We start from the raw sequence: 57671 nt of genomic DNA, 5'->3' as shown, positions 1-57671 counted from the left end.
TAGTATAGGTGAATCCGTTGGGCCTTATCTCCCGCACCCTTTTGAAGTAGTCCCGCCGTTGCATTATCGAAGGCGAAGCCCTCCCCGTCGCTTTCGTTCTTCCCGGACACCCTTTCCACTTCCGTCCGGGAGCACCCCCGCCCCCCCCCCGCGGCACATCGCGGCAGCGCGCCGAGGCCGGCCCCGCCGCATAGCCTCATGCGGCCTCGTCCTCCCCTGAAACCCGCTCCGCCCCCGCCCGAGCTTCCGCCTGCCCGAGCCCGCGTCCTAGCGAAAAGAGGTGGCGAGAATAATTTCCCCCGCCTCCCGCCTGCGCAAACGCCCTCCCGGCGCCCCGTCCCGAAGATTTTCCGAAATACCCCCTTGCCAGGCCGCGGCGGGGAGCGTATTATATTCGGGCTGCGTTTTCGAGGAGGGCGCGGCCCCGGGGCCTCCCGGACGGGCTCGGAACGAAAGTTCTTGAAAAAAGTCCTTGACAGGATGGCAACGGGAAGGTAAAGTATCTCCTTGCGCCGCTCGCCCGGAAGGGAGGCGGCGAGGCCCCCCGGAAGGGGAGGCGGGAACCTTGAAAACCGGATATTGCGAGATGAATCGAATCGAGAGATGCCCGCCAGGCGAGCCCAGCCCACCGAAGGGCCGGGGGAGCCGGCGAAAACCAAGATCGAACAGATGCGGCAGCGATGCCGCTCTCTTCAAACGGAGAGTTTGATCCTGGCTCAGGATGAACGCTGGCGGCGTGCCTAACACATGCAAGTCGAACGATTAAGGCGCCTTCGGGCGCGAATAGAGTGGCGAACGGGTGAGTAACACGTGACCAACCTGCCCCCCTCCCCGGGATAACGCGAGGAAACCCGCGCTAATACCGGATACTCCGCCCCTCCCGCATGGGAGGGGCGGGAAAGCCCCGACGGAGGGGGATGGGGTCGCGGCCCATTAGGTAGACGGCGGGGCAACGGCCCACCGTGCCTGCGATGGGTAGCCGGGTTGAGAGACCGACCGGCCACATTGGGACTGAGATACGGCCCAGACTCCTACGGGAGGCAGCAGTGGGGAATTTTGCGCAATGGGGGGAACCCTGACGCAGCAACGCCGCGTGCGGGACGAAGGCCTTCGGGTTGTAAACCGCTTTCAGCAGGGAAGAAGTTGACGGTACCTGCAGAAGAAGCCCCGGCTAACTACGTGCCAGCAGCCGCGGTAATACGTAGGGGGCGAGCGTTATCCGGATTCATTGGGCGTAAAGCGCGCGTAGGCGGGCTTCTAAGCGGAACCTCTAACCCGAGGGCTCAACCCCCGGCCGGGTTCCGAACTGGAAGCCTCGAGTCTGGTAGAGGAAGATGGAATTCCCGGTGTAGCGGTGGAATGCGCAGATATCGGGAAGAACACCGATGGCGAAGGCAGTCTTCTGGGCCGCGACTGACGCTGAGGCGCGAAAGCTGGGGGAGCGAACAGGATTAGATACCCTGGTAGTCCCAGCCGTAAACGATGGGCGCTAGGTGTGGGGGGATCATCCCTCCGTGCCGCAGCCAACGCATTAAGCGCCCCGCCTGGGGAGTACGGCCGCAAGGCTAAAACTCAAAGGAATTGACGGGGGCCCGCACAAGCAGCGGAGCATGTGGCTTAATTCGAAGCAACGCGAAGAACCTTACCAGGGCTTGACATGCTGGTGAAGCCGGGGAAACCCGGTGGCCGAGAGGAGCCAGCGCAGGTGGTGCATGGCTGTCGTCAGCTCGTGTCGTGAGATGTTGGGTTAAGTCCCGCAACGAGCGCAACCCCTGCCATATGTTGCCAGCATTCAGTTGGGGACTCATATGGGACTGCCGGCGTCAAGCCGGAGGAAGGTGGGGACGACGTCAAGTCATCATGCCCTTTATGCCCTGGGCTGCACACGTGCTACAATGGCCGGTACAACGGGCCGCGACCTGGCGACAGGAAGCGAATCCCTCAAAGCCGGCCCCAGTTCGGATCGGAGGCTGCAACCCGCCTCCGTGAAGTCGGAGTTGCTAGTAATCGCGGATCAGCATGCCGCGGTGAATACGTTCCCGGGCCTTGTACACACCGCCCGTCACACCACCCGAGTCGTCTGCACCCGAAGCCGCCGGCCGAACCCGCAAGGGGCGGAGGCGTCGAAGGTGTGGAGGGTAAGGGGGGTGAAGTCGTAACAAGGTAGCCGTACCGGAAGGTGCGGCTGGATCACCTCCTTTCTAGGGAGACACGCAAGTGTCCGGACATGGTCGAGCACCGCTCCCATGGCCTGGAAGAAGATATCATCACCTATTGATTCAAGGGCCCTTTCGGTCGTCGCTCGCAATACCCGGTTTCGAGGGCTCCCGCCCTCGAGGCGCCCGAGGGCGCCCGCGCACCTTGACAGTTGCATAGCGAAAGCATCGATATAAATGAGAATCAATGATTAGCGATAGTCATATGATTCGCATCTGAACGATCGCGAACAAGAACGATATGGATACCTGAATTACCTTGTAAGAAGAAGATGTCAAGGGCGCACGGCGGATGCCTTGGCACAGGAAGCCGAAGAAGGACGCGGCAAGCCGCGATAGTCTGCGGGGAGGGGCAAACACCCTTCGATCCGCAGGTTTCCGAATGGGGGAACCCGGCCGGGGTCATGCCCGGTCATCCCCGCCTGAATCAAATAGGGCGGGAGAAGGCAACCCGGGGAACTGAAACATCTAAGTACCCGGAGGAACAGAAATCAACCGAGATTGCGCGAGTAGCGGCGAGCGAAAGCGCACCAGCCCAAACCCATGCACGTGCAAGCTTGAGGGCGTTGCTGCATGCGGTGTTGTGGGACCTTCCCCTCCCAGGGCCTCAGACCTGGGACGGAGTTACAAAGCGTCGCGGTAGCGGAACGGCATGGAAAGGCCGGCCGCAGCGGGTAAGAGCCCCGTACGCGAAACCCCGACGCCTCCGAGGAAGGCACCCGAGTAGTGCCGGGCACGTGAAACCCGGTATGAATCCGGGGGGACCACCCTCCAAGGCTGAATACTCTCCTGTGACCGATAGCGAACCAGTACCGTGAGGGAAAGGTGAAAAGCACCCCGAGAGGGGAGTGAAACAGTACCTGAAACCGTGCGCCTACAAGCAGTCGGAGCACTCCTGCAGTGTGACGGCGTGCCTTTTGTAGAATGAGCCAGCGAGTTGCGGTAAGCGGCGAGGTTAAGGTTGGAACCGAGCCGCAGTGAAAGCGAGCCTTTAAGATGGCGACAGAGTCGCTTGCCGCAGACGCGAAGCCGGGTGAGCTATCCATGGGCAGGCTGAAGCGGGGGTAAGACCCCGTGGAGGGCCGAACCCACTTCGGTTGAAAACGGAGGGGATGACCCGTGGATAGGGGTGAAAGGCCAATCAAACCCGGAGATATCTCGTTCTCCCCGAAATAGCTTTAGGGCTAGCCTCGGTCGTTCAGTCGCGGAGGTAGAGCACTGGATCTTCTAGGGGGCTTCACCGCCTACCGAAAAGAACCAAACTCCGAATACCGCGACTTAAGAGACCGGGAGTCAGAGCATGTGGGCTAAGCTGTGTGCTCGAGAGGGAAACAGCCCAGACCGCCCGCTAAGGTCCCCAAGTTCATGCTGAGTGGCAAAGGATGTGCGTTTGCCTAGACAACCAGGATGTTGGCTTAGAAGCAGCCATGCATTTAAAGAGTGCGTAACAGCTCACTGGTCAAGTGGACATGCGCCGACAATTCACGGGGCTAAGCATGACACCGAAGCGGCGGACTGATCTATCAGTGGTAGGGGAGCTTCCCATGGGGGGCGAAGCCGAGGGGCGACCCTCGGTGGACCGCATGGGAGTGAGAATGCTGGCATGAGTAACGAGAGAGGGGCGAGAAACCCCTCCGCCGTAAGCCTAAGGGTTCCTGGGCAAGGCTAATCCTCCCAGGGTCAGTCGGGAGCTAAGGCGAGGCCGGAAGGCGTAGCCGATGCACAACGGGTCGACATTCCCGTACCGCTGACGAGCGTTTGACCGACGGGGTGACGGAGAAGGGTAGCCGGGCGGGGTTCTGGACGTCCCCGTGAAAGCGCGTAGGGGGGCTCGCATGGAAATCAGCGAGCCACATGCCCCGAGACGCGAGACGAAGCCATCAGGCGAAGTCGGCGAGCCCATGCTTCCGAGAAAAACCTCTAGGGAGCTTTGTCGGCGCCCGTACCAAAACCGACACAGGTAGGCGGGTAGAACATACCGAGGCGATCGGGAGAACCATGGTTAAGGAACTCGGCATACTGGCTCCGTAACTTCGGGAGAAGGAGCGCCCTTCCCGGTGAAGGCCCTCGCGGCCGGAGCGGGGAGGGGCCGCAGCGAAACGGCCCAAGCGACTGTTTATCAAAAACACAGGACTCTGCCAAGCCGCAAGGCGACGTATAGGGTCTGACGCCTGCCCGGTGCCGGAAGGTTACGCGGATGGGTTAGCCTTGAAGGCGAAGCTCTGAAGCCAAGCCCCGGTAAACGGCGGCCGTAACTATAACGGTCCTAAGGTAGCGAAATTCCTTGTCGGGTAAGTTCCGACCTGCACGAATGGCGTAACGATTTGGGCGCTGTCTCAACCATGGACCCGGTGAAATTGTATTATTCGTGAAGATGCGAATTACCTGCGGAAGGACGGAAAGACCCCGTGAACCTTTACTGCAGCTTGACATTGGTCGTTGGCTCGGCGCGTAGAGGATAGGCAGGAGGCTTCGAAGCGGGGACGCCAGTTCCCGTGGAGCCGGCCTTGGAATACTGCCCTCGTCGTGTCGGCGACCTAACCCGTGGCCGTGATCCGGCACGGGGACCGTGTCAGGCGGGTAGTTTGACTGGGGCGGTCGCCTCCCAAAATGTAACGGAGGCGCGCAAAGGTCCGCTCAGGACGGTCGGCAACCGTCCCGAGAGCGCAAGAGTGCAAGCGGGCTTGACTGCGAGGGCCACAACCCGAGCAGGTGCGAAAGCAGGTTCTAGTGATCCGGCGGCCCAGAGTGGAATGGCCGTCGCTCAACGGATAAAAGGTACTCCGGGGATAACAGGCTGATCTTGCCCAAGAGTCCACATCGACGGCAAGGTTTGGCACCTCGATGTCGGCTCATCGCATCCTGGGGCTGAAGTCGGTCCCAAGGGTACGGCTGTTCGCCGTTTAAAGCGGTACGCGAGCTGGGTTCAGAACGTCGTGAGACAGTTCGGTCCCTATCCTCCGCAGGCGCAAGAAGATTGAGGAGATCTGCCCCTAGTACGAGAGGACCGGGGTGGACGGACCTCTGGTGGAGCGGTTGTCGACCAACGGCACCGCCGCCTAGCTACGTCCGGCACGGATAACCGCTGAAAGCATCTAAGTGGGAAGCCGTCTCCAAGATGAGTCTTCTCTTTGGTAAGGGCCCAGGTAGACTACCTGGTCGATAGGGCGCAGCTGCAAGCACGGCAACGTGTTCAGGCGAGCGCTACTAATAGCCCGAGCTCTTCTTCACAACAGGCAGGACGTCCACGTTCCGCGATCGGACTCGATGCTGCGCTATGCGACCGCCAGGGTGGCGCGGAGCCGCCGGGCGGGGCAGATTCTGCCCGCGGGAGCATCCCCCGCGAGCGCGACCATGGAGGCGGGGATCACCCGATCCCATTCCGAACTCGGAAGTTAAGCCCGCCATCGCCGAAAGTACTGCAGCGCCAGGCTGTGGGAGGATAGGGCGTCGCGCTCGCGGAGGATGCTTTCTTTGTTTGCAGGCCCCCGGACCATGTCGGCCCGGGGGCCTGCGCGCGTGTTGGGGGGGGGTCCTATGATTCTGTCAAGTGGCGGCTCGGAAGTTTTTCCACCATGGAGCGATCGGTTTCGGGCATGACGAAACGACGCCTCGGCCCCCAAGGCGTGCGGATCCTTCGGACCGCTTACGCGGAGTACGGCGTGCCGTCTCGCATGACGGCGTATATCACCTTCATCCTCTTTCGCGCGGTGGCCTTGAGCGCGCATCTGCGCTTCATGCCCCTGCCCAGGCATCTTCTCAAGTACTCGCCGTAGTAGCTCTTCGACCTGCCCAGCGAGTTGCATGAGAAGACGAGCAGGTTCTTCAGCGGCTTGTTGCCGCCGCGGTGCCCCTTGTCGTAGTTGACGGACGTTCCGGACCGCTGGGTGGACGGGGCGAGCCCGCAGTAGCTGGCGAGCTTGTCGTGGCTGTCGAACTGGGATATGTCTACGGACACCACGAGCTGCGCGGCCGTCCTCGGCCCTATCCCCGGTATGGTCTGCAGGTTGGCGAAGTCGGCGTTGCCCGAGAGCGACTCGGCGATGGCCTCCTCGAGCATCGCCTCCTCTTGGTTGTCGGCGGCTATGCGCCCGGCGAAGTGCTTGACGTAGCGCATCTCGGCGGCTACGGCCTGCTCGTGCGGCCTCTCGCCGGAGATCGCGTCCCAGAGGCGGTCCCGCTGCCCGCGGCTCGCCCCGTGCTTGTGCGAGGCGGCGCAGAACCTCTCCCGCCCGGCGTCGAGCATGTTCCACGGACCTCCGAGCTCGGAGAGCATCCCGGCGCACCACGGCGCGGTCATCTCGCAGGCCCGCTCGAAGGCGGGGCAGGACTCCAGCAGCCTCGAGCGCAGCGCGTTCGCGCAAGCCGTCCGGTCTTTCTGCACTTGGGCGACCTGGGCCGACATTATCCGAGCGCCGTCGAGCGCGGGATCGCCCTCCGGCACCGGGCGCAGCGTCTGCGGCATGCCGAGCGCCACGCGGGCGATGACCTGCGCATCCTTGGCATCGGTTTTGGCTATGCCGGGAAAGCCCTTCGCAAGCTCGCTCTCGGCCGATCCGGGCAGGTAGGCGACGGGCCTCCCCGCCGCGCGGGCGCGCCTGATCGCGAGCGCGCCGATGTTGCGGCGCTGGTCGACGACCACGAGCGTGTCGTCCGGGCATTCGGCGATGACCTCGTCGAGGCCGGCCTCGGTGTTGGCGACGCGCCTGCTCAGCAGAACCGTTCCTGCGGAGTCGACGGCGTAGGCCCAATGGGACTGCTTGCCGACGTCGAGCTCTAGATAGGCTTCGTGCCTGTCCGCGAGGGTTGCGTTCTTCTCGGCCATGGTGATACCCTTCCCGTACGGCTGGCCGCGCCGTTCGCCGCATCTCGGCAACCACATTACTGGGCCGTGGCGCATCCGGCGCCCGGCAGGTTCCTATCAGCCGGAATTGCGGCGGCCGATCCCCGGTGGCAACACCCCCCCCCCCCGGGCCTTCGCGAGAGGCAGGGGCTAAGGGTCATCCGGCACATCCGGCCAGCGGCCATGTCAATGATAGGCAAAGGCTGGCTATGCGATATGACTAACCGAGGCCGCCAAGCCCCTTGAATATGACTTAATCAGGCTTATTTATACAGTAATGGGGCAGCTAACAGGCGGACGCTACAGTGTCCGCCAGAGCAAAGTGTAGTGCCATGAAAATCGCTTGCCGTGTGCCGAGGCGAAACACCTTTACCGCGCTCGTGCTAGTTGCTACTCATTTTTGTGCTCACTTGAGGTATCGAATAGCGCGAATAAAGTTTGATGGGTGAAGTTGCTTTACCATCTGCTTGGCGTAGATAAGCCATTCTGCTTTGTTCTCGGAGTAGTTGCGAGCATGACGCGCGACATTAAGATTATAGATACAGCGATAAGCGTGAATATCCCAGATTCGCTTGTTGTCGACTCCTATGCGCTTGAGAGCCTTAGTCGACTCGATCCATCGATCAAGAGGAATATGAAAATCAGCGATAATATCAGTGGAGGATCCCGTTCGGTTTTCGCGGTAACAATAGAATGCCTTGTCGGTATAGGCGATAGTCTCCGCTTGACATAGGGTTTCTATCAGGAACGGATTATCGACCCATCCAGCGCCAGGAACCTGCTTAAAGTGAATATCTTGAGCATCAAGAAATTCCTTTTTGTAAATTGCAGACCAGATAGACGGGTGATACCGCAAAAGAAGAGGTTCGTCTTCGATACGAAAGACGTGTTGCGAAACTTGAATGCGCCCGTAGAATCCACAGAGCTTTCTATTGGAGTCATCGGTTTCGTCAACGCTCCAGTATGCAGATTTGACAATATCAGGGAAATCGAGTGCCTGTGCATAGCTAAAAAGAGCAGAGAACATGTCGCCGTCAAGATAATCATCTGGTTCTATAATCCCTATATAGCGTCCTTTGGCTTGTTGTATCCCCTGGTTGAGAGCGGCTCCGTATCCTTCGTTTTGCTTATTGATGACAATTATACGTTTATCGTCTTGGGCAGCTTTTTTAAGAACGCTGATCGATTCGTCTGTGGATCCATCATTGATGCAAATGAGCTCCATCTTCAAATCATTGTGAGGAATGCTTCTCAAGCATTTCGCCAAGTAGTCTTCAACGTTGTATATCGGTATGAGGATGCTTACATCCATAAATAGCAGCAGCTCCATAACGTAATAGCGGTCCGAATATGTTCTTGAGTGTTTTGTTATCCTGCGTTTGTTCTGGTGTTTGTAACCTTTTGAAGCAACTTTCACATCCATTGTACGCCCGAAGAAGACTTTCTGGGGATTCAGAAGGTGATCAGCATCCCTAAAATAGCATTTCTTCAGATTGCCCAATTAGTAAATTGAGCCGGGCGCTTCAGATGACTCTGGAATTTTGCCACCCAGTTTTTCAGATTGGTTTTCCCTGCTGATTGTGTCTTCGGGATCTTCTTTTGAGCTATTTGGGAGATAATGGAAGCATGCTGATAGGTGGTCATGCGATAAGGAGATAAAGAATGGACTCGGCTTTTAAAGACAAGACGCTTCTCATCACCGGTGGAACGGGTTCATTTGGGCATACGGTTCTCAATCATTTCTTATTAGAAGATATTGGCGAAATTCGCATTTTCAGTCGAGATGAAAAAAAACAAGATGATATGCGGCATATGCTGCAGTCTAAATATCCCGATAGTGCTAATAAGGTCCAATTTTATATTGGCGATGTTCGCGACGAGCGCTCTGTTGCAGATGCCATGCATTCTGTTGATTATGTATTCCATGCAGCGGCTTTAAAGCAAGTTCCTTCTTGCGAGTTTTTTCCTATTGAGGCCGTAAAAACCAATGTATTGGGTACCGACAATGTTCTACATGCTGCCATAAGTGAGGGCGTCAGTAAAGTTGTATGTCTATCGACTGATAAAGCAGCTTACCCGATCAATGCCATGGGAACATCGAAGGCGATGATGGAGAAGGTAGTATATGCTAATGCGCGCATTGCTGCCGGCCGTACTACAATTTGCTGTACTCGATATGGAAACGTAATGTGCTCGCGGGGAAGTGTAATTCCTTTATTTGTAGATCAAATAAGATCCGGTAAAGCTATTACCGTAACCGACCCTCATATGACGCGTTTTCTCATGAATCTTGATGAAGCGGTTGACCTTGTGGAATTCGCCTTCTCTCATGCTGAACCAGGAGATTTATTTGTGCAAAAATCGCCGGCTTCTACCATTGGGGATCTTGCGAAGGCGGTTCAAAATCTGTTCGGAAACACAGGTATCAAAGTCATTGGAACTCGTCATGGTGAAAAACTTTTTGAGACGCTTATGACGCGAGAGGAGAAGCTCCGTTCCGAGGACATGGGTTGCTACTACCGCGTCCGAGCCGATTCTCGCGATTTGAACTATGATAAATTTGTGGTGAATGGTGACGTTGAGACGCAAGCCGATGATTCATATACAAGTCATAATACCGAACGTTTGGATGTTGGTGGCACTATGGAGAAAATCAAGACTGCGTCCTATGTTAAGGAAGCGCTCGATGAGTGGGTGAGGTAATGAAGGTACTGGTTACTGGTTCAAGGGGTTTTGTTGGAAAGAATCTCGTCGAGTCTCTAAAGTGCATTCGTGATGGGAAGGACAGGCGCTCCTTATATCAAGCCATGCTTCCTTTGGAAATATTCGAATATGATCGGGATTCCAGTTTTGAGGATCTTGACGCCTATTGCCGAGAGGCAGATTTCGTATTCAATCTCGCGGGGGTCAACAGACCGCAAAACTCTGAAGAATATATGGCTGGAAATTTCGGCTTCGCTCAACAGCTTTTAGAAACATTAGAGAAATATGAAAACAAGGCACCCATTATGCTCAGCTCTTCGGTTCAAGCTGAACTGAAGGGGCGATATGCGAATTCCGAATACGGAAAAAGTAAACTTGCAGGTGAGGAATTGTTCCTGAAATACTCTGAGAGAACTAAGATACCTATTCTGATCTATCGTTTACCAAATCTGTACGGAAAATGGTGTCGTCCCAATTACAATTCTGCAGTCGCGACATTCTGCTACAACATCGCCAATGACCTTCCGGTTACCGTGAATGATCCTTCTGTTGAGCTGGATCTGCTTTATATTGATGATTTGGTGTCGGAGTTACTTTCCGCATTAATTGGTAAAGAAAATCGAATCGGGGGAGGTTATTGTTCGGTTGCTCCGGTTGATAGGGTTAGCATCGGGGAAATAGTTTCATTAATTAAAGAATTCAATGATTCTCGAGCATCCTTATGCATCCCGAATATCCCTCGAGGCTCTTTTTCGAAAAAAACTGCTTACGACATTTATGTCGTATATGCCTCCAGAGAAATTTGCCCTTCCTCTTAGAATGAATGAGGACGAGCGAGGAAGCTTTACCGAAGTGCTTCATACTCATAATGCTGGGCAAGTTTCGGTTAACGTGTCAAAGCCGGGAGTTATTAAAGGGCAACATTGGCACCATACAAAATGGGAGAAGTTTTGTGTTGTCTCGGGTCATGGACTGATGCAGCTTAGAAAAGTAGGGAAAGATGAAAATGGCTCTGAATACCCTGTGCTTGAATTCGAGGTTACAGGCGATGAGCTGCAAGTTGTCGACATGATTCCAGGGTATACGCACAATATTGTAAATTTGTCTAATGAGCAGAATCTTGTGACGGTAATGTGGTGCAATGAATGCTTTGATCCCGATTACCCCGATACGTTCGCGCTGGAGGTATAGCGATGTCGCGCATGAAGCTTATGACTATTGTCGGAACGCGCCCTGAAATTATTCGTCTATCTGAGGTAATAAAAAAATGCGACACCTATTTCGATCAATATTTCGTACACACTGGCCAAAATTACGATTACGAGCTCAATCAAATATTCTTTGACGATCTGAAGCTACGCCAGCCAGACGAATACCTTGATGTTGTTGGCGATGATCTCGGGCAGACGATCGGAAACGTTATTGCCAAGTCTTATGAGTGCCTCGTACGAATGAGTCCTGATGCGCTTTTGATTTTGGGCGACACCAATAGTTGTCTTTCCGCTATTGCCGCGAAAAGACTCCATATTCCAGTATTTCACATGGAAGCTGGCAACAGGTGCTTTGACGAATGCCTCCCTGAAGAAACAAACAGACGGATAGTCGATCATATTGCAGATGTCAATCTTTGCTACTCAGAGCACGCTCGGAGATACTTGAATGCGGAAGGAACGGTAAAAGAGCGTACTTATGTCGTGGGCTCTCCAATGGCTGAAGTTCTATCGGCTCACATGGATCGAATAGAAGGGTCTCGTGTTCTTGAACACCTTGGACTCAAGTCCAAAGGATATATTCTTCTGTCTGCTCACAGGGAGGAGAATATTGACAATGAGTGCAATTTCAATGCGTTGATGAATGCTGTGAATGCCATGGCTGAGACTTATGGTATTCCCATTTTGTACAGCATGCATCCGCGATCAAAAAAGCTTATCGACAAGCGCTCGTTCCGATTTCATCCGCTCGTGAGGACGCACAAGCCCCTCTCGTTCACCGACTACAATCACTTGCAGATGAATGCGTATTGCGTCGTGTCCGATTCTGGAACCCTCCCTGAAGAGTCGAGCTTTTTTAACAGCTGCGACAAACCCTTTCCGGCGGTGTGCATTCGTACTTCCACAGAGCGACCCGAGGCATTGGACGCTGGAAACTTTGTCCTTGGGTCGATAACGACGGATCGAGTGCTTCAGGCTGTAGACGTTGCGGTCCGTATGACTGAGTCGGGAGATTATGGTTCTGATGTGGCAGTATACACAGATATCAACGTGAGCACGAAAGTTGTGAAAATTATCCAGTCTTACACAGGGATCGTTGATAAGATGGTTTGGCGGAAAGGCTAGGCTACGTGACCGGAAAGAGAATCCTTGTTGTAACGCAGCATTTTTATCCGGAGAACTTTAGGATTAATGATATTGTTAGCGGTTTTGTGGAAGACGGCTATGAAGTGGACGTTCTTTGCGGTCTCCCGAATTACCCTGAAGGGGAGTGGTTTCCGGGGTATACCGAAAAAGGTCCCTTCGAGGAAACTTTCGAAAAGGCAAATGTGTTTCGAGCGAAAGAGATACCTCGAAAGGGTAACACTTCAATTAGAATTTTTCTGAATTATGTAAGCTGGCCTATTCGAGCCTTCTTTCGCGTAAGCTCTTTACCCGGTAGGTATGATTCAGTTTTTTGTTATAACACGAGCCCGGTGCTTATGATTATCCCGGCTATAAGGGCATCAAAAAAGTTCAAGGCGCCGCTCGTTGTATACGTTTTGGATATATGGCCGGAAAATCTCTATACAGTTTTGCCCATTTCGTCGAAGTGGCTTAAGAATATCGCTTCGAGGATCAGTGACATGCTCTACTCAAAAGCTGATCGCTTAATCGCTATGAGCGTGTCTTTGCAGCAGAGATTGTTCGACAGGGTTGGCTCCAAGTGCCGTTCTGTTCATGTAGTTCCTCAGCATGCTGAAGATTTCTATACTTTGCTGAAGAGGGATAGCGAACTGCATGAGAGATTCGACGGAAAAACGAATCTTGTTTTTGCGGGTAATTTTAGTCCAGCTCAGGGTTTGGACTGCCTGATAAAAGCAATAGGAAAAGCCCATAGGAATGGGTTCGATGACCTACATTTGCTTATGGTCGGCGATGGGATGAGCCGGGCGTCTCTTGAGCAATTGGTGAAAGAAGAGGGTCTCACCGGCCACGTCACTTTTTACGGGAGGGTTGAGGCTCATGATATTCCACAGTTTTCCGAACTGGCCGATGCCATGGTTGTTTCGTTGGCCGAGAATAAGGACTTAGAACTTACTATTCCCGCAAAAGTGGCAAGCTGCATGGCGGCCGGTAGACCAATTATTGCTTGTCTTGACGGGGAGGGTGCGACTGCAGTCCGGCAAGCAGAGTGTGGATATGTAAGCCCAGCAGGAGATATCGATTCCCTTGCCAACAACCTGATGAGATTCAGGGATGCGAGCGGCAATGAGCTCGCTATGTTTGGAGCAAATGCACGTAGGTATTTCGACGCAAGGTTTTCCCGAAAAAAGGTCATTTCCGATTTGGAGACGCTGCTATTTGAAGAAAGGTGAAATATTACCTTTCTTCATGAGTTGGTGAATTGTCGCAGCTGGATTCAAATTCCGATTGTTCTTTTTTGAGCAAAGCCACTTCTTGAATAAGCGTTTTTGTATAAGCGGCTTGTTTGCTTGCAATGACGCTCAAGGACAAGGCTATGACCAAGAGAAAGAACACGGCTGCAATGAAAATGAAATTTGAAGCCAATTCGAATCCGAGCAGCTTCGATAGGGCATAGATGGGTTCGGGAAACATGGAGAATACGCAAACGAAAAACGAGAGTGCGAGCCAAAGAAGGGAGTACTTCAGCAATAGCTTGCCCTTGGTTACCAAGGTTATAATATAAACGATAAATAAAACGCAGATTGCAATCATAAGGATTCTTGCAGGACCGGTCATCGTAAGCAGCTCCTAGAGGGTGATGCGCTTTTTGAAGCGCGAAATCAAGATTGCCAATGAAACTTTAATCATATAGTACACGCTCGAAACAGTGCCTATTGATGATTTTCCCTCCGATCGCTCCCTCATGTTCACCGGGGCTTCTGCGATTAGGAGGCCGCTATTTAGTGCTTCGGCAATAGACTCCGGTTCGGGATAATCCATTGGATACGATGTGCAGAATAGGCGCTGGGCTTTACGACCGGATGCTCTAAGTCCGGATGTGGGGTCGGTGATTTTCTTCCTGTAAAGGAGGTATATGAGTCCCGACAACCACTTTATCCCTAAGCGCCTCATAGCGGTGGATTGAAACCCGTCGGTTTTTTTTAAGAAACGAGATCCGATGGCAAGATCGGCGCCGTTTTCGATTTCTTTAATTAAGACGGGAATGGAAGAAATATCATGCTGCCCATCTCCGTCAATTTGGATGTCGATATCGTATCCATGCCGGTATGCGTATTTGTGTCCCGCCTGCACAGCACCTCCGATACCGAGGTTTCTTGGAAGGTCGAGCACGTTGATTCCGTGTTCTTTGCATATGTCGATCGTATGATCGGTCGACCCATCGTTGATAACAATGTAGTCATATCCGTGCTTCTTTGCGTCCTCCACTACTGAAACTATGCTTTTTTCCTCGTTATAAGCAGGGATCACCAGCAGAATTTTCATTTGGACCTTTTCGAGCTCGACGTTTTGCTTGCTTTCGCTTGATCTACCTTACAATACTAATTCATACTTCGTGTTCATAGTGCGGGTTTTTCAGAAAACCTAGATCAGCGAACGCCTACGCTTGCGGCGTTTTTTGTGCGCACTCACGGCTGCGGAATAAGCTTTTTGGTTTTGAGAAGGGGCAGTGTGCGGTATCATGATCGATAGCGTTCTGCTAATTCGATAATAATTGAACAATAGGCGGCGGTGTAGATCGGAGTGGGCGTGAATCGAATGGTATCTAAACTTTTAGCGAGCTTCTTATCATTGATCCTCGTCGCATCGATGGTTCCCTCGGTCGCTTTTGCTCAAGGGAAAAACGATATGGACAATGGAGGCGGGTTTGAGTCTGTGGGGACTCGGAATGCTTCTGAGACTGCAGAAGCTCCCGATTTCCAGTCTGGCTCTGCCGAAGCTGAAAGCAACCAATTGGCAGCTTCCGACCAAACAGACGATGTTGACGAAAGCGAGCAGAATAAGGCTTCTGGGGAGAGCGAAGAATCTTCTGTTGAGAGCGAAACTTCTGAAGACACCGTTTTGAAGGAATCCGACCAAAACGCTGAAACTTCGGCTGCTGCATATGTATATGTCGAGTCGCCAGAGATCGACTTTGGTGGAATTCAAAACGTGGTAATTGGACTTGCCGATGATGTCCCGTCGGTATCTGATGCTCGATTAACGGTACGTTCCGAGACTGGTGGAGAGTGGGTTGTCGCTGCCTCCAATACCGTAGAAGGAGCTGTTCTTTTTCCGATCGACACGACGGAGATGGAGGCGGGGAGAATTGAGCTTATAAGTTTCTCCTACTCGAATGCTGGTGGTCAAAAAGAGACGGAAGATCTTTTCCAGTACACAGATGTCCATTATTCTTTCAAGGTGCTCTCGTCGGTGTCGCTGTTTGCTGAAGAAGCCGATCCTGGAGAGGTTACCGTCTATTCGATAGATGAGGCTGGAACTCTATCTCAAGAGAGCAGCTTAGAAAGCGCGATAGAGGTGGCCCAGGCTAACAAACAAGGTGAATACGGGCTTGCAGCATCTTCCCGCCAATCGCGAAGTGCCACAAGCAGGGATTCTGATGTTGTGGTGGCGCTCGACCCCGGCCATGGCGGTAGCGATGGTGGTGCGTCTGGATTTGGTTTGGTTGAAAAGAATCTTAATCTCAAAATCGCGCAGTATTGCCAGCAGGAATTGGAATCGTATTACGGTGTGCGTGTGGTAATGACGCGAACTGGTGATGAGTACGTTGGTCTGTTGGATAGGGTGGCAAGGGCCGTACAGCAAGGCGCCAGCGTTTTCGTGAGTATCCACTGCAATGCGAGCGGCGGCTCCGGGGCGGAAGTATATATTCCGAACGGAAGTTCTTATCAGCACCAAACTCATGTGACCGGTGAGGCTCTTGCAACGAAGATCCTGCAGCAAATTACTTCACTAGGGCTAGCTAATCGCGGTGTGAAAGTCCGTGATTCAGAGTATTATCAAGGCTCTGGACCTTATTATTACGAAGACGGTCATCTAGCGGATTTCTATACGGTGATTAACGAAAGCCGCGTATATGGTATTCCCGGTATTATTGTTGAGCATGCATTTGTCGACAACGCCTCTGACGCTGCCTTTTTGAGCAATGAAGGCAATTTGAGAGCCTTGGGTGTTGCCGACGCAACCGGGATCGCTCAACAGTACGGGCTTTCGAAGAGCAGGGTAGAAGTGCATTCTGAGATCAATGGAAGTATCCTTGAGCTCGATACGCGAAACTGGGGGGTCGATCCTGACAATGTATGCTTCTCCGTTTTGGCTCCTACTGGCGAAACGACATGGGTGCAAGGTTATGAGCAAAGTGACGGGTCATGGACAGGGTCTTTCGATTTGGGAGCAACTTATGGTGTCTACGATGTCTGCGCCTACGCTACCATAGACGGCTCTATCAAGGAATACCGTCATATTGATGTCGGATATAATAAAACCGATATGACGGTTGAGCTAAATGGCGATATTCTGTCAATGAACACCTCAAACTGGGGGGCACCTCCCGATAACGTGAGCTTTTCTGTTGTCGATCCGACAGGAGCTATCGATTACTGCCAAGGAGTGCGGCAGGCGGACGGGTCGTGGAGTTGTGAGAAGAATATAGCCGGGGGAAGCTATGGAAGCTATGAGGTAAAGGCATGGTGCAGCCTCGATAAGGGTGTGACCGGGTTTGCGGTTTCTTCAGCTTCTGTCAGCGTCGCGGAGCCGACCGTGGCCTTCGAGGCCGCCGTGTCCGACGGCACGCTGCGGCTCAAGGCGTCCGGCTTCACCCTGACCCCCTCCAACGTCTGCTTCCCGGTCACCGCCCCCGGCGGCGGCCCCACCAAGTGGTACCAGGGCTACCGCCAGGCCGACGGCAGCTGGACGGGGTCGGTGGACCTGGGCGCCGAGTTCGGCGCCTACGGCGAGTACTCGGCCCAGGCCTACGCCACCTACGCCGGCGAGTGCCTCCCGAGGGCCTCGGCGACGTTCAGCGTCGCGGAGCCGACCGTGGCCTTCGAGGCCGCCGTGTCCGACGGCACGCTGCGGCTCAAGGCGTCCGGCTTCACCCTGACCCCCTCCAACGTCTGCTTCCCGGTCACCGCCCCCGGCGGCGGCCCCACCAAGTGGTACCAGGGCTACCGCCAGGCCGACGGCAGCTGGACGGGGTCGGTGGACCTGGGCGCCGAGTTCGGCGCCTACGGCGAGTACTCGGCCCAGGCCTACGCCACCTACGCCGGCGAGTGCCTCCCGAGGGCCTCGGCGACGTTCAGCGTCGCGGAGCCGACCGTGGCCTTCGAGGCCGCCGTGTCCGACGGCACGCTGCGGCTCAAGGCGTCCGGCTTCACCCTGACCCCCTCCAACGTCTGCTTCCCGGTCACCGCCCCCGGCGGCGGCCCCACCAAGTGGTACCAGGGCTACCGCCAGGCCGACGGCAGCTGGACGGGGTCGGTGGACCTGGGCGCCGAGTTCGGCGCCTACGGCGAGTACTCGGCCCAGGCCTACGCCACCTACGCCGGCGAGTGCCTCCCGAGGGCCTCGGCGACGTTCAGCGTCGCGGAGCCGACCGTGGCCTTCGAGGCCGCCGTGTCCGACGGCACGCTGCGGCTCAAGGCGTCCGGCTTCACCCTGACCCCCTCCAACGTCTGCTTCCCGGTCACCGCCCCCGGCGGCGGCCCCACCAAGTGGTACCAGGGCTACCGCCAGGCCGACGGCAGCTGGACGGGGTCGGTGGACCTGGGCGCCGAGTTCGGCGCCTACGGCGAGTACTCGGCCCAGGCCTACGCCACCTACGCCGGCGAGTGCCTCCCGAGGGCCTCGGCGACGTTCAGCGTCGCGGAGCCGACCGTGGCCTTCGAGGCCGCCGTGTCCGACGGCACGCTGCGGCTCAAGGCGTCCGGCTTCACCCTGACCCCCTCCAACGTCTGCTTCCCGGTCACCGCCCCCGGCGGCGGCCCCACCAAGTGGTACCAGGGCTACCGCCAGGCCGACGGCAGCTGGACGGGGTCGGTGGACCTGGGCGCCGAGTTCGGCGCCTACGGCGAGTACTCGGCCCAGGCCTACGCCACCTACGCCGGCGAGTGCCTCCCGAGGGCCTCGGCGACGTTCAGCGTCGCGGAGCCGACCGTGGCCTTCGAGGCCGCCGTGTCCGACGGCACGCTGCGGCTCAAGGCGTCCGGCTTCACCCTGACCCCCTCCAACGTCTGCTTCCCGGTCACCGCCCCCGGCGGCGGCCCCACCAAGTGGTACCAGGGCTACCGCCAGGCCGACGGCAGCTGGACGGGGTCGGTGGACCTGGGCGCCGAGTTCGGCGCCTACGGCGAGTACTCGGCCCAGGCCTACGCCACCTACGCCGGCGAGTGCCTCCCGAGGGCCTCGGCGACGTTCAGCATTTCTAAAGAGCTCGGTGATGACGAGCGGCGGCTCACTTTGAAGGCAACGGTTTCTGCCGACCAGAAAACGGCGACTGTCGAGGCATCGGGAGGACGATTGGGTGCTTCTTCGGCTGTCAGATTCCCGGTGTGGAGCGATGTCGGTGGGCAGGACGACATGATATGGTACTCGGCTTCGTATAGCTTGGTTGATGGCATCTGGAGAGCTACCATCCCTATCTCGTCTCACAAATCTCCAGGATCGTACAATGTGCATATGTACGGAACAGTGTTCGGGGAACCCGTATGGTCCTCAACGACTTTTACCATAGATGAGCCGTCGGCCTCGGTTTCGATTGAGAGCCAAAATGAAGAACTCGGAACGTTTGCTGTTGCTGTGAGAGACGTGTCATCTGCATCCGGCGTGTCGAAAGTTCAAGTGCCGCTTTGGTCTGCAGCCGATCAAAGCGATATAAGGTGGTATGACGCAACAAGGCAATCTGACGGAAGCTGGAGGGCCCTCGTAAATATCCGGGATCACAAGTACAGTATATCAACGCAGCGAACATATTCCGCCCATGTTTATCTGACGGCGGGCAACGAAGTGACAGCTCTAGTCGGAGCAACGTCGGTGGGCATGCAGTATAAAGGATCATCTGGTTATGGCATCATGGGTGTTTCGAACGTGGACGCATCCCAGATGTCCGCCTTCTTCAGTAGCAAAAGCAAGAAGTATCCAGCTGATGCGTATTCTGGAAAGGGCGCTGGAACGATCGAGCAGTTTTGCACTATCCTCTGCGAAGAGGCTGCTGTTGAGGGCGTGAGGGCAGAGGTGGTGTTCGCACAGGCGATGAAGGAAACAGGTTACCTGCAGTTCGGGGGTGACGTTAAGGCGGAGCAGTGTAATTTTGCTGGGATTGGAGCAACCGGAAATGGGGTTCCTGGAAACTCGTTTGCAGATGTGCGCACTGGGCTCCGCGCCCAAGTGCAGCACTTGAAAGCATATGCCTCCACGGAGGAGTTGGTGCAGGTTTGTGTAGATCCTCGCTTCGGATATGTCAAACGAGGGTGTGCGCCAACCGTTGAATCATTGGGCGGGAAATGGGCTACATCTCAGTATTACGGTGTTGAATTGGTTGCACTTATCGGTGAGATGATGAAAACCGCCCCAGCATAACAACTCTGATCGTTCTCAGTAAACTGTTACATATCGTGAGCCTGTAAGGGTGTTGCTGGGAAAAATCGAGTTTGCATTTTTAAAACCAGCTACGTCGTTGTTTATCTACGCCTTTCCAGAATTATTTTTTGTGACTTATGTAAGCTCTCGTCACCTGCAGCTCGTACTGCTTGCGGGTGCCCTTCACCACGGTGTCCAGGATGAGCCCGCAGGTGAAGCTCAAGATGCCGATGAACACGAGCGCCACGGCCAAAAGCGCGGAGGGCAGCTTCGGCACGAGCCCCGTGGCGGCGAACTCCCAGACCACGGGCACGCCCGCGACGAGCCCCAGCACGCAGAACAGCAGCGCCACCCAGCTGAAGAGGGCCAGCGGCCGGTAGTCCTTGAACAGCGACAGGATCATGAGCAGCACCTTGCACCCGTCGGAGAACGTGTCCAGCTTGCTCTCCGAGCCCTCGGGCCTGTCGCGGTAGTCGATGGGAACCTCGGCGATGCGCCAGCGCTTGTCCACCGCGTGGATGGACAGCTCCGTCTCTATCTCGAAGCCGGGGCTGAGCACCGGCATGGTCTTGGCGAACACGGCGTTGTAGGCGCGGTAGCCGGTCATGACGTCGGAGAACTCGAAGCCGTAGATCCACTTGATGAGCACGCGCACGAGGTCGTTGCCGAAGCCGTGGAACGCGCGGTCGTTCTCCTCGCCGTAGGTGCCGTTGGAGAGGCGGTCGCCCACCACCATGTCGGCCTCGTCGGCCACGAGGGGGGCGAGGAGCTCCGGCGCGGCCTCGGCCGGGTAGGTGTCGTCGCCGTCCACCATGAGGTAGTAGTCCGCGTCGATGTCGCGCATCATCTGGCGCACGACGTTGCCCTTGCCCTGGCGCCGCTCGCAGCGCACCACGGCCCCGTGCTCGCGCGCGATGGCCCCCGTGCCGTCCGAGGAGTTGTTGTCGTAGACGTACACCGTGGCCTCCGGCAGCACCCGGCGGAAGTCGTCCACCACCTTGCCGATGGTCACGGCCTCGTTGTAGCAGGGGATGAGCACGGCCACGCTGCCCTGCTCGGGCACGTTCTGGGTGCGCGGCGCCCCGGCCTGCGCGTCCTTCGTCTCTTGCACGTTTCGCTCCTCGATTCTCGAATGCACCTATCCTACCCGAAAGACCTCCCGCGCGCCAGCCGTCGCGGGGCGCTAACGGTATGGTTTGATGAGTGTGGCGGATTTCTTCTAATGCGACTCTCTTTATGCCGGAGTCAACGCAGAGCGCATCTTGATCGTAAGATTAGGATCATTTACGCGGGTGGTTCGATTTCCACCCCGTTATTAGTTCAACCCTGATGATGTCAGCGGGTTTTCAAAACTTGCGACTAATTTTTCTTGCTCGGACGGCAACGATGGTCTTTATTTCTCGGTCTTTTTGATTTATGGATGCATAAATGCTCGAGTTGCTGTGTACGCCAAGAGCCTCTCATGGTGGCAGAGAGAAGGAGCTCTCTCTATCATTGGGGCACGCGATGTTTCTTGCCGAGACGTCAGATAGGTTTAGAGCGCAATCTGCGTTTGCGTCACAATGCCTTCTCAGACTTTACTTGATCTCTCTAGATTATGGGATACGGGAAAATTATCCTTAGAGTTCTGATTCTCGGGACACAGGTTCGGTCTATTCTTTGAGTCGAAATTTTGCGGTATATGCACACGTGGGAGAAGAACGTCAAGATCTTAATGTGTACGATCGTGTAATATTGGAAACTGGGATTGCGTGAAAGGATTTGTTCGATACAGTTTCTTTCACTGGGGCCTGTATTAAGAAGGGTTAATTATGGGGTTAATCGGACCGCTTGTTTTTCTCGTGCTGGCTAACGGGACATCGGTAGCTCTTTCAAGAAGAGATTTCGGACATTGCTTGCCTATTACATTAATGGGTGGAGGACTTGTACTCTACAGCAGTGCTCTAGTTTTTGGAAACTTTGAGCCCGGGTTCTGTTTCCTCTTGCTTTGGGCTGCCTCCTTTCCTGTTATTTATACTGTTAAACTTGTGCATTTTCGCAACGATCATCAAAGTAGCTTTTGGCTCAATCAACGGTTTTGCACGCCTGGTTTGCTGATTTTTGTTACGACCTATGTAGGCGTATACCTCTATGATTTAAACCGATCATTCACTAACTGGGACGAATTTTCCCATTGGGGTGTTATGATAAAGGAGATGCTTCGCCTCAATACGTTTTATTCGGTTGACAGTTCTGTTCTGGCGGTGCATAAGGATTATCCTCCGGCTATTCAGATTATAGAATGGTTATGGTGCCGCTTGTCCGGCGGTTGCTATGAAGAGGCTTACCTTTATAGAGCACTGCACATCTTTATTTTGTCATTTGCCTTTCCTGTGGTTGATACTATTATTCGCCATCGAAGCAAACTTCAATGGCGAATAATAGTAGGTTTTATGGCCGTGGTACTTTTCTTTATCCTGTGCTTATCGGAGCCAACGGGAAGCCAATACTTTACAACGGTGTATATTGACCCTGCTTTCGGCGTGCTCGGAGCTTGGTGCATATTTTTGGCATTAAAGGAAGACTACCGGCATGGGGTTGGTGCTACATTCATCGGAATTTCGATTGCATTTATAGTTCTATCGAAGCAAATGGGGATTTTCTTTTGGGGATTAGTGGTCTTGGTCTTGATAGCTAGATGGTCTATGCATGTTAAAAAAGGAGTTTATAGTACGCGGAGAAAAGCCGTGCAAGGATTCATCTTTATCTCAATTGGGGTAGGAGTGTTTCCAGTATTTGCCTACGTATCATGGAATAGCTATATACAGGCGCTTGCGGTAGAATCTCAGTTTCACGTAAGCTTGTCACAGCTTTTTCAGATGCCTGGTATTGCAGCAGGAAGCGGCGGGGAAACTTGGCAGCATCTTGCAATGTCCAACTTTATTTCTGCTGTTTTGTCGACGCCCATTGTGTCTCATCCGATCCAGTTGAGTTATTTTCAACTTATGACCCTTATCACTCTTGGGCTGCTTCTCTTACTGATGAGTAAAAAAGCTGATCGACGTCGGTTGCTCTTCTTGGTAATCTTAATTGCTTCTGGATCAATACTATATGCATTCGTTATGATGTTTTTGTATACATTTTCCTTTGGGTCCTATGAGGGGCCCAGTTTGGCGTCGTATTCTCGATATATGGGAACGTATGTAATTACTACGTATGTGTTGATATATTATTCTGTTTTAACTTGGCTTTTTAAGCGTTCTTGCAGCCAAGCAAAACTTGCTTATGTTTTCATGTGCGCATTGCTTGCAGCGGTAGTTGTTCTTCCGCCGGATAGTTTGTTGAGAGCTAAACCTGCGCTATTTGCACAAGATGTCAGGGCAACGCAACTAGAGGCAAATAAAATCGCAGGATCCCTCGACTCGGGTGATTCGGTTTTTGTTGTTTCGCAGAACAATACGGGGGATGCAGTATGGGAAATTGCCTATTACATCAATCCTCATTTAACTAATGCAGATGGAATTAATTATAACTTTTGTTTCGGTCCTTCTGACGAATGGTATTGGAATGTCGATACCGATATCGAAGGCTTCTCGGGTCGTATCGCAGGGTATGACTATATGTATCTACATAATGTAGATACATATTTCATCGAAACATATCATGCGCTTTTTGACGACGTGTCTTCAATAAGAAAAGGCGCTCTATATGAGGTGAAACACGAAAAGTCGTCAATTGTCTTACATGAGATCGCTTGCTCGTCTTAGCAAGGAATGGCTGTCCGTTCTTTTCGAAGTGATGTTCCTTGTAGGTGAGAGAGGAAAATCAGCAAAGTAGTAACAAGTATGATGGTGTTACTGTACTTATGCATGCAGAGAAGATGTATCAAATATAGTCGCTCAATAGTTCAACCTCGTCCTTTTATCATAGAGTAAAAGTACGAGGGAAGAATTTATGATTCAGTGTCAGTCTCCAACAGCATTTATGCCAAGTCTATGCTTTCCTTGGTCGATGACTTGTGGTTATGCCGGCTAAACCCAAAATAATGCCAATTAAACATGCGAAAATGATTGCATAATTAATCCCGTTCATATAAAAGGAATTAATAAGCGGAATCATTGCTGTAAGGCATATGAAAAAGGCTAGAAAACTATCAAAAACAAGCCATTTTTTCGAGCGCATAATAATTAGTACGTCATTAATAAACCATAGTAATCCGATGGCTCCTGTACCGATCAAAACGAAAGGCAAAAGATAGAGATAGGGTTGAATACTGTTTCCAAAAACGAAAGGCAGGAGGTAGATTCCGCCAATAGAAAGAACAAGAATCAGTGCGATGATAACAAGTAAGAGCGCTAAGGCTATCCTCGAAAAGGTTTTCACGAATTTTGCGTGGTCTCCCTTTTTCCAAATTTCAGTGATGGGAACCAATGTTGGACTATAAAGATACGATGCGGAAGCTTGAATCAGCACTGCTGGAGTGGCGATGGCTGCGTATATCCCCAGGGCTTCGTCCCCGAACGTAGACCCAAAATACTGACGAACGATTGAAACCATTGAGGCAGTGAAAAAACTTGCTATCATAATCGAGAAGCAGTTCTTCGCAAGCGAGAGCATAGGGAGTTTTTTTTATAACTGGCTTCACGTCTCCGAAAAGTCTTACATTAGGATAATCGTAAAAGAGTGTAACGCAGAAACAAGCTGCAAACATGGCAAGAATTGCATAATTAAGGTCATTCGACAAAAGCAAGAAAATGCAAAAGGTGGATAATGATAAAAGCCCCCGTAATAATTGAGATTTTCCTATATAGTCCATTCGCCTATTTTTTTGCTCAATTCCGTACAGTACATCCGCTAAACATTCGTCAGCTTTGAAAAGAAGGTAAATTAAGGATGTGAGAAAAAATGAGAACGCATCTGTAGAGGTAACTAAATATGTGGTCGTTATCAAGCCTGCTCCAACTATGGTGCATAATCGAAAACCTAAGTAGTGACCGGATGTGTATTCCCCACTTAAATCTGATACTTGAAAGGCACGAATCTTGTAAAGAGCTATTGGGGCGAAAATGTTGCCTACAGCCATGGCGTACGCGAGAAGGCCGGAATTTGCGTAATCTCCAGTGAGTGTGACTACAAGAATCGTCGTAAGCCACTGGCAGCCAAGATAAAATAAACACCCTATCGTGTTCCACAATAAATTATGCTTTACGGACAGAGGTTCGATTGTTTTCGACATCATTACCCGCCTTGTTTGGCTAGATCAATTGAGATTATATGATCTGCATAGGTAGTGTTACAGCTCGATTCAGCAAGACCTATACGTAGGATTTCTATTCGATTAATACCCAAAGCGCTCGATGTTTCTCTCTATCTTCATTTATCAGGTAGCAAGCTTGCTAGTATTCTGTGAAGTATAATTAATCAAATATATGTTGTATCCGTTATTCTGAGCAATGAGCGAAAGCTTGATTCCTTCTACTGGTGTATCGGGGTATGTATTTTGGGTCAGGATATAACTTACGTTCAGTTTTTCGAGATCACTCCAATTAAGGCTGATTTGAAACGCATCGTCCTGCAGAAGATTAAAAGTGGTATCGACGGTGCTTTGAAAGGATATTACTATATGCGCATATCTATTGTATATCTCAGTGCAGGTTCCCTCTTGGTCAAGCGCTTCCCATCTTTCCAAATCTGGGTAAGCGTTCGTTGAGTTTATGGTTGGCGCACCTGCTGCGACGCAAAAATTCGCCATAGCGATTGTGTCTTCGGCTATCCATAATCCCGTCGGGTTGGACTCTGCAATCTGCTTGACTTCGGAATACAAGGCGGAATCTGTGAGAGGATCGAGTCCTTTTTGAATTGGATTAACACAAAGACCGGTTGAGAGGAGGACGCAGGCGATAGAGGCGGCAAACATATTCACAGAGAATCTTGTGACAAGGGCGAGTATGCATGGTGTGCAGATGAGCATAATCGCAATCAACATCGTGATCTTCTCAGCAAACAACATATCGAACAATGCGTTTGAAAGGCATGCAATGAATATTGAAAGTGAGACGAGTCCTGTTGCGATGAGGGTCGCCGGACGAGGTTTCACTAAGGGGCGGTCACATTGCGAAAGGGCGCGAATGAGAAGAAAGATGTCGATGCAGCCCAGCGGAAATAGGAGTCGTTGAGTGGGAATGTAACTAAAAAGAGTTATTCGCGAAAGCCATTCTGGAAAGCCGAAAATACCGTAAATGAGGAAGATGATCTCTAGGGTCACGAGAAGTCGAGAAAGCACATCCTTACGCTTGTAGGAATTGACGCATCCGGCAATGAGCCCCAAGGGAAAGAGCGTGAACATCACTGACAACTCGCTTGCGTTGATCTGCCCTGAGGATAGAGGCAAGAAAATGCTTGAGCCGTAGCCGAATAAATAGGGAATTAAGCCACCGCCAGTCGATACGCGCCCTGAAGGATAGGCTGTAGAGGTGGTAGCAAGGAGTGCATCACGTGCCCCGACAAACACAAGGACAATCATGACGACAACTGCAATACAGCAAAGAAGCAAGAGGAGGATGCTTTTTCGAGGTGCGAACGTGCGTAGTTCTGGGGAGCCTCCTTTTGTATTCTTTCGGTAACTCAAAATCACCCAGATGCCGAAGACTGCAAAAATAAAGAAGAACGGAACCTGCCAAGCTGGATACATCATCATGAGGTAACACCCTGCAAGCCATGCAAGGGCGATCGAAGCAATAAGTTTGACTTTGAAGCTGTCTCGGTTGACGAGGTGGTACAACGCAATGACAAGTCCTTGCCCGAAGACAAGGGCCGCTCCTGTGTTCCACCAGAGTATCAAAGGAGAAAAGGACAGCATTATTGCGGCGGCAGCACTGAGGGCCTTATTCTTCCGGGTATAGAGCATTGCGCATTCGAAAGATACCATAATTAGTGCCAACTTCGCTGACGTCCACTCGAACGCCACCCCTTTCGCTGACCCGAAAACAAGATACCCCCATTGAAAAGGGTGGAACAGCGTTGCCAATGACCACGAAGGCGCGCTGATGGGCATTGTTGTGTCGGTGATTGTTCCGCGCAGGATCGAAGACGAAGTGCCGTAGTCGTTAAACGATTGCGAAAGGAAGGTGGGAAGGTTGACGAGCCATTCATCAGATCTTATTGCACGTGGGATTCCAAAAAGTGTAGTCGAGCTTGCGGGTTCATTCAAATAGGGGCTCCAACAGCCAACAGAAGAGCCACTAATTTCAAATATCGTACAAATTGCGAGAATGACACCCGCAATGAGGTAGCGAAATCGGTAGATGTATCCTGATAGATGCTTCCACAGCTTGAAAAAGGCAAAAGAAACGGCAATCGAAATGAGAAAAAGCAAGCAGGTTCGTGCGGCTACTCCATATGTCATGGTAGAGGTAATAAGCCCAAGATACTCTCCCGAGTAATATCCTCTGCATATTTCATAGAACGACTCACCGTAAAGCGCGACAAAAGCTGAAGCGAATACAATGAAAACGTACGGGCTGCAGCGCTGAACCATGTCTTTTCCTGCACCCTGCTTACCTGTCGCTATCGATGGCAAGGTTGTCTCCTCTTATGTCGGTAGCTCGAACGTTTCTGCTGCTTTGCGCGTTCGAACCAATCAATCATATCAAAGGTTTCGGTCGTTGAGCCGATAGTACATATTGCCAGGATAAAGATTCGGGTTCAAATACGGATCTCCTTTAACATAAAATTCAGGCCAACGGAGATTGAGCAGGGATGCCTCTCGATGAAACCTGATCTGCTTGCTCTCCGTCGTCTCATACCCTCTCGATAGCGATTCGTAATGGTACAGCTCAACTTCTGCGCAAAATACCACGAGTTTGCCACTACGTCTTACTTTGAGGCAATAATCTACATCGTTGAAAGCAACGACAAGATCTTCTTCAAACCCTCCTACCTCGAAGAACACCGAACGCTTGGTCATCATGCACGCAGCGGTGACGGCGCTGAGCTCGTGAGTTGTGATGGTTGTATTGAAATATCCCGACGCGCTTTTATCCAGATTAACGTTCAAGTGACCCGCGCCTTCGCCGCCAATGCCAACCCCGGCATGCTGAATGGTTCCATCTCGGAAGTAAAGCTTTGCACCCACGATACCAACCTGCGATTGTTGGCAAATTCCGAGCATGTCATCAATCCAGCGGGGGCTAATAACCTCGGTGTCGTTGTTCAGGAGGATAAGGTACTCACCCATTGCCTTCGATGCGCCGAAGTTTATGATTTTGGAGAAATTGAATTCGTGCTCCCATGTTATTATCGATACTCGGGAGTCTTGTTCGGCAATACTGGTGTAATAGTCAAACGTTTTGGGCTGGGTACTGTTGTTCTCGACAATTATAATCTCAAAATTTTCATAAGTGCTTTTCTCGAGGATAGAGTCAATGCAGACGGCGAGAACTTCGGCGTTGTCTTTATTGGGTATCACGATTGAGACGAGGGGTTGTTGCGCTGGCTCGTATGTTACGCGATAGCGGCACGGGGCTTCCGTGTTCCCAACGCGGGCTTTGATCCTCTGCTTCTCAAGATGATGCTCGATTGCGAGTTTTCCGGCAACGTCTGCGTACGGCTTGCTCGCTGTCCCAGCCGCCGTCGAGCCTTCACATATTCTCCAGTGATAAAGAACCGTGGGAACGTGATGGATGTGCGCTTCCTGATCAACCGCCTGCAAGACCATGTGATGATCTTGGGCGCCATCGTATTTCGGATCCGGGGGCTCCATTTTCGACACGACCGTTTTGCGGATCATTAGAAAGTGGCAGATGTAGTTGATTTCTCGCAAAAGGAAGAGACTGAAGTCCGGCTTAAAGTAAGCGTCGCCGTATGATCCGTCAGGGAAAAGTTTATCCTCGTCGCAGTAGAGAAGATCGATGCTGGGATCTTTGTTTATCGCGGAAACATATAGGAAAAGCGTATCTGGCTCCAGCAGGTCATCGTGATCAAGGAAGGCAAGATAGTCCCCCTGCGCGACTTTGATACCCTCCGCAGTATTCAGAGAGATTCCCCTGTTCTCAGGGCACTCTACTTCCCGGATTCTCCGATCGCGAGAGAGGGCCTCGTTGACTTCTGCGGATAGCTCGCTATTGCTCCTGTCGGCATTGACCAAGATGAGCTCAAATTTGCTGTATGTTTGGGCTAGCACGCTTTCCACCATATCGCGAAAAAAGGCAGGGGGGGTATGAAAGAGCGGAACGATGATGCTTATTAACGGTGCATGTTCGAATCTCGTTCGCTTCTGCTGTTTAGTAAAGGCGTCCGTGGGCTTTCTCTTTGAGGCCCAGGCTTGATACTTGGGATCATGGGCTGCATCGAGGGTGAGGTCGTGAAACCGCCTGAGGAGGTAAGCATAAAGACTTGTCTCCAAGCATGCGAAGTTTTGCCGGATGGTATCCGACGTATCGGTGAACTCAATAATGTACGTCTTTATATCATGGGGGATGCGCAACGAGATATCTATGAATCTCAGCTCGGATACTTCGTCGTATTCGAGCGACACAAGCGAGTCGTTCATTATGGTTGAGTTGAGGGGAAGTTGATTAAACTTTTCGTCGAGGAGCCTGAGCTTGTATGGAATATCGTTTCGGGTGGGAAGCGTCAAGGTGATCCGCAGGATCGTGTCGGTGGCGGTCGGTATACACTCTTTGAAATCTATGGTTGCATGTTTGAAGTAGTCCACTTCTTCAATATCTCGAATGGAGTGACATTGCTGCTTCTTGAATCGATAGTTGTAGCGCGATGCCCACTTCAAGATAAAAGGTCGAATGCTCTTTTTGCAGGAAGATAGCGTGTTGCCCTCCCTGTCGATTTCTGAGAGTGTGTAGTCAATCTTGCATGGAACGAGGGGAAACGCGATCACTACGGTCTTTTCTCGCGCCGACTCGGCTGTTACGTAGAGTTGCATAGGCACCTGTTTGCCTGCCGGAGCCACACCCGAAAGATTCATTCTGCTGTTTTGGTTTAATTGCGTAACTTTGAAGCTAATGTATCCTCTGCCGTCGCCGCGGCATGCGCAAAGGGTGCTGATTTTCATGCGATTTCCTCAAATGTCGATTGTGCTCATGCTTTCCTAGTATAAAAGAAAAAGCGCCGATTGGTTTTCTTGGTGGCTTTTGATCAAGCTGTTCCACATAACTTCTGGTGTACGCTAACATTTAAATCGAAATTGTAATGGTTGTGAGTCTATCTGAGGAGCGAAATGAAGGGCATTATTTTGGCTGGAGGCTCTGGCACTCGGCTTTACCCATTGACTTCGGTCACTAGCAAGCAGTTGCTTCCAGTGTACGATAAACCCATGATTTATTACCCCTTGTCGATACTCATGATGGCTGGGATTCGCGAGATCCTTATTATTTCGACACCCCAAGATCTCTCGAATTTCGAACGGTTGCTCAGGGATGGCTCGGATTACGGCGTGAGTCTTTCCTATGCGGAGCAGCCTAGTCCAGATGGCCTTGCTCAGGCTTTCATTATTGGCGAAGATTTTATTGCCGGTGATAGTTGCGCGCTCGTACTGGGCGACAACATCTTCTACGGCAACGGTTTGGGACGTCATTTACGGGATGCGGTTGCAAGCGCTGAACGAGAGGGCGGGGCTACGGTGTTTGGCTACCATGTAGATGACCCTGAGCGTTTTGGGGTAGTGGAATTCGACGAGGACTTCAATGCGGTGTCTATCGAGGAGAAGCCGGAGCATCCAAAGTCTAATTATGCAGTCACGGGCTTGTATTTTTATGATAACCGTGTTTGCGAACTGGCGAAGCGGGTCAAGCCCTCTGCGAGAGGGGAGCTCGAGATAACTACCCTCAACCAAATGTATTTAGAGGGCGGGTCTCTCAATGTCGTTACGTTGGGCCGCGGATATGCTTGGCTTGATACGGGAACCATGGAGTCGCTCTACGAGGCTTCCGAATTTGTGAGAGCAGTTGAGCGCAGCCAAGGACTTTCGGTGTCTGTAGTGGAAGAGATAGCGTTCCAGAATGGCTGGATTGACAAGGATCGCCTTCTTGATGCGGCTGCAAAATATGGAAAGTCGGTTTACGGTCAACACTTGAGGAAGGTTGCCGAAGGCAAGATCATTTCCCATAAGGAGCGTGATTAGGCTTGAATATTCTCGTTACGGGCGGGAAAGGGCAGTTAGGTAACGAGCTTCGAAGTTGTTTGGAATCCATGGCTGCAGAAATCGGTCCCATAGATCGGTTGTATGCCGATGCGCGGGTAGATTATGCAGATTACGACAATCTGGACATCTCCGATAGAGCAGCTGTGGCAGCTTGGTTCTCCGAAAAGGGTCCTTATGACCTTGTGATCAACTGCGCGGCCGTGACGAACGTTGACGGCTGTGAACGCGACGAGGCAGCAGCATTCCGAGTCAATGCATATGGAGCTGAGAATTTGGCGATTGCGTGCGAAACGTGCGGAGGTAAGTTCGTGCACGTTTCCACTGATTATGTATTTCCGGGAACTGACCCGGAACCGCGTAGCGAAAGCGATCCTGTTCGTCCTCTTTCCGCTTACGGGCGAACGAAGTGGGCGGGAGAGATTTTGGCACGTGCTGCTTGCGAACGGGCTTTCGTTGTGCGCACCGCTTGGCTTTATGGTTACGTTGGCAAGAATTTTGTAAAGACTATGATGCGCCTCGCTCATGAGAAGGGGAGGATAAGCGTCGTTTCCGATCAGTTCGGCAACCCCACGTCTGCCAATGATCTGGCGTATGAGATCCTCAAGATTGCAGCTACCGACGATTATGGTGTTTACCACTGCACCAACAAAGGTACATGCTCGTGGTTCGATTTCGCCTGCGCGGTGGTCGACGGCGCGGCGATCCCCTGTGAAAAGATACCGCTGACCAGCGTTGAATACAAAGAGCGTTTTCCTTTAAGTGCCGAGAGGCCTGCGTACTCGTCTTTATCTAACGATCATTTGGCGAAGACGATTGGCGATGAGATGCGTACGTGGCAAGATGCCTTGCGTTCGTATCTTGAGAATTTGAAAGAAGAAGAGGGTTAGTATTCAAGTTCGTAACAGAGCATCTGGAGTTCGGTTTCTCCAAGTGCCAGCTGGTTGCCTATCGAGACTATGGCCTGCAGATCGTCTTTGCGATCCCGTACGAATTGTAGGCATTGGGCTATGCTGTCCAAATTCGTATTGTCTTCAAGTAGTAATACGCTCGGTCGTTGTGAGGTGTAGCATCCGCAAGCAAGCAGCTCTGGCCATTGGGCAAGGGACAGAGTGGCGACGCAAAGTTCATCAACCCTGCCGCGTGCCCTTTTCATGCGGTCATAGACCCAAGCAGTAATGGCGAAGCATGATGCTGCTTGATTGCCGGCAGCGATACGTTCGATAGCTATTCCCTGCGAGACTATCTTGCTGTCCAACGTATCAAATGGCTCTGCACCGAATGCCACAAGGTGCGTTATCGATCCTCGAGCGAGCGTTTCTTTAAAGTCCTTGACATCGATATCCATGTTGTTCGATGCGACAAAAAGCGGACATTTAGAATCATAGAGAAACGGTGAGGCGACAAGCGATTCGGGATTGTTGTCGAGTCGAATCAAAGAGGCCTCATTGGACCAAAGCCCTCGCTTCAGGCCATACTCATACAGCTTCATTGACATATCCCAAGTGTTGCCGTCGTTGTTTTCGATCGCAGTGATGGCTGGATGCCATGGCAAGCGATGTAACACCTCGAAGGCTTTCGAAGCGCAGCGCCCGCAGTCGATTGTGATAATCTGTTCTGGCTTGTAGTCGTACAGTAGGCGTTCAGCTGCTTCTGAGAGTTCATCGGGCTTTGTTGTGATGATTGGAGCTCCAAGAGCTCCTCCCAGAGGGTTCGCCATAACTGCGTTAACATGCGTGGTTCCGCAAGCGATGATGACCGTATGGGTATCGGTATCTTTTCTTCCGCGAAGCGCCATCTTTACATTTGTTCCGTCGGCACTTTCCCCATGTATTTTGATAAGCGTATTGTCGGGTATTTCGAAATGATCAGACTCTCTAAGAGCGTCAAATACCATCTTTTCGGCTTTTGAGCTGCCGGACCTACCTCCAAGGCCGCCGTAGACGCGACAGATTGATTCTGAATCTCCCAGCATGCGTGTATGGCCCTTTTCGATCCAGATTGCTTTGTTGCATAATCGGGCTATTTGCTCGTTGCTGTGCGAGACGATGAGAACTGTAACGCCGTGCTTTTCGATAAGCTCGCTGATGCGGTCCTCGCATTTTTTCTGGAACATGAAATCGCCTACAGAGAGCACTTCGTCTACCACAAGGATTTCGGGAACGATCACGGTGGCAATGGCGAATGCAATGCGCGCCACCATTCCCGACGAATAGTTTTTAAGTGGCATGTCAAGAAACTTTTCCACTTCTGCAAAAGAGACGATTTCTTCGAAGTGCTCATCGATGAAATCTTTTGAATAGCCGAGTAACGCACCGTTAAGATAGATATTCTCTCTCGCGGATAATTCCGTATCGAATCCGGCGCCAAGCTCGATAAGGGGCGCAATGTTGCCGTTGATCTCGCAATGCCCTTTCGTAGGCTCCAAAACACCCGCGATTATTTTTAGCATTGTGGACTTACCAGATCCATTGGTGCCAATTATGCCGAAAACATCCCCCTTTTTCACAACGAACGATATGTCATCGAGCGCTGTGAACCCCTCAAAGAACAATTCCCGTCGCGCAATTTTGATGAGGTATTCCTTCAAGCTGTTCAATTGCTCGGACGCCATGTTGAAAACCATGGAAACATGGTCTACCCTGACCATGTCTGGGCGGTTATCAACGGGTTTGGAGGTCTCAGAGCTGTCGAGCGAAAGAGCCGATGTGTTAACGTTTTCAGGCATAATGATCTCTCGTCTCTAAACGTACAATATGAATTTCTTTTGCTGCTTGCGAAATACAAGTAGCCCTAAAGCGAGCGCAACGGCTCCACATCCGAAGCAGATGAGGTTTTCTGTAAGACCCGGTGTTGTTCCCCACATGGCAATCTCGCGGAAGTAAGTGACGTAATAATACATAGGGTTGAACTGCATCACGGAGACCATCCAATCGGGAAGGATCTCGATAGAGTAGAAAAGAGGTGTCGCATAGGTCCATGCCGTGAGAATGACACCCCACAAATGCATGATGTCGCGAAAAAAAAACCGACAGTGCTGCGAGTAGTAAACCGAGCCCCAAGCTAAACATAAAAAGGTATGCCAAAAGCACGGGCAATAGCAAGATATTGAAAGTTGGGACAACTTGAAAGAAAACCATGACTATGGCTACCGCAATAAGAGAGATGGCGAAGTTAAGAAGGGCAAACATCACCTTCTCCAGCGGGAAGAGCATCTTGTTGATTCGTATCTTTTTTATGAGCGGAGCGGACTCGATGATGGAACCCATGGCGCCTGACGTGGCATCTGACATGAAGGTAAACAGCGTTTGTCCGAGAATCAGATAGACGGGAAACGGTTCGATGGTTCCTCGGAAAACGACCGAGAAGACTGCGGCAAGCACAATCATCATGAGCAGTGGGTTTAAAACCGACCAGGCAACGCCCAAGACGCTGCGACGATACTTGAGCTTGAAGTCCTTTGAGACAAGGGACGTGAGAATGAACCAATTGCGCTTCAACGACGTTTTCGAAAAGCTCATGTAGCTCGAAGCCCTCCCTCTTCTCCTTTTCTTATAAAAGCCGCAATTGCAGTATGATAGCATGCAATATTCGCTTTGCAGGCGTTTACATTACTTTCGCGTATCGCAACGAGAAGGGGTCGGGTTGGGGTTGGGGCGGCGGTCGGGCTGACCCCGGTAGTCGGGCTAGCAGGAGGTCCGCTCACTCATATGCCCGTTGGAGCACTTTGCGTGGAAAGTGCCATGGGTTTTGCATATTGAGTTAAAATCAGGCAAGCGTAAAACTACTATGTGCTAAGGACAGATATGAAAACATACCTTGTCACCGGCGGAGCCGGTTTCATTGGCAGCAATTTCGTACATTGGGTGATAGACAACAAGCCCGAGGTTCATGTGGTTGTGCTAGATGCATTAACCTATGCCGGTAACTTGGCGAATCTGTCCGGAATTTCCGAAGATCGCATGGCGTTCGTCCATGGGGATATTTGCGATGAGACATTAGTGGATCGCCTTGTTGGTGAAGCCGATGCGATAGTGCATTTTGCCGCGGAATCCCATAATGATAATTCCATAGCTGATCCTGCTCCGTTCGTCCGTACCAACGTCCAAGGCACGTTTACCCTCTTGGAGGCCGCTCGCAGGCATGACGTGAGGTTTCACCATATTTCAACCGATGAGGTGTACGGGGATCTTGCGCTCGACGATCCGCTGCGCTTTACCGAGGATACGCCGTATCGCCCTTCGTCTCCTTATAGCTCGACGAAGGCGGCTTCTGATATGCTCGTGCGAGCGTGGCATCGCACCTATGGGGTACGGGCAACCATATCGAATTGCTCGAATAACTATGGGCCGCGTCAGCATGTTGAAAAGTTCATTCCTCGCCAGATAACGAATGTCCTCACGGGAGTGCGTCCTAAACTTTACGGTGACGGCTTGAATGTCCGCGATTGGATTCATACGGAGGATCATTCAAGCGCCGTATGGGCCATCTTGGAGCAAGGTCGTTTGGGCGAGACGTACCTTATCGGTGCCGATGGGGAAAAAAGCAACATTGATGTTCTTCGTGCTATTCTTGAAAACATGGGAAAAGATGCGGATGATTTCGATTGGGTTAAAGACCGGCCCGGCCATGATCGTCGCTATGCCATCGACTCGACGAAGTTGCGCGAGGAATTGGGCTGGACGCCTATACATACTGATTTTGCCGAAGGCCTGAAGGCTACGATTGGGTGGTATCGCGATAACGAGGCATGGTGGCGTGACGCGAAGGATGCTGTCGAGGCCAAGTATGCCGAGCGAGGACAATAGGGAGGATAGAATGGCAGCGGGCGATACGGTTCGATCCGGCAATTTCACGTTTACCGAGACCTCTATCGAAGGTGTCATTGTTGTTGATGTCGAGTCTTTTGGCGACTCGCGCGGTTACTTTATGGAAACCTACAAGCATGCAGATTTCGTTGCCGGCGGTATCGATGCTGTGTTTGTGCAAGACAACCAATCGTCATCAGTCAAGGGCGTGCTGCGAGGCCTTCATTTCCAGAAAGAGCATCCTCAGTCCAAGTTGGTGCGTGTCGTATCGGGCGAGGTCTTCGACGTCGCTGTCGATCTTAGGCCTAATAGTCCCACTTACGGTAGATGGGAAGGGGTCTTGATCTCGGCTGAGAACCGGCGGCAGTTCTTTATCCCGCGTGGATTCGCGCATGGTTTTCTCGTGCTGTCCGACATAGCCGAGTTCTGCTATAAATGCGACGATGTCTATCATCCTAATGACGAAGGCGGTCTAATTTGGAACGATCCGGATATTGGTATCACATGGCCCGCCTTGCAAGGAGATTCCGTTTTTGATCCCACCAAGGTTGTGCTAAGCGATAAAGATAAGGTCAACGAGGGCTTCGCATCGTTGAAGCGCTAACGAGAGTGCATGAAGCGCTATCTGGGAGACAAAATGGGGATGCTGTCAAAATTGAAAGAGCGATGTTACGCCTTTGTCCATGCGGATGTGCATCCGGAGTTCTTTCCTATTGACGCATGGACCGATGCTCGCTATGCCGACTGGTTTGAGCGCCATCGAGCAAAAGGCGTGGATCTTGCGAACCAGAGAGGCTCACGCTTTTCTTGGGAGCCTACGTTTAGCTTCATAGTTCCCTTGTACAAAACTCCTCTGCCATATCTTCGTGATATGGCAGATTCGGTGTTGGGGCAGACTTACGGCAATCTCGAGCTGGTGCTGATTAACGCCTCACCGGAGGATCCCGAATTGAAAGCGGCTTTGCAGGCATATGCTAAGCTCGATGATCGAGTGAAGCTCGTTGAGCTTGAGGGCAACCGCGGCATTACCGAGAATACCAACTGTGGGTTAGCGGCCGCAGAAGGCGACTTCGTTTGTTTTTTGGATCATGACGACTTTATCGAGTCCGACACCCTGTTCGAGTATGCTTCCGCGCTAAATCGTGATAGTAGCATAGACGTTTTGTACTGCGACGAAGACATGGTTATGGAAGACAGAGGGGGTTTTCGCCATCTGAGCCCTTTGTTCAAACCATCGTTTTCTCCGGAATTGCTGCTTTCGAAAAACTATATTATGCATCTCATGACCATTCGCAGGAGCATTGTAAACGGCATGCCCGCTCCTGATGCTCGTTATGACGGATCGCAAGACTACAATATGCTGTTATATGCAACCAGTCAGGCGCGCAAGGTTTACGGTGTGCAGAAAGTGCTCTACCATTGGCGCATCAGCGACGCCTCAACGGCAACGAACCCCGATTCGAAACCTTACAGCAGAAGGTCGGCTCGACTGGCCATACAAAACCAGCTGAAGAGAGGTTCGCTCGATGCGGACATCATTGCATCTGGGGTTGCGAGCCTTTACAATCTCTGGTTTGGCGTTTCAGGCGATCAAAAGATATCGGTCGTGGTAAGGTGCGGCTGCGAAAGACTTGCTGTCGCTCGCTTCGTCGAGTGGTTTGAGCAGACGAACAGCTTCGACCGATGCGAGCTGATTATGGTTGTTCCGAATAGAGGCGTTTTGCCAGAGGAGTTCGTTGCTCAAGGGAGCTATGTTATCGCAAGCGAAGATCAAAGATTGTTTGAGTGCTTTAACAGAGGAGCGCGTTCGGCGACAGGCGATTACCTCTTGTTCATGGACGATAGTTGCTCTTTTTTAACTCCTGAGCCACTCGAGCAGCTTATCGGCATGTGCTCGCTGCGGGGCATTGGCGCAGTTGCGCCGAAAACCCTCTATGCGGACGGTATGACTAAGTGTTTTGGTATTGCGATCACTTCAAAGCGGATAATGCCGCTTTATCGTGGCTATCCTGATGACTTCCCCGGATACCAGTGTAACATGCGCGCTTTCCAGAATTGCAGCGCAGTCGGTTACCAAGGCTTGGTCACCCCTGCCAAGGCATTCTTCGAGGCAGGAGGATTCGACGAGCGGTTCGAAGGAGATGTCGGGACGGCCGACTACTGCTTGCGCCTTCGTAATTTGGGCTACCGTATCGTCCAAACGCCCACTGTCAAGGTGGAATGCGAGGAGAAGAGCCCACGAGAGCGTTATGACAACAGCCTGAACGCTCTCGATTTTTCAGAGGCAGATATTGCTTACTTCGACGAGAAATGGCCGGGTCTTCGCAGCAAGGGCGACCCGTATTTCAACAAGAACCTCGACCAGGGGTCAGGCTACTTCCAAGTTGCGTCTTTTTAGGGCTCGGGGCAAAACAAGAGCTGGGAAAAGCGTTGAGATCGTGTGAGAGTGAGATTGCTATGCAGAAGGCTCCTTTGGCTAATGTGTTGGTTCGGACCGATGATTTTGCGAGCGGATATCCCGAGTTGTATTACCGCGCCGAAAGCGCTGCTTACGATAAGGATACAGGTGCTCTTTCTTTTTCGGGAACGGTGGATTTCTCCACGTATTTCAATGCGCTTTCCCTAGAAAAGTGGAAACGCTATACCAGCGTCGGAGTTATTAAACTTGAGCTCGAAGTTGCGGGAGATGCATGTGATATTTTTTTTTGCAGAGCTTCGCGAGGATGCCGATGTTGCTTCGATAGATTCGATGCCGCTTTTAGCGTGCGGGCAGAGTGAGGATTTTTGTTCCTATGTGATGGAGCTGCCAGAAAGCGACGCTCCGCTTGTCTCGTTCGTCATCAAATCAGGTGGAACCTCATTCGTTCGCAGTGCGAGGTTCTTCACTGAGGTTGAAGAATCTGCCGTTCGCGCGGTGCGGCTGGCGCTCTGCACCACGACTTTTCGAAAAGAGGAATTCGTCATTCCCAACATTAAGGCTATTAAGCGGGAAGTGCTCGGGAGCGATGAGCCGATTTCGAAATCTTTTCACATGTATGTTGTCGACAACGGGCGCACTCTTGATGCGGAAGATCTGAGCGATGAGGGGGTGACGGTTATCCCCAACGCCAACACCGGCGGCGCGGGCGGTTTTGCCCGTGGTATGCTGGCCGCTCTTGGAAGCAATGCTACGCATGTGTTGCTCATGGACGATGATGTCTGTGTTTCTCCTGAAAGCTTTAAACGCGCTTTTAACCTGCTTTCGCTCGTTAATGATAAGTACAGAGACGCTTTTCTGAATGGCGCCATGCTTTCGATCGATCAGCCCGCCTTGCAATACGAAGATGTCGCTCTTGTTCGAAAGGACGGTATCTACGACAAGATCAAACCCGATCTCCATGTTGATCGAATTCATGATTTGGTTAAAAACGAAACTATCAACGTAGAGGTTGCAAATGCCTATGGAGCTTGGTGGTTTTGCTGCATTCCTGTGACAGCTATTCGCAGACACGGTTTACCGCTGCCCCTGTTTATTCGCTGCGATGATGTTGAGTATGGAATGCGTTGCCAACCGACCATGATGTGCATGAGCGGGATTAGTGTTTGGCACGATAGCTTTGAAGGGCGTTTTCGCGCTTCGGTCGATTGCTATCAGTACGTACGGAACTTCTTGATCATGATTGCCGTAGATGACAAGAGCTCGGAACATATGTTTATGCTGAGGCTTTCGCGTACTTTCAACATCTACTTGCGATCCATGAATTATGAAAGCGCCGAGCTCTTGCTTGACGGATTGGAAGACTATCTTAAAGGTCCCGACTACTTGGCAAAGATCAATGGTGAAGCGCTTATGAAGCGAAACGGTGCCAAAAACGAATGCCTTGTGTCGATTACGGAGCTTGATAAGAACATAATGAGCCAAGTCGATATCGATCATGCCTATCTGGGAACCCCTGATAGACGCAACATGTTCTTGAAGTTGCTTGAAGCGATCCCCCATGACCGGCATATGCTGCCCGATGTACTTCTGTCCAGCAAGCCGGCCTCGGTTTATTACAGCCGCGGTGCTTATCCCGGCTGGAAAACCATGCGTCGAAACACACTCGTCGCCTTTGACGCTGAAGGGAAAAAGGGGCATATTCGTACCATGGATCGTGAACGGTATCTTGGCTTGAGGAAACGCTATCGCTCTTTAAAACGCGAGTATGCAGTGCGCAAAAAAGAGGTGGCATTGGAGTATCGCAACGCCTTGCCTTATCTTACTTCCGAAGAATTCTGGCATTCTTACCTCGGCCTTGAGGATGAAAGCCGATGATGGTCTCTCCCGGTCATCCGGGCTTTCAGCGCATTCTCCTGCTTTGGGCGGGACAAGATTAGCATTATAGAATAGAATACCAGAGTTGGAGAGCTGGCAAGGAGGCATGGGGTGGTTATCCTTTCTATCGCTAAGGCGATGTGGTTCGGTGCGTACTTTAGCGGGCGCAGTTTCGTATGAGAGCGCACTTCAAGGCTTGGCTGGAGGCATTTGAAGGAACGACCAGCAAGCGATCGTACTTCGCTGCATATACCATCGTATTTTTGATTTTGTTCTTCGCTATGTCTTTCAGCTTCCTTTTTGCAGGCAAGGGTTTCATCTGGAATGTTGACGGGCTTGAGCAGCAGTATGTCTTCTTCGCCTACGAAGGTGAGTGGTTGCGTGAGCTTTTATACAATATCTTCGTGGCAAGGACCGGTGTCGTTCCTGTTTGGTCTTTGGAGATAGGCTACGGCGCAGATGTCATCATGACGCTTCTTCCAAGCCTGGGCGACCCATTGAACCTGCTGTCGGTGCTCGTTCCCATGGAATACGCAGATCTTGCCTTGAATGCCTCCGTTCCGCTGCACTTGTATCTTGCTGGTCTTGCCTTTTCGGGTTTCTGCTTTTACCGTGCCAAGGATCGCTTTTCGGTACTCGTATCTTCGATGGTGTATGTTTTTAGCGGGTATACGCTGCTGGCGTTTTCGCAGATATTCATGCTCTATCCACTTCTCTTGGGCCCTTTGGTGGTGTGGGGCATCGAGAAGGTGCTTGCTCGGGAGAGTCCTCTGCTATTTATAGGGGCAATGGCCCTCTGCTTCTTGAAATCAGTTACTACAGCCTATGCCGTTTGCCTTCTGCTTGTAGTGTACTGCCTTGTCCGCTACGCTTTCTTGCCCGAAAGGAAGCATGTGGGAGGGTTTTTGAAATGGCTCATGAAAATTTGCGGATTGATTCTCGTTGCAGCGATGATTGGTGCCGTCCTATTTGTACCCGGTGTTTTGACGATCCTGGGGGAGGGTCGCCTTGGGCTAGATCGTCCGGAGGCCCTGCTATACCCCATTGGCTACTATGTCAAGCTGGTGCTCGGGTTCGGGAGTCTGTCAGATGTCGGTGCCGATTGCTCGTACGGATTCGCCGCAGTTGCGCTTTTGGCGGTGTTTCTTTTGTTCGGAAAGGGCGCGGCAAAGACCCGTGGGAGTTCTGTCGCTGAGCGCAGGTTTTTGCGGGTGATCTTCATCGTGCTCACCGTGTTTCTCTGCTTGCCGCTGATTGGCAAGGTCTTCAACGGCTTTGCCTATCCAAACAACCGGTGGGTGTGGGCATACGTTCTGTGCGTTGCCTACATCGTTGCTGCGATGCTTCCTGATTGTTTGAACATGGAAAAGGGGAGAAGTGCGGCCGCCGTAAAGGGCTCCGTTGCTTATGCCTTCGTGGTAGCCTTCGTGCTCTTTCCCTTCACGACGAAAGAGGCTTTGTTCGGCGTTGCGATGTTGCTCGTATTGCTCGTTGCTCTTGCGGGAACTTTCTGCACCCTGACTGGCAAAAAGGCGGCAGTGCTTCTGTCGCTGCTGGCTTGCGTCTGTTTCTTCTACAACGGCTATGGGTCGCAGTTTGTCGCTTCCGGCGGCAATCGGGTTGCAGGTCAGGTTGGACTTGGTCGTTCTCACGATGTTCTTGTCGAGAATAATCCTACGACACTTGTTTCTCGTACAGGGGACGATTCTTTCTGGCGGTATGACTCTGCCGAAGTCGTGCAGTACCTCAACAGCAACATGGTTCAGCGACTGAAATCGCCCCTGTTTTACGACAGCTATTACAACGATCTTGTCGATGAATACCATACAGGTTTGGGTCTAGCAGCAAGTTCCATTAACTTTATGTACGCCGGACTTGATTCGCGTACGCCGCTTGAGGCTCTCGCCGGCGTAAAATACTTTGTGACTCCCGATGAATCTGATGATCTTATTCCTCCGTTGTTCGACACTACGGTATTTGAAGGGGAAGCCGAGGGATCGATATTTCGAGTTTCCCAGACGGACTCCTATCTGCCTCTGGTATTTACGTACGATAAAGTTATCGATCGGACGGTCTATGACGAATTGGATCCGTCCCGAAAACAGCAAGCTTTGCTCCAGGGGGCGGTGGTGGAATCTTCTTCTTCGCCGCTCGAAGATGCGAACTTGGTTTTCACTGAAGAACGGTTGGGTTTCAAACTGGAGAGCCTTGACGGAACTCCAATTGTCGCGGGTGGGGGGAAAGAAGATGAAACCGGCTTCTCTTATGATGGGGAAAGATTCACCGTTTACCGTGCGGATACGCGTATAGTGCTTGATGTGCAGGTGCCACCTGACGTTGATGCGTATGTCGCTATAGCGGGCCTTTCGTATCGCGACTTGCTTCCGTCCGAACGATTGACAGGGAGCGAGCGTGCTGAGACTCCCCTATATCGCAAGCAGCAGCTCGCCTTCCAAGATATAGTCTATGGCGTGGGTACGGTGGATGCAAAAGTGAGGTTGAGTTTGGCTGGCGTCGAAAAAACAATCTGGAATCCTACGAACGCGAGCCATTTATACGGAGGTAAAGACGAGTGGCTCGTCAACATGGGCTATTCCAATGAGCCGCGCCAGCGGATCGAGCTTATTTTCCAAGATCCCGGTGTTTACTCATTCGACGATCTTCAAGTACTTGCCCAGCCAGTTGATTGCTACGAATCCCAGATCCAGCAGCTTAAAGACGCTGGCGCAGACAAGGTGGCCGATGTGCGGTTCGACGGCTCGACGCTCTCGTGCAGGGTATCGATTGAGAACGATCCACGGCTGGTATATTTTATGGTCCCCTTCTCAAAAGGGTGGACCGCACAGGTTGATGGACGGCCCGCTGAATTGTTACAAGCTAACGTAGCTTTCATGGGTATCGAACTTGGCGAAGGAGTCCATGAGGTTGTTTTGCACTATGAAACGCCTGGTTTGAAGGCAGGTGTCGTACTCACTGCATTGGGTATAGTGGTTTGTGCTGTCGCTATGCTTGCTCGGAGAAGGCTGTTTTCAAGTCATACCAAAAGGCATATGGACTTATCCGCGACCGATAAGGGAGCGCAACAGTGATCAACTTCAACGAGCCCCCGTTCGTGGGGACTGAGTTTGTCTATCTCGAGCAGGCGATCAGGAACAAGAAGATATGCGGTGACGGAGTTTTTACGAAGCGATGCAACGCGTGGCTGGAAGACTGCACCGGAGCCCAAAAGGCCCTTTTGACCACCAGCGGGACGGCTGCGCTTGAAATGGCTGCTCTATTGTGCGATATCGAGCCGGGAGACGAGGTTATTCTTCCCAGCTACACGTTCTCGTCTACGGCGACAGCGTTCGTTTTGGCTGGCGCACGCCTCGTATTCGTTGACATACGTCCCGACACGATGAATATTGATGAACGCATGATCGAGGCGGCTGTCTCCGACAAGACAAAGGCAATCGTCGTGGTGCATTACGCCGGCGTTTCTTGCGAAATGGATGCGATCATGGATTTGGCATCTGAGTATAACCTTCGGATTGTCGAAGATGCTGCGCAGGGTATCATGAGTTTATACAAAGGAAGACCTCTCGGCAGCATTGGTGATTTCGGATGTTACTCTTTCCACGAGACGAAAAACTACTCGATGGGCGAAGGCGGAGCTCTGCTGATTGCTGACGAGAAGCACAATGAGCCCGCAGAGGTGCTGCGCGAAAAAGGCACCAACCGTTCCCGTTTTTTCCGTGGGCAGGTAGACAAGTATACTTGGGTTGGCTACGGCAGCAGTTATCTGCCGAGCGATTTAAATGCGGCATACCTATGGGCTCAGCTGGAACGCGCCGATGATATCAATGAGAATAGGCTCGCAATATGGAATCGTTATTATCATGCGTTTGTCGACTTGGCCGACCAAGAAATAATTTCTCTACCCGTCGTACCTAAGGAATGTGTTCACAATGCCCATATGTTTTACATGAAATGTAGGGGATTGAGCGAACGTACTGCGCTTATCGCCTATCTGAGAGATAGGGATGTCCAGTCTACGTTCCACTACATCCCGCTGCATTCGGCACCGGCTGGGCGAAAGTTCGGACGTTTTGCGGGAGACGATGTCTATACGACGGCCGAGAGCGAACGAATTGTCAGATTGCCGATGTATTACGGGCTGGCGGAAGAAGATCAGGACCGGGTGATAGAGGCGGTTCGAGCATTCTTCGCTTCTTCTTTGACTAGCAAAAGAAAGGAATAGGGGAGATCGTGCTCATTTCTGTTGTAGTGCCGGTATACGGATGTCGAGCCGCTTTGCCTGAGCTCTGCCGGCGTCTTGCCGTCACATTCGTAGGCATGGGCGCTCGTTACGAGATCATCTTGGTCGACGATCGTTGCCCGCAGAACTCATGGGAGGAGATCGAGGGGCTGTGCGCCGAAGATGAGCATGTGGTAGGCGTAAGGCTTTCTCGCAACTTCGGTCAAATCAGAGCTATCACGGCTGGACTCGATCTGTGCAAGGGCGACTGGGTCGTTGTGATGGACTGCGATTTGCAGGACAGACCGGAGGCGATACCTCAGCTTTTTGAAAAAGCTCAAGAAGGATACGATGTGGTCTTTGCGCGCCGCGTGGAACGTAAAGACACAGGACTGACGAAGTTGTTATCCAAGGCGTTCTACAAGGCGTACGAGTATTTCACCGACGGCGCATACGATAGCTCATTGTGCAATTTCAGCGTATCGCGCCGTATCGTCATCGACAACTATCTTCGTATGCGGGAGCACAACCGCGGATACACCATGTTCATCAAGTGGCTAGGTTTCAGGCAGGCCGCTATTGAGATTGAAGGGGATGAGCGCTTCGAAGGTAAGTCTTCCTATAATTTCTCAAAGAAAATGCGTATGGCTTTCGAGTTGATTACCGCTCAATCGAACAAGCCCCTTCGGTTTGCGGTTAACGTTGGCTTCGCCATAGCCCTGCTTTCATTCGCCTATCTGCTCTACAATGTAATCAGGTATTTTATAGATGGATCGGCTCCTGTCGGCTGGACGAGCACTATCGCCTCCATATACCTTATGGGCGGACTCACGCTCTCCGCTATTGGCGTAGTCGGCATTTACATAGGCAATATCTTCACCGAAGTGAAGAATCGGCCCCTGTACGTCGTAGCGGAAATATTGAATGGAAAGGAGCGACCATGATCGTGGTAATCGGAGCAACGGGCTTCATCGGCATGTACACCGTCGACGAGTTGATTAAGGCAGGAAAAGATGTCGTTGCGACGGGACGGAACGAGCGACTGGGCGCGAAGCTGGAAGATATGGGAGCTCGGTTCGTTCGCTTGGATATGACCAAGCCTGAAGATTTCGACCTGCTTCCGACCGAAGGTGTCGAGGGAGTTCTGCTGCCGGCGGGATTGCTGCCAGCCAATGCGACGGCTGACTTGGAGGACGAGGAGAACGCTGCCGATTATTTTGAGGTCAATGTTATCGGCACGATCAATGTTCTTGAATACTGTCGTAAAAATGGCATCAAGAAGATCATATCGACGTGCAGTTATTCTGACGTATCCGGCGCTTGGGGCAAGGGCTATGCTATCACCGAAGACGAGCCACGTGATTTCAAGTTCACTGGCGACCATTCTGTGTACGTCATCAGCAAGAATGCTGCCAACGACGTGATCGAATACTACAACCAGCAGCACGGTCTGCAGGGGTCGGTGTTCCGTTTGCCGCCCGTGTACGGCGTCGGGCCCCATGGGACTATCCTTGTCAACGGTAAGCCGTACAAATCGGGCATCGCCACGTTCATCGACAATGCGGAGGCGGGGCTCGACATCGAGCTCTGGGGCGATCCCCACATAACGCGCGATATCGTTTACGTGAAAGACGTGGCCCGGGCTTTTCGGTTGGCACTCGAAAGCGATGCTGCCCGAGGGTTGTACAACATGACGAGTGGAACCAGTCTCGATCTTGAGGATCAAGCTAAAGCCGTGATAGAGGTGTTCGGCAAAGGCAAGGGGTCGCGAATAGTATACCGGCCCGACAAACCCAACAACACACCCTCGTTTCTCTACGACATGTCGAAGGCGAAGCGCGATTTCGGCTTCGAGCCCCGCTTCACGAACTATGTCGAGATGATGAGGGATTACAAAGCTGAATTGGAGAGCGGGCGCTGGGAGCTGCTCGAGGAATCCGGCAAAGCGAAGGGTTAGGTGTGGATACCATGGGCAAGCAGCTTGCCATCATAGGAGCGTCCCATTTTCAGAATCCTTTGATCGAGAAGGCGAAGGAAATGGGCTGCGAGACTCACGTATTCGCATGGCGGGCAGGCGATGTCGGTGAACGTACGGCGGACCACTTCTATCCAGTGAGCATTACGGAAAGAGATGCCATTTTGGAACAGTGTCGACAGATTGGCATCGATGGCATTTGCAGTATTGGCTCAGATTTGGCGAATATCACGGTGGGTTATGTCGCTGAGGCTCTAGGTCTTACGGGCAACCCGACCGCTGTCGTCGCGCGATCGACCGACAAGCACCTCATGCGGAAAACGTTCGCTTCCTGCGGAGACCCTTCGCCGAAGAGCGTGTTGGTTGAGGGTGACTCGCGCGACGGACTGTCCGAGCTTGCGTATCCCCTTATTGTCAAGCCTGTTGATCGCTCGGGAAGCCGGGGCATTACCAAGCTTGAGTCTGCGGAAGGTCTCGAAGCCGCTTTAGAGGCGGCGTTTTCCGAGGGATTCTCGAAACGCGCTGTTGTCGAGGAGTTCGTTGCAGGGGAGGAGTTCAGTGTCGAGTTCGTGTCATGGGAGGGCGAGCATAGCTTCTTGGCGTTGACCAAGAAATTTACAACGGGCGCCCCCCATTTTATCGAGACTGGCCATTTGGAGCCCGCTTCCATCGACGAGGCGCTTCTCGTTCGTGTCGTTCAAGTTGTGAAGCGTGCGCTCGATCATCTCGGTGTGCGTTGTGGGGCCTCGCACGCCGAGGTCATGGTGGACGCCGATGGCGACGTGTGGCTCATCGAGATCGGTAGCCGCATGGGTGGCGACTGCATCGGAAGCGATCTTGTCCGCTTGTCGACGGGTATCGATTACACCGGCGCCGTCGTCGATATCGCTTTGGGCAACAAGCCCGACCTGGAGCCAAAAGATCCTTCCGGATGCGCCTTGGTTCGTTTCGTTGTCGGTCAGGAGGATATCGATGTGCTCCATCGTCTTCAGGTTAAAGCCCCTGAGCTGATCGAGTATGTCAGCCCAATCGAGGAGCCGTCATGTAAAGTGCGTGACAGTTCGACCCGGTTCGGCTACTACATCATGAGAGCTGCGACGATCGAGCGATTGCGGCCTTACCTGCCTCGCGCGATGTGATGCTTGTGAAACATTCGAAACTCAAGACGCTCCTCGTGCTGCACGTCCTGCTCATGGTGTACTCGGTGAGCGGCATCTTCAGCAAGCTCGCTTCGCAGCAAAATGTTTTCAGCTGGCAGTTCGTGGCATGCTATGCGGCCATCTTGGGTTTGCTCGGCTTGTATGCCATTGGGTGGCAACAAATCATCAAGAGGCTCCCTTTGACCACAGCGTTCGCCAATCGGGCGGTTGCGGTTGTCTGGGGCATCATCTGGGGCGTGGTGTTTTTTGGAGAGACCGTTACGGTTAGCAAGATAGCGGGAGCCGCCCTTGTCATTTGCGGAGTGGCCTTGTTCGCTAAAGCCGACGGCGAGGACGCTGGAGGGAAAGGCGAGCTTGTCGATGGATAGCACGGTCCTGCTGTATTCTTGCGTTCTGCTTCTAGGTGTTTTCATCAGCTCGATATCGCAAGTTATGCTGAAAAAGGCTGCTTTAAAAGAATACGACAGCCCAATTAAAGAGTACCTGAACCCTTTGGTCGTATTCGCCTACGTGCTCTTCATAGGCACGACGTTCCTCTCGATACTGGCGTACCGAGGTATTCCTTTGTCTATGGGACCCATACTCGAGGCAACAAGCTACGTTTACGTTACCGTTTTCGGAGTCACCATATTCAAGGAGAAGATGACTAGAAAAAAGCTCGTGGCGCTCGGACTTATTCTTGCTGGCATTTGCGTGTATTCTTTCGGGCGATGAACCTCGCTCCGCTGCTAGTTTATGGCGGAAGGCGAGAAGCCTATCATTCTCCATCCTCCACGAACACGCCCTCCTGCTTGAACACCGTGGAGAATGTCTTGAAGAAAATCTTCACGTCGAGCGGGAAGCTCATGGTGCGCACGTATTCCACGTCCATCTTCAGCCGGTCGTGCCAGGGGAGCGAGTTGCGGCCGTAGACGGCGGCGTAGCCGGTGATGCCGGGCTTCACGGTGAGCTTCAGCCCTTCGTCGCCCTCGTAGAGCTCGGTCTCGCGGCGTAGGTCGGGGCGGGGGCCCACCACGCTCATGTCGCCCTTCAGCACGTTCAGGAACTGGGGCATCTCATCCAGGCTCGTCTTGCGCATGAAGGCGCCCACGCGGGTCATGCGGGGGTCGTCGGCGCCGTTGTAGGTGGAGCCGTCCTCCATGACCAGGTCGGGGGCGTTCACGCGCATGGAGCGCAGCTTGTACATCTTGAAGTCGCGGCCGCCAAGCCCCACGCGCGGGGCGTTGTAGAAGACCGGGCCCTTGTCCTCGAAGTGGATGAACGGTGCCAGCACCGCTATGATCAGCAGCACGAACGGCAGCGCCACCACGCCGATCACCAGGTCGCACACGCGCTTTCCGAACTTCGCGTACATCAGCGGACACCCTCCGCCTCAAGCGCGTCCCAGGCGCGGTGGAAGGCCCCCACGACGTAGTCCACGTCGTCATCCGAGAGCAGCGTGTGAAGAGGCAGCGTGACCTCGTTTTCGAACTGCGCGCGGGCGTTCGGGAAGTCGTCGATGTCGAAGCCGAGGTCGCGGTAGGCGGTGAGCATGGGCAGCGGCTTGTAGTGTACGTTCGCCGATACGCCGGCGTCGGCAAGCCGCTCGATGAGCGCGCTCCGGAACGCTGCGCTTTTGCCAGGCAGGCGCACGAGCATCAGGTGCCCGCTCGAGGCGAAGTCCTCGCCGTAATGCTGCAGCACGTCGACGCCCAGGTCGGCCAAACCGTTCTCGTAGCGCCCCACGAGCTCGCGCCGGCGCGCGAGCAGGGTGGGGTAGCGGCGCATCTGCGCCAGCCCCAAGGCCGCTTGGATGTCGGTCATGTTGCATTTCCAGCCGGGATAGGCGACGTCGTACTCCCAGGCGCCGGCGCGCGTCTTCGACAGCGCGTCCTTCGTCTGGCCGTGAAGCGACATGAGCATGAACTGGTTGTAAAGCTCGTCGGAGTCGAAGGCGCCCGCGCGCCATGCCAGCGCGCCGCCCTCGGCGGTGGTGAGGTTCTTCACGGCATGGAACGAGAACGCGGTGAAGTCGGCGACGGAGCCCGAGGGGCGCCCGTCCTGCACGGCGCCGAGCGAGTGCGCCCCGTCGGCCAGCACCGCCACGCGCCCGATCGCCCGCTGCAGGTCGGTGGCGGGCGTCCAGCGGCTGCCACCGCTCTCGAGGGCGGTGAAGAGCCGGCCGTAGTCGACCATGCGGCCGGCAATGTCCACGGGGATGACCGCTCGCGTGCGCTCGGTCACGAGCGACGCCAGCGTGTCGTAGTCCATCTCGTAGGAGTCCGGGGCCACGTCGCACAAAACCGGCGTCGCACCCACGTGGCAGATGACCGAGCACGAGGCCGTGTAGGTGTAGGCACTCGTGATGACCTCGTCGCCCGGTCCTACGCCCAGGGCGCGCAGCGCGCACTCGAGGGCGGCCGTGGCCGAGGAGAACGAGGCCACGCGATCGGCGCCCGTGAAGGCCGCCAGCTCGCGCTCGAACTCCTTCGTCTTGGGTCCGGTGGTTATCCAGCCGCTTGTCAGCGTGTCCACAACCTCGTCGATCTCGGCCTGCGTGATGTCAGGCGGGGAGAACGAAACGCGTCTCTGCTCGGTCAAGATATCGCTCCTTGCTTCATGGCACGGCAAGCGCGCCCTTGCCTGCGGCGCGCCGAAACTCATATTCTCGCGCGCCGCCGCCGTTTTGGCGAGGCGCTCAACCAAAATCACAGCAGTGTGCGCAGCAAATCCACGATCGCGCGGTACGAGCGCGGCTGGTCGAACTCGCGCTCGGCCACGGCGCGTCCTTTCGCCCCCATGATCTTGCGCAGCGACGCGTGCCCGGCGAGCTTCGCTATCTCGTCGGCGAGCGCGCGCGGATCCTCCGCCTCCACGTTCACGCCGAAGCCGTCGGCGGAGACCTTCGAGCGGAACTCGGGGCTCGAGCCCGTGTTGACCATGGGCTTGCCGCTGGCCAGGTAGTCGCCGATCTTCGTGACGATGCTCTGCGCGGCGGACTTCACCAGCGAGTTCACCACGATGTCGGACGCGCACAGGTAGGCTGCCATGTGCTCGTAGTCCTGGTAGCCGAGGAAGTCGGCGGGGGCGTCCAGCTCGGCGGCCAGCGCCTGGAGCTTCTCGCGGTCGGGCCCGTCGCCGAGCACCTTCACGCGCACGGGCGGGATCGCCTGCCCCGTCGGGCCGGCCGGCGCGCCCGTGCGCGCGAGCCGTTCCTGCTCGAGCAGTGCGGCGGCCCTCACGAGCGTGGCCACGTCGTAGCTCGCGCCGAGCGTCCCCGCGTACGTGACCCAGACCTCGTCGGCGGGCTTCTCTATCGCGTCGGCGAAGCGGCTCGCGCCCGCGTCGAAAGCGGCCAGGTCGTTGCCCACGTAGACGGTCGCGTGGGGGTAGGGGCGCTGCCGGTCCTTGGCCGGGCGGGCAGCGTACTCGTCGGAGGTGCCCACGGCGCCGGAGAGCAGCTGGTAGACGCGCTTCGCGTCGCGCGCGAACGGGTAGAACGCCACATCGCTCACCACGGGGATGTCCACCACCATGCGCATGGCCTCGGGCCACAGGTCGTTGATGTCGGCCACGAAGGGGATGCCCTGCGCCTCGGCCGCCTCGGCGCAGACGCGCGCGACGTCGTTGGGCGGGATCTCCGCGTACACAAGATCGTAGGCGCCGGCGTTCTTTGCGAAGTGCTCGCGCAGGTTCTTGGCGGCAACGCGGTGGCTGCGGATGCGCCCGAGGTCGAGGTTCTTCGTGTAGCCCGGCTCCTCGATGAACACGATGCGGTAGGGAAGGCCCTGGTAGCAGGGCTTCGAGCAATCGCGCTGCGCCTTCTCCCAATGCTGGAACGTGGACGTGACGAGGTCGACGGCGAAGCCCTCGCGCGCAAGCAGCTCCGAGAGGAAGCGGAAGCGCGTGTAGCCGCGCGTCTCGTCGCCCAGCTTCACGCCCATCGTCACGACGGCGATGCGCTTGGGTGCGCGCGCGGCGCTCTCCGCCGGTTTCTTCTGCTGGGTCAAGGTATCCATAACCGGGCCATTATACCAAGGGAGGGCGAAAGGCCGGCCGAGAACCCGCAAGGCGGCCGGCTGCTCCACAAGAACAGAAGGCCCGGGCAGCCCGCGCTACTCCTTCTCCGCTTCCTTCGCTATCAGCACCGGCACGTCCGCCGAGCGCAGGACGCCGTAGCTCACGCTGCCCAGCATGCCGCGCAGCACGCCCAGGCCGCGGGAGCCCATGACGATGAGGTCGCAGCCATGGTCGTGGGCGTAGTCGTTGATGCCGTCCACGACGGAAGGGGCGTTCACGGCAAGCACCTGCACGGGGCTCGGCAGCCCGTCGAGCAGGTTGCCGATAGCCGCGCCCATGTCCTCCTTCTCGCGGGCAAGCGCCGCCTCGACGAGCTGCTTGTACAGGTCGGGGTCGACCGTGAGCGGCGGGACGCTCTGGTAGGGGTTCGCCTCCAGGCCGAGGGAGGGCGGCATCTCCGAGAGGAAGATGATGCCGACGACGTGCAGCTGGATGGCCGGGTCCTCCTCGGCGAGGCCCTTGGCGATCTCGAGCGCATGGACGGCGTGTGCGGACTTGTCGAACGGTACGAGGATGTTGGAGAACTTCATCGGTGCCACCTTTCGTGGACTCGCAGGTCAGCGTTCGTCGCGCAGCGAGCCCAAAGCGGAGACGACGGCCGCGTGCGCATTGCGGATGGGATCCATGAGCGCCGTCGCCTCTGCGAGGTCGCCCTCGCGCAAGGCTGCGTTCACCTTGCTCGCCGCCTCGTACAACGCGGTGAACGAAAGATTTCCTGCAACGCCCTTGAGCGTATGGGCCTCGCGGACCGCCGTGTCCACGTCGCCGTCGGCCAATGCCTGCTCGAGTGCGGCGAAGTGCGCGTCGTCGAGGAACTTCAGGGCAAGGCGCTCGTAAAGCGCCGCGTTGCCGCCGAAGCGCTCCATCGCCTCGTCGTAGTCGATGCCGTTTCTTTTCAACGCTTCCGCGTATTCTGCCATCATGGTTGTTTTGCCTCTCGTTTCGCGTGCCTGCTCCGCCCGGGGCGGATGGCCGCAGGCAGATTCTAAAGTATAACCTTCCAGCATGGCGAAGGGGGCGCGCCTTCCATTCGTCACGCGCGCGTTACCGATCGGTTCGCGAAAGGCAGGCAAGGGGACGAAGGACTCCCGCCGCCTCGCCGCGTGGCCGGGGCGTTGCGTAACGAGACCGAAACATCGCGGGTTATAATGGTTCCTTGAGAGAAAGGATGCGCCCATGACCGCGAACCCCGACCAGGACTTCGTCCTCAAGACCATCAAGAGCCGCGATGTGCACTTCGTGCGCTTCTGGTTCACCGACGTGCTGGGCGCCATGAAGTCGTTCGCCGTCGTGCCGGGCGAGCTCGAGGACGCGCTCGCCGACGGCATGGGCTTCGACGGCAGCTGCATCGAGGGGTTCTGCCGCACGCAGGAATCCGACATGCTCGCCTATCCCGATGCCTCCACGTTCCAGGTGCTGCCCTGGCGTCCCGAGTCCAACGCGGTCGCCCGCATGTTCTGCGACGTGCGCACGCCCGACGGCCTGCCGTTCGAAGGCGATCCGCGCCAGGTGCTGGCGCGCACGGTGGGGAAGGCCCGGGAGATGGGGTATGTGTTCAACGTGGGTCCCGAGCTGGAGTTCTACTACTTCAAGGGGCCCGAGGGCACCGAGGTGCTCGACCGCGGTGGCTACTTCGACCTCACGAGCCTCGACTACGCCTCCGACCTGCGCCGCGACACGGTGCTCACGCTGGAGAAGATGGGCATCCCCGTGGAGTACAGCCACCACGAGAACGGGCCCTCGCAGCACGAGATAGATCTGCGCTTCGCCGATGCGCTGTCCATGGCCGACGCGGTGATGACGTACAAGCTGGTGGTGAAGGAGATAGCGCTGAAGCACGGCGTGTACGCCTCGTTCATGCCCAAGCCCATGGCGGGCGAGCCGGGAAGCGGCATGCACGTGCACCAGAGCCTGTTCGACCTCGACGGCAACAACGCGTTCTTCGATGCGCACGACCCCCAGGGCTACCGCCTGTCGGACGTGGCGAAGCGCTATATCGCGGGCATCTTGAAGTACGCGCCCGAGTTCTGCTTGGTCACGAACCAGTTCGTGAACTCTTACAAGCGCCTCGTCTGCGGGGGCGAGGCCCCCACGTACCTGTCGTGGGCGAGCCGCAACCGCTCCACGCTCGTGCGCATACCCGGCTACCGGCCCGACCGCGAGGACGCCTGCCGCATCGAGCTGCGCAGCCCCGACCCCGCCGCGAACCCCTACCTGGCCTTCGCCGCCATGCTGGCGGCGGGGCTCGCGGGCATCGAGGAGGGGCTGGAGCTGCAGCCCCCCACCGAGGACCAGGACCTGTTCGCGCTCTCGCGCCAGGATCTGCGCCGCCAGGGCATCCAGACGCTTCCCGAGAGCTTGGGCGAGGCCGTGGAGCTGTTCGCCGGGTCCGCGCTCATGCGCGAGACGCTGGGCGACCACATCCACTCCTACCTCGTGGCCGCCAAGCGCGCCGAGTGGAACGAGTACCAGGGCAACGTGAGCGCGTGGGAGCGCGACCGCTACCTGGCGGTGCTGTAGCCGTGGCCATGACGGACGGTCGGAGGCCTTGATATGAGGAAATCAGTCATATTCGTAGCGGACAGCCTGGACAACGCCCACAAGTTCCAGCAGGTGCTCTCGGGCCTCGACGTGGAGGTGGCTGCCGGATCGTCGGCGCAGCTGAAGAACCTGCTGGTGCAGCATCCCGGCTACGACCTGGTCGTCTACGAGGCGCGCGGCGAGGCGCTGGGCAGGGTGGCCCAAGCCGAGTCGCTGCTTCTGGAGGACGGCTCCGCGGCGCTCCTCGTGATCGTGGGCGAGGACCAGCTGGGCGAGCTTCGCCTGCCCGTGCAGGTGAAGAGCGACTTCGTGGTGCACGGCGCGTCCCCGGACGAGTGCGCGGCGCGCATCCGCCAGCTGCTGTGGCCCGGCAACGAGAGCTCCGCGTCGGACTTCGTCGCCGTGGACGCCCTGACCATCAACCTGGCCACCTATCAGGTGAACGTGGCCGGCGAGCCCCTGGACCTCACGTACCTGGAGTACGCCCTGCTCGCCTTCCTCGTGACCCACCCCGGCCGCACGTACTCCCGCGACGCGCTTTTGCGCCGCGTCTGGGGCTTCGACTACTACGGCGGAAGCCGCACCGTGGATGTCCACGTCCGCCGCGTCCGCGCAAAACTCGGCCCCGACCTCGCGCAGCACCTGGAAACCGTCCGCGGTGTGGGCTATCTATGGAGTGCCTAGGGGCTGCTGGTTGAGGCGGCGTGTCGTAGGGCAACGAACCCCGCAGCTACTCGATCCTCGCAGGTTGAGCCTCTCACCAAGGTACCGAGCGAGTTGCCCCTCCCTGGTTGATTTCTGTCAGCGGCAACCTCCCTTTCGCATACAGCTTCATATGATGCTTTCAAGGAGATGCAAGCAGCTCCGGGGATGGGGCCGTGCCCACCAAGCGAGTTCCGCACGAGCCAAAACGCCCTGTGGGCGTTTTGCGCGAGCAGGACTGCCCGAGCGACTGGGCACGGCCCCATCCCCGGAGCGGACAGCCCGCATGCGCTATACTAATCCATCTGAAACTCAAGCGACGGAGGAAGCCCATGCCGAAGAAGATCGCCGTCATCGACGGCAACTCGCTCATGCACCGCGCCTACCATGCCGTGCCGCAGACGATGAACGCCCCCGACGGCACGCCCACGAACGCCGTGTTCGGCTTTCTTGCCATGCTGCTCAAGTTCATCGACATGGCCAGCCCCGACGCCATCATCTGCGCGTTCGACGCGGGCCGCCCCGCCTTCCGCATGAAAGCGCTCGAGCAGTACAAGGCGCAGCGTCCGCCCATGGACGACGACCTGAAGGTGCAGTTCCCCATCATCGAGGAGCTGCTCGAGGCCATGGACGTGCCCGTCGTGCGCATCAAGGGCTGGGAGGGCGACGACATCCTGGGCACGGTGGCCGCACGCGACGAGGAGCTGGGATACGAGACACTGCTCGTGACGGGCGACAAGGACGCCTACCAGCTGGCCAGCGACAAGACGCGCATCGTCACCACGAAGAAGGGAATCACCGACGTGGCCATCTACGGCCCGGCCGAGGTGGAGGAGCGCTACGGCGTGCGCCCCGACCAGTTCATCGACTTCCTGGGCCTCAAGGGCGACTCGTCCGACAACATCCCCGGCGTGCCCGGCATCGGCGACAAGACGGCCGCGAAGCTTCTGCAAGCCTACGGGAACCTGGAGGGCATCTACGAGCACGTGGACGACCTCAAGGGCAAGCAGAAGGAGAGGATGGTCGACAACAAGGACATGGCGTTCCTCTCCCGCGAGGTGGCCACCATCGTGTGCGACCTGGACTTCCCGCTCGATCTCGAGGAGTGCTGCTTCCCGTCGTTCGACCCGGAGCGCGTGACGGAGGCGTTCAAGAAGGTGCAGTTCAACGCCCACCTGAGCCGCGTGCTCAAGCTGGTGGGACGCGAGCTGGAGAAGAAGGCGGCCCCGCTGTCGTGGGAGCCCGTCGTGACCGGTGCGCAGGCCGACGCCCTCGTGGACGCGGCCATCGCGCGCGGCGAGACGGTGGGCGTGGCGTTCGTGGAGCCCGAGCAGGCGTCGCTCTTCAACGTGGACCTGACGTGCGCTGTCTCCACCACGGAGGGCACGGCGCTCTACGAGGACGAGGGCGGCCCCGCGGCGTTCGCGCGCATCGTGGCGGCGGGCTCGTTCGCGGCGCTCGACGTGAAGCATGCCGTGCACCGCGTCTACCCGGCCGACACGTCCGAGCCCGCGCTCGCATCCGACGACGACCTCATGGGCATGCGCGCGTTCGACCTGGGGCTGGCCGGCTACGTGCTGAACTCGTCGGTGACGGAGTACTCCTACGACGCGCTGCTCGACGCCTACTGCGGCGGCGTGCTGCCCGAGACGAAGGCCGAGGCCGACCTGGCCTGCGTGCAGGCCGCCGCGGCCCGCACGCTCGTTGGCCCGCTCACCGAGGCGCTCGGGCGCGACGGCAGCACCCGCGCCTACTTCGACATCGACCTGCCGCTCGTGGGCGTGCTCGCCATCATGGAGCGCACCGGCGCGGCCGTCGACTGCGACCGCCTGGCGGAGCTCGGCGCCAGCACGCAGGCCGAGCTCGACGAGCTCTCGGCGCGCATCTTCGACATGGCGGGGGAGACGTTCAACCTCGACAGCCCCAAGCAGCTCTCGCGCATCCTGTTCGAGGTGCTGGGCCTCACGCCCCTCAAGAAGAACCAGCGCGGCTATTCCACCGACGCCGCGGTGCTCAAGGAGCTGTGCGCCGTGCACGAGCTGCCCGCCCTCGTGCTGCGCTACCGGGAGCTGGCGAAGATCAAGTCCACCTACATCGACGCGCTGCCACGCATGCGCGCAGGCGACGGGCGCGTGCACACCTGCTTCAACGAGACGGTCACCACCACGGGCCGCCTGTCCTCGTCCGACCCGAACCTGCAGAACATTCCCGTGCGCACCGAGTTCGGCCGCCAGATACGCGAGAGCTTCGTGCCGCTCGCGCCCGACGAGCGGTTCCTGTCGGCCGACTACTCGCAGATCGAGCTGCGCCTGCTCGCGCACCTCTCGGGCGACGAGCACCTCGTGGCCGCGTTCTGCTCGGGCGCGGACTTCCACGCCGCCACGGCCGCGCGCGTGTTCGACGTGCCGGTGGAGGAGGTGACGCCGGAGCTGCGCAGCCGCGCGAAGGCCGTGAACTTCGGCATCGTGTACGGCCAGCAGGCGTTCGGCCTGTCGCAGAGCCTGGGCATCCTGTTCGGCGAGGCGAAGGAGATGATCGAGCGCTACTTCGCGGCGTATCCCGGCGTGCGCTCCTACCTGGACGCCACGATCGAGGAGGCGAAGGCGAAGGGCTATGCGGAGACGATGTTCGGCCGCAAGCGCCATATCCCCGAGCTCAAGGCGTCGAACGCCGCCACGCGCGGCTTCGGCGAGCGCACGGCCATGAACCACCCCATGCAGGGCAGCGCCGCCGACATCATCAAGCTGGCCATGACCGAGGTGCAGCGCCGCCTCATGGCCGAGGGCTTCAAGGCCCGGTTGCTCCTGCAGGTGCACGACGAGCTGGACTTCAGCGTGCCCGAGGGCGAGATCGAGGCGCTGTCCTCGATGGTGAGGGAAGTGATGGAGGGCGTCGCGGAGCTCTGCGTGCCTCTCGTGGCCGACGTGTCCTGGGGGGCAAGCTGGGCGGAGTCGCACTGAGGCCCCCCCCGTCACACCCCGGCGCTTCTCGCTGACTTTGTCGGACCTGTGAGATTCTGAAAAAACATGCCACGCCACCGCGTGTGGCTATGATTTTCTGCTATCATATGAATGTTGTGCTTTGTGGAGGCACAGCATCGGAAAGAGTGCGATGATACGCGGAGATTGTGCATAAGATCACCTTGACTTGCTACGATCCCGCTGGTAAGCTATCGCCTTGCGTTTTATTTCATACAAGGAGACACTCATGTACGCAATCGTAAAGACGGGCGGCAAGCAGTATAAGG

Annotated in this window: 40 protein-coding genes and 3 rRNA genes (1 of these 43 running past the window's edge); 28 read left to right on the top strand and 15 right to left on the bottom strand. The window is 54.7% G+C overall.

Features of this window, described 5'->3' with window-relative positions; genetic code table 11:
* Positions 1–693 precede the first annotated feature (693 nt).
* From BN3560_RS02230 to rrf, 3 genes are all read left to right on the top strand, one after another.
* A 16S ribosomal RNA gene (locus BN3560_RS02230) occupies positions 694–2201 on the top strand.
* A 280-nt stretch (positions 2202–2481) separates the two neighbouring features.
* Positions 2482–5447 (top strand): 23S ribosomal RNA (locus BN3560_RS02225).
* Positions 5448–5560: 113 nt separating this feature from the next.
* A 5S ribosomal RNA gene (gene rrf, locus BN3560_RS02220) occupies positions 5561–5675 on the top strand.
* The 16S, 23S and 5S rRNA genes sit together here, the layout of an rRNA operon.
* A gap of 187 nt (positions 5676–5862) precedes the next feature.
* Here rrf and BN3560_RS02215 read toward each other — a convergent pair.
* Positions 5863–7041: an IS110 family RNA-guided transposase gene (locus BN3560_RS02215; RefSeq protein ID WP_096226872.1), complete on the bottom strand. Its 1179-nt coding sequence runs from the start codon at positions 7039–7041 to the stop codon at positions 5863–5865.
* A gap of 424 nt (positions 7042–7465) precedes the next feature.
* Complete coding sequence (locus BN3560_RS02210) at positions 7466–8371, bottom strand: glycosyltransferase family 2 protein (RefSeq protein WP_161959479.1); 906 nt, start codon at positions 8369–8371, stop codon at positions 7466–7468.
* Between the two features lie 350 nt (positions 8372–8721).
* Here BN3560_RS02210 and BN3560_RS02205 point away from each other — a divergent pair, with 350 nt between their 5' ends.
* The 5 genes from BN3560_RS02205 to BN3560_RS02190 are packed head-to-tail and all read left to right on the top strand — an operon-like array spanning position 8722 to position 13330.
* Entirely contained in the window at positions 8722–9762 is a 1041-nt protein-coding gene (locus BN3560_RS02205; protein ID WP_096226870.1) for a polysaccharide biosynthesis protein, read from the top strand.
* Positions 9750–10580 (top strand): NAD-dependent epimerase/dehydratase family protein, encoded by an 831-nt coding sequence (locus BN3560_RS02200; protein ID WP_269456906.1) that lies wholly within the window; start codon positions 9750–9752, stop codon positions 10578–10580. Before BN3560_RS02205 ends, BN3560_RS02200 begins: the two co-directional genes overlap by 13 nt.
* Positions 10465–10953 (top strand): polysaccharide biosynthesis C-terminal domain-containing protein, encoded by a 489-nt coding sequence (locus tag BN3560_RS14850; protein ID WP_462675150.1) that lies wholly within the window; start codon positions 10465–10467, stop codon positions 10951–10953. Before BN3560_RS02200 ends, BN3560_RS14850 begins: the two co-directional genes overlap by 116 nt.
* A 2-nt stretch (positions 10954–10955) precedes the next feature.
* Entirely contained in the window at positions 10956–12098 is a 1143-nt protein-coding gene (locus BN3560_RS02195) for a UDP-N-acetyl glucosamine 2-epimerase (RefSeq protein WP_096226869.1), read from the top strand.
* Positions 12099–12103: 5 nt separating this feature from the next.
* On the top strand, positions 12104–13330 hold the full coding sequence (locus BN3560_RS02190; protein WP_096226868.1) for a glycosyltransferase family 4 protein: 1227 nt from the start codon (positions 12104–12106) through the stop codon (positions 13328–13330).
* A 4-nt stretch (positions 13331–13334) separates the two neighbouring features.
* Here the strand turns inward: BN3560_RS02190 and BN3560_RS02185 are convergent, their stop codons facing one another.
* Both BN3560_RS02185 and BN3560_RS02180 read right to left on the bottom strand, forming a co-directional pair.
* Positions 13335–13715 (bottom strand): DUF2304 domain-containing protein, encoded by a 381-nt coding sequence (locus tag BN3560_RS02185; protein WP_096226867.1) that lies wholly within the window; start codon positions 13713–13715, stop codon positions 13335–13337.
* Between the two features lie 12 nt (positions 13716–13727).
* Positions 13728–14423, bottom strand: a complete 696-nt coding sequence (locus BN3560_RS02180; protein ID WP_096226866.1) for a glycosyltransferase family 2 protein — start codon at positions 14421–14423, stop codon at positions 13728–13730.
* A gap of 363 nt (positions 14424–14786) precedes the next feature.
* Here BN3560_RS02180 and BN3560_RS02175 point away from each other — a divergent pair, with 363 nt between their 5' ends.
* Positions 14787–19514, top strand: a complete 4728-nt coding sequence (locus BN3560_RS02175; protein WP_167380489.1) for a GBS Bsp-like repeat-containing protein — start codon at positions 14787–14789, stop codon at positions 19512–19514.
* A gap of 121 nt (positions 19515–19635) precedes the next feature.
* On the opposite strand, the gene BN3560_RS02170 is transcribed toward BN3560_RS02175, so the two are convergent.
* Entirely contained in the window at positions 19636–20625 is a 990-nt protein-coding gene (locus BN3560_RS02170) for a glycosyltransferase family 2 protein (RefSeq protein ID WP_457592016.1), read from the bottom strand.
* Positions 20626–21325: 700 nt separating this feature from the next.
* Between BN3560_RS02170 and BN3560_RS14235 the strand changes: the two genes are divergently transcribed.
* Positions 21326–23260: a hypothetical protein gene (locus tag BN3560_RS14235; protein WP_123649871.1), complete on the top strand. Its 1935-nt coding sequence runs from the start codon at positions 21326–21328 to the stop codon at positions 23258–23260.
* A gap of 226 nt (positions 23261–23486) precedes the next feature.
* Here the strand turns inward: BN3560_RS14235 and BN3560_RS14230 are convergent, their stop codons facing one another.
* The 3 genes from BN3560_RS14230 to BN3560_RS02165 all read right to left on the bottom strand — a co-directional run bounded on the left by BN3560_RS14230 (position 23487) and on the right by BN3560_RS02165 (position 29562).
* The gene (locus BN3560_RS14230) at positions 23487–24110 is read right to left on the bottom strand and encodes a lipopolysaccharide biosynthesis protein (protein ID WP_147611928.1); all 624 of its coding nucleotides are present in this window, start codon (positions 24108–24110) and stop codon (positions 23487–23489) included.
* Positions 24111–24873: 763 nt separating this feature from the next.
* Entirely contained in the window at positions 24874–27072 is a 2199-nt protein-coding gene (locus BN3560_RS14225; protein ID WP_123649869.1) for a DUF7657 domain-containing protein, read from the bottom strand.
* A gap of 69 nt (positions 27073–27141) precedes the next feature.
* Entirely contained in the window at positions 27142–29562 is a 2421-nt protein-coding gene (locus BN3560_RS02165; protein ID WP_096226864.1) for a glycosyltransferase family 2 protein, read from the bottom strand.
* A gap of 165 nt (positions 29563–29727) precedes the next feature.
* Between BN3560_RS02165 and rfbA the strand changes: the two genes are divergently transcribed.
* Both rfbA and rfbD read left to right on the top strand, forming a co-directional pair.
* Positions 29728–30630 (top strand): glucose-1-phosphate thymidylyltransferase RfbA, encoded by a 903-nt coding sequence (gene rfbA / locus BN3560_RS02160; protein ID WP_096226863.1) that lies wholly within the window; start codon positions 29728–29730, stop codon positions 30628–30630.
* 2 nt (positions 30631–30632) lie between these two features.
* Positions 30633–31538, top strand: a complete 906-nt coding sequence (gene rfbD, locus BN3560_RS02155) for a dTDP-4-dehydrorhamnose reductase (RefSeq protein WP_096226862.1) — start codon at positions 30633–30635, stop codon at positions 31536–31538.
* On the opposite strand, the gene BN3560_RS02150 is transcribed toward rfbD, so the two are convergent.
* A complete protein-coding gene (locus BN3560_RS02150) occupies positions 31535–33376 on the bottom strand; it encodes an ABC transporter ATP-binding protein (protein ID WP_096226861.1) in 1842 nt (613 codons plus the stop codon). The genes rfbD and BN3560_RS02150 overlap by 4 nt on opposite strands.
* Positions 33369–34169, bottom strand: coding sequence for an ABC transporter permease (locus tag BN3560_RS02145; RefSeq protein WP_231897331.1), 801 nt, complete (start codon positions 34167–34169; stop codon positions 33369–33371). Before BN3560_RS02145 ends, BN3560_RS02150 begins: the two co-directional genes overlap by 8 nt.
* Positions 34170–34454: 285 nt before the next feature.
* On the opposite strand from BN3560_RS02145, the gene rfbB reads away from it, so the two are divergent.
* From rfbB to BN3560_RS02090, 12 genes are all read left to right on the top strand, one after another.
* On the top strand, positions 34455–35456 hold the full coding sequence (rfbB, locus tag BN3560_RS02140; protein WP_096226860.1) for a dTDP-glucose 4,6-dehydratase: 1002 nt from the start codon (positions 34455–34457) through the stop codon (positions 35454–35456).
* Positions 35457–35466: 10 nt separating this feature from the next.
* Positions 35467–36060: a dTDP-4-dehydrorhamnose 3,5-epimerase gene (rfbC, locus tag BN3560_RS02135; RefSeq protein ID WP_096228554.1), complete on the top strand. Its 594-nt coding sequence runs from the start codon at positions 35467–35469 to the stop codon at positions 36058–36060.
* Positions 36061–36069: 9 nt separating this feature from the next.
* Positions 36070–37854: a glycosyltransferase gene (locus tag BN3560_RS02130; protein ID WP_096226859.1), complete on the top strand. Its 1785-nt coding sequence runs from the start codon at positions 36070–36072 to the stop codon at positions 37852–37854.
* Complete coding sequence (locus tag BN3560_RS14960; protein ID WP_414842611.1) at positions 37767–38234, top strand: hypothetical protein; 468 nt, start codon at positions 37767–37769, stop codon at positions 38232–38234. The genes BN3560_RS02130 and BN3560_RS14960 overlap by 88 nt, the downstream gene beginning before the upstream one ends.
* On the top strand, positions 38122–39750 hold the full coding sequence (locus tag BN3560_RS02125) for a glycosyltransferase (protein WP_096226858.1): 1629 nt from the start codon (positions 38122–38124) through the stop codon (positions 39748–39750). Before BN3560_RS14960 ends, BN3560_RS02125 begins: the two co-directional genes overlap by 113 nt.
* A gap of 176 nt (positions 39751–39926) precedes the next feature.
* Complete coding sequence (locus tag BN3560_RS02120; RefSeq protein WP_096226857.1) at positions 39927–42839, top strand: YfhO family protein; 2913 nt, start codon at positions 39927–39929, stop codon at positions 42837–42839.
* Positions 42836–43990 (top strand): dTDP-4-amino-4,6-dideoxygalactose transaminase, encoded by a 1155-nt coding sequence (gene rffA / locus BN3560_RS02115; protein ID WP_096226856.1) that lies wholly within the window; start codon positions 42836–42838, stop codon positions 43988–43990. The genes BN3560_RS02120 and rffA overlap by 4 nt, the downstream gene beginning before the upstream one ends.
* Positions 43991–43998: 8 nt before the next feature.
* Positions 43999–44931 (top strand): glycosyltransferase family 2 protein, encoded by a 933-nt coding sequence (locus BN3560_RS02110; protein WP_096226855.1) that lies wholly within the window; start codon positions 43999–44001, stop codon positions 44929–44931.
* Positions 44928–45944 carry an NAD-dependent epimerase/dehydratase family protein gene (locus BN3560_RS02105; protein WP_096226854.1) on the top strand — a complete coding sequence of 339 codons (1017 nt, stop codon included), beginning with the start codon at positions 44928–44930 and terminating at the stop codon, positions 45942–45944. The genes BN3560_RS02110 and BN3560_RS02105 overlap by 4 nt, the downstream gene beginning before the upstream one ends.
* Before the next feature lie 11 nt (positions 45945–45955).
* Positions 45956–47101 (top strand): ATP-grasp domain-containing protein, encoded by a 1146-nt coding sequence (locus tag BN3560_RS02100; protein ID WP_096228553.1) that lies wholly within the window; start codon positions 45956–45958, stop codon positions 47099–47101.
* 5 nt (positions 47102–47106) lie between these two features.
* Positions 47107–47490, top strand: a complete 384-nt coding sequence (locus BN3560_RS02095) for a DMT family transporter (protein WP_231897330.1) — start codon at positions 47107–47109, stop codon at positions 47488–47490.
* On the top strand, positions 47483–47836 hold the full coding sequence (locus tag BN3560_RS02090; protein ID WP_096226852.1) for a DMT family transporter: 354 nt from the start codon (positions 47483–47485) through the stop codon (positions 47834–47836). The genes BN3560_RS02095 and BN3560_RS02090 overlap by 8 nt, the downstream gene beginning before the upstream one ends.
* 43 nt (positions 47837–47879) lie before the next feature.
* Here the strand turns inward: BN3560_RS02090 and BN3560_RS02085 are convergent, their stop codons facing one another.
* The 5 genes from BN3560_RS02085 to BN3560_RS02065 form a co-directional block, all read right to left on the bottom strand.
* Positions 47880–48476: a sugar transferase gene (locus BN3560_RS02085; RefSeq protein WP_096226851.1), complete on the bottom strand. Its 597-nt coding sequence runs from the start codon at positions 48474–48476 to the stop codon at positions 47880–47882.
* On the bottom strand, positions 48476–49702 hold the full coding sequence (locus BN3560_RS02080) for a DegT/DnrJ/EryC1/StrS family aminotransferase (protein WP_096226850.1): 1227 nt from the start codon (positions 49700–49702) through the stop codon (positions 48476–48478). The genes BN3560_RS02085 and BN3560_RS02080 overlap by 1 nt, the downstream gene beginning before the upstream one ends.
* A gap of 107 nt (positions 49703–49809) precedes the next feature.
* Complete coding sequence (locus tag BN3560_RS02075) at positions 49810–51120, bottom strand: glycosyltransferase family 4 protein (RefSeq protein ID WP_231897329.1); 1311 nt, start codon at positions 51118–51120, stop codon at positions 49810–49812.
* Between the two features lie 96 nt (positions 51121–51216).
* Positions 51217–51711, bottom strand: a complete 495-nt coding sequence (locus BN3560_RS02070; protein WP_087190798.1) for a universal stress protein — start codon at positions 51709–51711, stop codon at positions 51217–51219.
* A gap of 27 nt (positions 51712–51738) precedes the next feature.
* A complete protein-coding gene (locus BN3560_RS02065; protein WP_231897328.1) occupies positions 51739–52104 on the bottom strand; it encodes an Hpt domain-containing protein in 366 nt (121 codons plus the stop codon).
* A 253-nt stretch (positions 52105–52357) separates the two neighbouring features.
* On the opposite strand from BN3560_RS02065, the gene BN3560_RS02060 reads away from it, so the two are divergent.
* From BN3560_RS02060 to rplU, 4 genes are all read left to right on the top strand, one after another.
* Entirely contained in the window at positions 52358–53701 is a 1344-nt protein-coding gene (locus BN3560_RS02060) for a glutamine synthetase family protein (RefSeq protein WP_096226849.1), read from the top strand.
* 33 nt (positions 53702–53734) lie between these two features.
* Entirely contained in the window at positions 53735–54406 is a 672-nt protein-coding gene (locus BN3560_RS02055; RefSeq protein WP_096226848.1) for a winged helix family transcriptional regulator, read from the top strand.
* 350 nt (positions 54407–54756) lie between these two features.
* The gene (gene polA / locus BN3560_RS02050; protein ID WP_096226847.1) at positions 54757–57384 is read left to right on the top strand and encodes a DNA polymerase I; all 2628 of its coding nucleotides are present in this window, start codon (positions 54757–54759) and stop codon (positions 57382–57384) included.
* 247 nt (positions 57385–57631) lie between these two features.
* On the top strand, positions 57632–57671 hold the start of the coding sequence (gene rplU, locus BN3560_RS02045) for a 50S ribosomal protein L21 (RefSeq protein ID WP_087190802.1). Its footprint extends 353 nt past the window's final position; the window shows 40 of its 393 coding nt (coding positions 1–40); the start codon lies at positions 57632–57634; its stop codon lies off the right edge, out of view.

The organism is Gordonibacter urolithinfaciens (genome assembly GCF_900199375.1).
GTDB classification, from domain to species: domain Bacteria; phylum Actinomycetota; class Coriobacteriia; order Coriobacteriales; family Eggerthellaceae; genus Gordonibacter; species Gordonibacter urolithinfaciens.
This window is presented reverse-complemented; position numbering and strand designations above follow the sequence as displayed.

Coding starts and splice junctions, on each gene's coding strand:
- BN3560_RS02090 (WP_096226852.1), top strand. CDS start 47,483: ATGGATAGCACGGTCCTGCTGTATTCTTGCGTTCTGCTTCTAGGTGTT.
- BN3560_RS02215 (WP_096226872.1), bottom strand. CDS start 7,041: ATGGCCGAGAAGAACGCAACCCTCGCGGACAGGCACGAAGCCTATCTA.
- BN3560_RS02145 (WP_231897331.1), bottom strand. CDS start 34,169: ATGAGCTTTTCGAAAACGTCGTTGAAGCGCAATTGGTTCATTCTCACG.
- BN3560_RS02075 (WP_231897329.1), bottom strand. CDS start 51,120: ATGGATACCTTGACCCAGCAGAAGAAACCGGCGGAGAGCGCCGCGCGC.
- BN3560_RS02180 (WP_096226866.1), bottom strand. CDS start 14,423: ATGAAAATTCTGCTGGTGATCCCTGCTTATAACGAGGAAAAAAGCATA.
- BN3560_RS02060 (WP_096226849.1), top strand. CDS start 52,358: ATGACCGCGAACCCCGACCAGGACTTCGTCCTCAAGACCATCAAGAGC.
- BN3560_RS02150 (WP_096226861.1), bottom strand. CDS start 33,376: ATGCCTGAAAACGTTAACACATCGGCTCTTTCGCTCGACAGCTCTGAG.
- BN3560_RS02205 (WP_096226870.1), top strand. CDS start 8,722: ATGGACTCGGCTTTTAAAGACAAGACGCTTCTCATCACCGGTGGAACG.
- BN3560_RS02175 (WP_167380489.1), top strand. CDS start 14,787: ATGGACAATGGAGGCGGGTTTGAGTCTGTGGGGACTCGGAATGCTTCT.
- BN3560_RS02195 (WP_096226869.1), top strand. CDS start 10,956: ATGTCGCGCATGAAGCTTATGACTATTGTCGGAACGCGCCCTGAAATT.
- BN3560_RS02210 (WP_161959479.1), bottom strand. CDS start 8,371: ATGGATGTAAGCATCCTCATACCGATATACAACGTTGAAGACTACTTG.
- BN3560_RS14230 (WP_147611928.1), bottom strand. CDS start 24,110: ATGCTCTCGCTTGCGAAGAACTGCTTCTCGATTATGATAGCAAGTTTT.
- BN3560_RS14850 (WP_462675150.1), top strand. CDS start 10,465: ATGATTCTCGAGCATCCTTATGCATCCCGAATATCCCTCGAGGCTCTT.
- BN3560_RS02065 (WP_231897328.1), bottom strand. CDS start 52,104: ATGATGGCAGAATACGCGGAAGCGTTGAAAAGAAACGGCATCGACTAC.
- rfbB (WP_096226860.1), top strand. CDS start 34,455: ATGAAAACATACCTTGTCACCGGCGGAGCCGGTTTCATTGGCAGCAAT.
- BN3560_RS02185 (WP_096226867.1), bottom strand. CDS start 13,715: ATGACCGGTCCTGCAAGAATCCTTATGATTGCAATCTGCGTTTTATTT.
- rfbC (WP_096228554.1), top strand. CDS start 35,467: ATGGCAGCGGGCGATACGGTTCGATCCGGCAATTTCACGTTTACCGAG.
- BN3560_RS02105 (WP_096226854.1), top strand. CDS start 44,928: ATGATCGTGGTAATCGGAGCAACGGGCTTCATCGGCATGTACACCGTC.
- BN3560_RS14235 (WP_123649871.1), top strand. CDS start 21,326: ATGGGGTTAATCGGACCGCTTGTTTTTCTCGTGCTGGCTAACGGGACA.
- rfbA (WP_096226863.1), top strand. CDS start 29,728: ATGAAGGGCATTATTTTGGCTGGAGGCTCTGGCACTCGGCTTTACCCA.
- BN3560_RS14960 (WP_414842611.1), top strand. CDS start 37,767: ATGGCCGGGTCTTCGCAGCAAGGGCGACCCGTATTTCAACAAGAACCT.
- BN3560_RS02120 (WP_096226857.1), top strand. CDS start 39,927: ATGAGAGCGCACTTCAAGGCTTGGCTGGAGGCATTTGAAGGAACGACC.
- polA (WP_096226847.1), top strand. CDS start 54,757: ATGCCGAAGAAGATCGCCGTCATCGACGGCAACTCGCTCATGCACCGC.
- BN3560_RS02085 (WP_096226851.1), bottom strand. CDS start 48,476: ATGTACGCGAAGTTCGGAAAGCGCGTGTGCGACCTGGTGATCGGCGTG.
- BN3560_RS02055 (WP_096226848.1), top strand. CDS start 53,735: ATGAGGAAATCAGTCATATTCGTAGCGGACAGCCTGGACAACGCCCAC.
- BN3560_RS02100 (WP_096228553.1), top strand. CDS start 45,956: ATGGGCAAGCAGCTTGCCATCATAGGAGCGTCCCATTTTCAGAATCCT.
- BN3560_RS02130 (WP_096226859.1), top strand. CDS start 36,070: ATGAAGCGCTATCTGGGAGACAAAATGGGGATGCTGTCAAAATTGAAA.
- BN3560_RS02070 (WP_087190798.1), bottom strand. CDS start 51,711: ATGAAGTTCTCCAACATCCTCGTACCGTTCGACAAGTCCGCACACGCC.
- BN3560_RS02165 (WP_096226864.1), bottom strand. CDS start 29,562: ATGAAAATCAGCACCCTTTGCGCATGCCGCGGCGACGGCAGAGGATAC.